We start from the raw sequence: 57,671 nt of genomic DNA, 5'->3' as shown, positions 1-57,671 counted from the left end.
AACCGCACGTGGGCCGTGGGATAGCGCTGCAGCACGTAGTTCTTGCTCTCGCCAAAGATGTCCTGGTCGCCGTAGGTAATGGTGACGTCAAACCCGGGCTGGGGCACATCGGGGAGCAGCGGGGCCGCCAGAATGGCTTTTACCGTCTGGTTGATGGGCGTGGCCTTGATGCAGTCTATCGCGAACGACTCGGGGTGCGCCTCCCTGAAGCCCCGGCTAAAGTTATCCAGCACCTGCCGGAAGAAGTTCCGGTACCCGGCATCGCGGCCCAGCAACCCCAGCGCGGCGTTCAGGTTCATGGAGATCCACTCAAAGTTGCTGCACTTGGCTTTGTTGTAGCGGCTTATCTCCAGCATGGTGTCTTTCCACTGCCGCCCGGTACCAGAGGCGGGGCTGCAGAGAAAGAGGCTCAGCAGCCGGTTGGGGAAGTGCTGGGCGTACAGCTGCGCGTACAGGCCGCCCCAGGAGTGCCCGAACAGGTGAAACTTCTCCACCTTAAAGTACGCCGCAATGCGGTTGATGTCTGACAAGTAGCTCTCCAGGGAGTACTCCTGCGCGGCGTTAGGCGATTTAAGGGTGCCCCGCTGGTGAAAGGTGATCACCTGGTACTTGCGGGAAAGAAAATCGGTGAGAAACGTCAGCCCGTCGGGCACGCCCGGTCCGCCGTGCAGCAGAATCACGGTTTCTTTGCCGGTGTTGGGCCGGGCAATGGTGAACAGTTTGGTATCCTGGTTTTCAATGAGCACCTTCATCTGTCTGGTGTAGGGTTAGGGGACTCCTGACAACGGCGTCGGGGTACCTGTTACATACGCATCTGCCCGTACAGGTTGGGCGCTCCCGCGCAGATATTGCCGCAAAATCTTGCCTGCTCCCGCTCCTCCCGGCAAAGAGAGCCCGCCCCGTGCATAACCAATGGTCTTTTTGCCGTATGCATCATTTTGTCACAAGCAAAAGTCCAGGCAGCATGGCTCTTAGAAGAAGCATCTACAGCACGGGGCGCCTGACCGTAGGCCACAGCACGCCCGCCACCCACCAGGAAGCACCAACCGGCCTGCAGCCGCTGGGCCTTGACCCGCACAAAGACGGGCTGCTGTACGTTCCCAAGGGCTACTCGCCGGCTACCCCGGCGGCGCTGGCCGTGATGCTGCACGGCTCGGGCGGCGACCCAGCCCAGGGCATGAGCCTCCTGCAGCGCTACGCCGACCACCACAACCTGGTGCTCCTGGCCCCTGCCTCGCGCAAATACAGCTGGGATATTATTGCCAGCAACCAGTTCGGCCCCGATGTGATTTACCTGGACCAGGCCCTTGCCCAGGTATTTGAGCGGTACAGGGTAAACCCGGAGCGCCTGGCCATTGGCGGGTTCTCAGACGGGGCCTCCTACGCCCTGTGCCTGGGCCTCACCAACGGCGACCTGTTCACGCACGTGATCGCGTTCTCGCCCGGCTTTGCCTACGCCATGGAAACCCACGGCACCCCCAAGGTCTTTCTCTCGCACGGCACCCAGGACCGGGTGCTGCCCATTGACTCCTGCAGCCGCCGAATCATGCGGGACTTCCAGGACAAGGGCCGGGAAGCCACCTACCTGGAGTTTGAGGGCGAGCACGAGATCCCCGCCACCGTCTCGCAACAGGCCATTGCCTGGTTCCTGAAATAAAATTATTCCATTTTAAGGCAGGTCTCCCTAACGGGCCAGCAAGGAAATAACCCGGCCGGCTTGTTCCGTAAAAGCCTTGTACTTACCTTTATCAACTTCAGGGGTACGTTCGCCAACTGGGCTGTTTCTGCCATGATCTTCACTTTTTAATCCAAAAACATTTTACAGTTTAAGAGGTTTAACCAATTTAATGAACAATTGGTAGAAGCTTATGGGCTGTAAAAGGGTCAGGGCATGGACATGATGGACAAAATAGTACACGAGGTGTACAGCCTGGTGAAATGCAAGGAGATGCCAGAGGATTTTCCGGTAGAATCTTCCAGGGTAAGCAAGCGGCTCGACCTGGGGCAGGAGGCCATGCTGCCGCATTATTTCCGCCTCTCGGAGGAAGGCCTCCTGAAAATCAGCACCCTGCACCAGCCTCCGCTGCTGTACCTGACCAGAGCCGGTCTGGCCCGGGCCAAGCGGTTGGCCAGCACCCACCGCTAAGGCGCGCCCCCTTCTTCCTGAGCCACCCCTCCATCGCCGTGCCCAGGAGGCGCCCCACCCATTTGCCCTGGTTTTATCGGTAACGGCATGGCACGCCGCGCCCGAAACTGAACCACCCTGGCCCAGAGTAAACCGGAACCAGGTACTCCCGTTAAAAAGAGCAGACTGATTGTTCACCTAAACGGAAGTACCATGGAAAGACATGACCAGGATCGCTACGGCAACGGCGATTACCGCAACCCAAACCCCTATGGGCACCACCAACACCAGTACCACCCCCACCAGCAGGACTGGCCCGGCCGTGAGATGAGCCGCGATTACCAGCACCTGCACCAGTACCACCCCCATGCGCCCGGCCAGCACCACCAATCCCAGAACCACGGCTACCACCAGCCGCACGATGCTGACCGTCCCTACCGCCGGGACCAGGAGGGCCGGCACCCGTACCAGCACCACCACAGCCGCAACCAGGACCAGTTTGGGGATACCTACCAGGATAATTTCCGGCGGGACCCTACCCTGCCCCGGGGCAACGAAGACGAGGACCTGATGGGGAACATCCGGCAGGGCTACGGCATCTCCAGTTATGACGGCACCTCAGACCGGTTCAACACCCTCAACAGCGAACACCGCTACGGCGCCCACCAGGACGAACAAGCGTATTACAGCGGCGACCGCGACGGCTACCAGAGTACGCAGTTTGGCAGCGGCTTAGGCGATTCTGGCTTGCACTCAGACCGGGGCATTCCCAACTACGGCATCCGGTCTTACCCAGACCGCTACGGCTCGGGGCTGGGCAGTTCTTACGGCGGCACCAACTACGGCGCGGGCCGGGGCTACGTGGGCGGGCACCAGGGCGGCACCTGGGGCGACAACTCCTACGGCTCCACCTCGGGCAACCTGGGCGGCTACGGCCCCATGGGAGGCAGCAGTTACGGCGGCGGCCGGGGCAGCTACGGCGACACCTCTTCTTCACAGAACTCCAGCCGCGGCGATTCTGAACTGGGCGGCTTTACCCGCTAGGCGCTTGTTGCCTGGCCTCCCGCGTTAGTTTTGCCAACAGGGTTTTCTCCTGCACCGCGCAGCCCTGCCTACGCACCAGGCGGGGCTGCGCTGTTTTTAGTCTTTTTAAAGCTGTTTCAAAGTTCAATACCGCTGCCGCGAGTGACCGCTGGTACCAACGTTTTAAGGCTACTTTTACCAAAACAGGCTAAAAACCCGCGAAAGGCTCTTTCTGCAAGCAGGCACCCAGCCGCCGCATACGCCAGTGGGGTGCCTGTTTTCCTTTTAGGGCTGCGGCCCAGAGCTTCTGAGGAAAAGCTCTGGGCCGCATCTCCTGTTTTAAGGATGTTTCCAGGGAAAGAGGGATAAAACAGGTAGTAAAACGCTAGCAGCGGAAAAGCCGGAACCTGTCACCCTACGGAGTACTTCACCCCGACCAAGCAAGCAGGCGATGGTACTTCTGGAAGAAACCAGCGTGCACTTCTGGGTTGGGCCTCCAGAAACACCCGGAAGAAACCCAGCCGCCGGGGAAATTGCCATGAAGCCCCCTGCGGAAAATACGGTAAATACACAGGCATGTACTGAATTTAGGCCCCTCTCGGCCCCCAGACCCGCTGCAAGCATAACTTTTCCCCACCCCTTTTGCGTAGTTGCACTTCAGGAAGCTCCCGATCACCAGGATCCAGCTCTCCGGCGTACAGATTTCGCCTGCCGCTCTTTGCTTTATTTCTTGGGTAAAACGCAGAAAATACCCCAAAAACAAAGAAGCCGCGGAGTAGGACATCCGTAGAAAACCGGAGCAACCCCTTGAGTATCAAGGATCAACTATTTGCATTTTAAGAAGTACACCGCTTCAACAACAGTAGATACCATATAGCAATGAACCTATGAATATGACCATGCGCCAGGGGATGTCTAGTGGTGTGTTTGGTAATTATCAGACCCCTCCGCAGTTTCTGGATGAAGTGTTCGGCCAAGCCGGCACCGTGAATCCACAGTATCAATCAATATTCAACCAATTCTCAAAGTTCTCCAAGGAAGACTTCCGGAAGCTCAACGAGCACGCCAAGGCCTCGTTCTTCAACCAGGGCATCACGTTCTCGGTGTACACCGACAAGGCCAAGGGCGTGGAGCGCATTTTCCCGTTTGACCTGTTCCCGCGCATCATCCAGGCCGCCGAGTGGGCCCAGCTGGAGAAGGGCATTGTGCAGCGCTGCGTGGCGCTCAACCTGTTCATCCAGGACATTTACACCAACAAGCACATCTTGCGCGACAAGGTGGTGCCCGCCGACCTGATCTTCTCCTCCAAAAACTACGTCAAAGCCATGCTGGACATTAAACCGGCGGGCGGCATCTACAACCACATCTCGGGCACCGACCTGATCAAGCACAGCGACGGCAAGTACTACGTGCTGGAAGACAACATCCGGTGCCCCTCGGGCATCAGCTACGTACTCACCAACCGCGTGGCCATGAAGCGCGCCCTGCTGGAGACGTTCCGCAAGTTCAAGGTAAGCACGGTGCAGGAGTATCCGCAGGAACTGCTGGCCACCATGCAGTCGGTGGCGCCGGCCGGCGTAGACGCGCCCACCTGCGTGGTGCTCACCCCGGGCGTGTACAACTCGGCTTACTTTGAGCACGCCTACCTGTCGCTCACCATGGGCGTTCCGCTGGTAGAGGGCCGCGACCTGTACGTGGAGAAGAACTTCGTGTACATGAAGACCATTAACGGGCCCAAACGGGTAGACGTGGTGTACCGCCGCGTAGACGATGCCTTTATTGACCCGCTGGCGTTCAACCCAGACTCGGTGCTGGGCGTGCCCGGCCTCATGGCCGCCTACCGTGAGGGCAACGTGACCCTGGTGAACGCGCCGGGGACCGGCTTCGCCGATGACAAGGCCGTGTACACCTACGTGCCCGACATTATCAAATACTACCTGGGCGAAGAGCCCATCCTCCACAACGTGCTCACCTACCGCTGCGAGAAGGACGATGACTTCCAGTACGTGCTGGAGCATATGGACCAACTGGTGGTGAAACCCGTGGATGAGAGCGGCGGGTACGGCATTCTCATTGGCAACAAAGCCACCAAAGAGCAGATCAGTGAGTTTAAGCAGCTCATTACCCAGAACCGCCGCAAGTACATTGCCCAGCCTATCATGGACCTGTCTATGCACGCCACGTTCATTGAGGGCGAAGACCGCTTTGAGCCGCGCCACGTAGACCTGCGCACTTTTGCCTTGCTGGGCAAAGACCGGCAGTTTGTGCTGCGCGGGGGCTTGTCCAGGGTGGCGCTCAAGAAGGGCAGCCTCATTGTGAACTCCTCGCAGGGCGGCGGGTCTAAAGACACCTGGGTCATGCGCGACGACCAGCCCAGCGACACCATGGCGCAGGACCAGAGCGCCGGCACCCAGACCCTGCAGCTGAACGGCCAGACCCTGCACATGGGCCCCACCGGTATGACCATGGGCAAGATGGAATAGCCGGGGCGCGGTTTTGTGGATGGCCACCCCGGCGGCCAGGCGGCCGCGGGGTGGTTTTCACCCGTTTGGGGAGGCATCCACTTAAATCCCGCTGACCTGATCCCTTGGAAGGGAACCCTTCCGGTAATTTCAAGTAAGTAACAGACGTAAACCTTTATACCCGCTGCCTGGTGCTGGCGCTCAGGACGTAGAACGCCAGCCCCGGGCCAAGAAATCTATGCTATCAAGAATAGGAAACAGCTTGTTTTGGATGGGCCGCTACCTGGAAAGGGCCGAGCACATTGCCCGCTACACCCGGGTGCAGTACGTGGCCTCGGTCGACTCTCCGCTGGTGCAGCGCAATGACCTGGTGCTGGCGTCTATCCTGCAGATGTCGGGCAACACGCAGGGCTTTCTGGGCACCCAGCAGCCCCTGGAAGAAAATGAGGTCATCCGGTACACCACCATCTCAGAAGACAACCCCGCCTCCATCCTGGGCTATATTGACAAAGTGCGCGAGAACGCGCGGGGCGTGCGCGACAGCATCTCCATTGAGCTGTGGGAGGCCATCAACTCTTTTTACCACAAGATAAACGCGTACGCCGCGGCCGGTTTCCAGGCCGAGGAGATTGAGTACTTTGCCCGCCGCATTGAGGAAAACAGCTACATCATAAAAGGGTACGTAGAGAACACGCTGCTGCGCAACGAGGTGTGGCTGCTGCTCTCGCTGGGCATGCACCTGGAGCGGGCCGTGCAGATCATCAACATCTTGCTGGCCAAACTCCACGACAAGCAGAAGCTGCAGGCCACCCAGCAGGGCAATGCCTTTGAGAACTATCTCTGGACCTCTACCCTGCTCAGCGCCGAGTCGTTTGACATGTACATGCGGTGCCAGCGCACCGCGCCCAACAAGCACCACGTGCTCAACTTCCTGCTCTTTGACCCGTCGTTCCCCAAGTCGGTGGCGTTTAGTCTGGGGTCTGCGCGGCAGTGCATTGAGGGCATTTTCCTGCAGGAAGAGAACAAGAAAGGCTCCATTCACTTCAAGGCCAGCAGGCTGGCCTGCCACATTCAGTACACCACCGTGGAAGAGATAGAAGACGCCCCCGAGGAGTTCCTGCACAAGACCCTGGGCGAGATCTACGAGCTGGCCAACGTACTCAACACCAAGTATCTCAGTTACAATTAGGGGCGGGAGTTTTCAGGCATGACCACAGAATACGAAATCAACTACTTCACCCACAACACCTATGACGAGCCCGTGCACGAAGCTTTTTTCTCGTTCCTGATTTCGCCTTGCCAGGACGAGACACAGCGGGTGAAGCAGGTCACGTTCCGGCACTCGCTCAATACTGAGGAGTTCTGGCACAAGAACCCGTTCGGGTTTGAGGTTACCAGCCTGTACTCGGCCCAACCCTTCACCGAGTTCAGCTTTGAGATGACGGCCCGGGTGGAGAAAAGCCAGCCTTTTGTGCCGTTCCGGCCGCCCCTTTCGGTGGAGGAAGAGCAGGCGCAGCTGGCTGCCTATGACTTCTTCATTGACCACCACCTGTACCTGGGCACCGGGCATTACACCCTCATTGAAGACCAGTTTAAAGACCGCCTGCTGTTCAGGAAAGAAGACCAGAAGGTGTACGACTACCTCACCCAGCTCAACGGCTTTATTCACCAGATGCTGGAGTTTGACCCTGAGCCCACGCACGTGCACACCACCGTGAGCGAGGTGATCCAGTTGGGCCGGGGCGTTTGCCAGGACTACACCCACTTGTTCATCGGCATTGCCCGGCTCAACAAGATTCCCTGCCGCTACGTGTCGGGGTACCTGAACCAAGGCCACAACCTGACCGGCACGGCCGTGATGCACGCCTGGGCCGAGGCCTACGTGCCCGGCATGGGCTGGCAAGGCTTTGACCCCACCAACAACCTGCTGGCCAACCTTCACCACGTGAAGGCCGCCCACGGCGCCGACTACAGCGACTGCAGTCCGCTCAAGGGCGTCCTGAAAACCACCGGCGGGCACAAAACGGCGTATGGCGTAAAGATACAACCCGCCGACCTGGCCCAATCGGCGCAGCAATGACAGGTTTAGAACTGTTTCAGACTATACCCGCTGCCTGCCCGGCGCCTTGCGCCCGAGGTACAACTACTCTTAGCTTACCCTTACCAACATGAAAACCTACCACTGCGCCTGCGGCAATAAACTATTCTTTGAGAACTCCCAGTGCCTTTCGTGCCAGCGGGAGGTGGGCTGGTGCCCGGTCTGCAAGGGCATCCACGCCATGGAGCCAGACGGGCAGGGCGGTTACCGCTGCCTGAACTCCAGTTGTCAGGCTCACGTGGTGAAGTGCTACAACTACGCCACGCACCACGTCTGCAACCGCATGGTAGAATCCTCGGGACAGGCGCGGTCAGGTCAAACTCTGTGCGACTACTGTCAACTCACCGAGACCATCCCGGACTTGTCGGTGGAGGGCAATCCGGCCAAGTGGTACAAACTGGAGGTGGCCAAACGGCGCCTGCTCTACCTGCTGGATGAAATAGGCCTTCCCTACGGTTCCCGGCAGGAGCAGTTTGAGCTGCCGCTGTCGTTTGACTTCAAGGAAGACGTGCCGCCCACCACCCTGGGCTGGCTGCAGATTGGCCCGGGCGAGAAAGTGTACACCGGCCACGCCGATGGCAAGATCACCATCAACGTGCAGGAGGCCGACTCTGTGGAGCGCGAGAAGCTGCGCGTGCAGATGAACGAGGCCCACCGCACGCTCATCGGGCATTTCCGGCATGAGATTGGGCACTACTACTGGCAGTTGCTGGTGCAGGGCAAAGACGAGGCCGCCTACAAGGCCCTCTTCGGCGACCATGAAAACCCCACCTACAGCGCTGCCATGCAGCAGTACTACGCCAACGGGCCCAAGGCCAACTGGCGGGCCAGCTACATCAGCGCGTACGCCACCATGCACCCCTGGGAAGACTTTGCCGAAACCTGGGGCACCTACCTGGACATGGTCTCGGTGCTGGACACCGCCGACAACGCCGAGCTGCTGGAACTCCCCGAAGACGATCTGGTAGACAACCAGTTTGACACCATGCTGCTCCGCTACGCCGACCTGAGCCTGAAAGTTAACGAAGTAAACCGCTCCCTGGGCCTGCCTGACCTGCTCCCCGAAACCTTCTCGCCCCCCGTGGTGGAGAAGCTCAGGTACATCCATAATCTGGTCGCCCGCAACCGGAAACGGGGCTAACCCCAGTACTGCCCCAAAAACCAACACCCCAAAAGAAGGCTGCCCCGCGCCGCCTTTTTTGGGGTGTTTTCTGTAAAACAGGGCCAAAACCTTTCTAGCCCAAAGCCTCCGTTCACCAGTTTGGTCAATGCCCGGGCTCTGCCCCTGTACGCGCGCTATTTCCTGCCAGTAGAAAAAGGTGAGCCTGGCGCAGGTCCTGTCGGGTACTCCTGTTTTGGAACCAGTTTTCAGAAAACAGCCCCTAAACAGAAGTTCGCAGTGCTAAAACGCACCCGCGCACGCTTGCGCCCGGGGCTCACACCTGAACAACTGCCCTGTACCTCGTTTCGGGTATGTTCTATCAAAAACAGCCTCTAAACGCTTACGCTCAGCTTTGTTCGGGCGGGTACGGGATGGTGCCTCGCAAGCTCTGGATGCGTTCGGGGCTGAATCTGGGGAGGGGCAGGTCATCGGCCGCGCGCCACTTTTTCACCTGCTCCTCGGCCGTCTGGGTTCTTTCCTCAGATCTTCCCTGGTCGCGGCCCAGAAACAGGGTTTGCGACGGATAGGCGAAGCCCGTGCCGCTGGCCTCTATCACGTCCATCATGCGCAGCAGCAGGTCTTCCTGAATCTCCAGGAACTCGTTAAAATCTGAGGTCATCACGTAGGAGAACACCTCCAGGTTTAGGGATGAAGTGCCTATGCCCACAAAGCGCACCCTGGCCGACTCGGGGTCAATCTTGGGGTGGGCGTACAGGATAGACCGGAGCTCCACCAGCAGGTAGCGGATCTGGTCGGGGCTGGTGTCATAGCGCACCCCAAACGTGGGGTGAAACCAGATGCGGTCGCGGTGGGCGAAGTTCTCAATGCGCTGCGAGGAGAAGTCGCCGTTGGGGATGGTGACCACGGTGCGGTCGTTGGTTCTAATGCGGGTGGAGCGCATGCCAATGGCTTCCACGGTGCCCGAGGTATCGCCCACTTTGCAGTAGTCGCCCACCCTGATGGGCTGGTCGGCAATGAGGGTCACGCTGCCCACAAAGTTCTCCACGGTTTTCTGCGCGCCCAAGGCCAGCGCGATACCGCCTATACCCAGCGCGGCCAAGCCGGTGGTAATGTCAAAGCCCAGCGCCCCCAGAAACCCGATCACCCCGAAGGCAATCACCGCAATCTTGGCGCCGCGCCGCAGGAACAAGACCGCCGAGAGTCCCGCCATGTTGCCCCGGCGCGTGAGGCGCCGCTCAATGAAATGGGTCATCACGTCAATGAGGCGCCACAGGAGCAGCAAGGCCGCCACCATGCCCACAATGACGGTGAGCTGGCTGAAGCGCTGCCGCACAATAATGGAAATGCCCGCCCACTGGTTGGAGACCACAAAGATCCAGACGGCCAGGTACAGCTGAATGGGCAGCGTAAAGGCCCTGATGAGGTTGGCCGTGTGCTCTTCCCGGGCCCGGGGCCAGGTGGTGCGCAGCAGGAACACCACCAGCCTGATCAGGCACCAGGCCAGCGCATAGGCAAACACGGCAATCAGGAGCACCGCCAGCCAGTGGCCAATGGGCACGCCCTCCCACTTTTTCTCCACCACAATATCGGGCATCACGCGGTCGGCGATGGGTTTGGAGGCCTGCTCAATCACGGGCGGAATGCGCTGCACCGTCTGCGAGGAAAACAGCCAGATGGGGCCGCCCTCGGGGCTTTCGGTTTTCTCCAGGATCAGGTCAATGGATTCGCCGTTGATGGTGGCCGTGCCCACCCGCTCCAGGTTGGGGCCCAGGTTATCGTCTTCCTGCCCCCCGTAGGTGTCGCTGAGCAAGGCATAGGGGAAGATCTCGCCACCCTGGTCCAGCAGGCGCTGCAGGGCGTGGGCCAGCGTGGCTCCCTGCTGGTCCTGCTGCAGGGTAGAGTCCAGGTTGAGGTACAGGGCGGCTTTGTCATAATTCTCCTCCGAGATGGCCCTGATGAACCCCTGCACCGTGCCACGGGGCGAACGTCGGCCCAGCGAATCCTCGGGCCAGTCGGGGGCCACCTCCACGGCGGCGGCAGAGTCTGGGGCGGTTTCCTGCGCCCGGGCGGAGGTGGCACCAAGCCCGGTAAGCAGCAGCCAGAGCAAGAGCAGCCCGCCCAACGCTCCAGGTTTCGTTTTGAAGTGGTATATGGAAAAAGGCAATAGAAACAGCATGGGTGGCAGATAGGATAAAATAAGAACCGAAGGGCTTCTCCCCGTGCGCGGAGCCAGCCTGCTCTGAAAACGCAGGCCTCTGTCCCGGGGATCAGCGCCTCTCTCAAAATTAAAGGTAAACGAACCCTGCCCCGCCGGGTTTCAATCCTTTGCTGCTACAGTGAAAACCTACCCCTGCCTTTTCGGCCGCAGGAGGAAAGGACTGGTGCCCAAACCTGCAGCTTCAGCCCTGGCTGTTTTTGCCGGAATCCAGTGAACAGGGGCCTAACAGTAGCCTTCGTTTCCGGCCCCGGGTTCCCTTCCGGGCGTTTATCTGGTGCGGCGGCATTGGAACTCTTGCCCCACGGATTATGCCTGCTGACGTTGCCGGGAGGAAGCAAAAAAAAGAGAGGTCCGCCTGCCCCAGGTGCTGGAGCAGGCGGACCTCTAGAAAAGTCTGATTTGGAGCTATTTTCCGGAAAACAGCCCTAAAACCGGTGGACGTGGGCGCGGCTTTCGGCCCTTACTCGCACACGTAGTCAAAGGTGGTGACGGTGCCATCGGCGCCCGTTCTCCTGGTGGGCCGGTTTTGGGCTGAGTAGGTGTGCGTGAAGGAACGGGAGTAGTTGTGGATGCTCATGTCGGCGGTTCCGGGACCTTTCACAGTACCCTCCAGCGAGGTAGCCGACACGACCGTCACCGAGTTGTTCTTAGACAAGGTGCTGGCCAGGGAATTGGGGTTGGTGTAGAGCAGGTAAGGAATTTCGTGCAGCGGATTGATCTTGTCGTCATGCGTGTACTGCAGGTTGATCACCACATCGGCGAGGATCTCCGCCCCCCTGAACGACAGCACCCGGTACTCCCGGCTCCTGACCATGTTTCCCCGGGCATCATACGTGTAAGAAACATCATTGGTGAGCAGGGGCGCCTGCCCCAACAAGAAGTAGTTCTTGGCGGTGATGAGCTGCTTCTGGGCATTGTAGCCCAACTCTCTTGAGGAGTTTAGCCTGAGCGTACCGGTTCGTTGGGGATCTGAAAACAAATTAATCTTCCGCAGGAGGTTCTGGGCATCGTACTCAAAGGTATAGTACTGCACCTGCTGGCCCTGCTCCAGGAAAACGGTACGGGCAACCCTGCCGCTGCCATCGTACTCCGCCACAATGTTCAGGGTTTTGGGGGCGGGCAGGTTCACCGTCTCGTTGATGGTGGTAAGCTGGTCATTGGCGTAGACAAACTCGCGGGTTTGGGTAAAGCCCAGGTTGGGGTTGGTAAACACTTCCCGGGTGAGGTAGCAGGCCCCCACCTCCTCCACCACAGGCTCTGGCTCTTTTTCTTTGTCCTCGCTGCAGTTGACCGTCAGCACGGCAAGGGCCAGCAGGAGGCTACAGGTACGTAGAGATTTTAGCATAGAAAGGCTTTTTAAGGGAGACAGGAATCTGGTCTGTGGGGGGAGCCTAATTTACCAAAATATGGCGGCAAGTAGCATGCCGGGGCCTGAAAAATTTAGGGTCCTGCCACCCCACCGTTGGCGGGTGTTGGTGGTATTCTCACCCTCTGCGTCTGGCGTTTGTGTTGGACGGGAGCTTGCTGGTTGGGCCTCCTTCTGCGCTTTGGAAGTAATGTTCCTGGGTTGCAAGTAGTGCCCCACTACGTAAGGGTGGCCCTTTCCGCACCTTGGAAGGATTGTTCCGTTTCCTGACGAGGTTCGGAAATGCGTGCGGACACGAGCCGGAGGCTCGCGCCAGCGAGAAAATGTTGTAGACAGGTGGGGAACGCGTGCCCGTGGAACTGGCTTGTGCTGCGCGCGCCGCGCCCCTGCTACTCTAACCACATCCCTTTTTCCCCCGAACCCCGCCCCCGCAAGGCGGGTGCAGGGTACAATTTATATATTTAAAATATTCTATACTCGTAGCAGTTCTATCCGTATAAACCACAAAACAAACGAAAACTGCTATGACAACGAACCACACACTGGCGAAGGTGGGCCTTGGGTTTGCCTTCCTGTTCTTGTTTGCCTCCTGCACGCAGCAAGCCCAGAACGAGACCAACGCCGAAGCGACCGAAGTAGAAACCGAAACCCGGGCGGCCGGTGCCGAAGCCTCCAGCGAGCTAGACGAAGCCGGTACTGAAGCCGACCGGGACCTGAATGATTTCTCCACCTGGGTACAGGACAGAACCGCCCGGGCCAAAACCGCCACCAAAGAAGAATGGCAGGAACTCAAAACCGAGTACAAAACCCGCGAAGCCCAGCTAGAAGCCAAAAGCAGCACCTGGGATGAAAAAACCAAACAGAAGTGGCAGCAGACCAAAGACTCCTGGAACAAGTTTGAAGACTCCACCCAGGCCCGACTGGGCATTCCGGAAGACAACGACTAGGCTGTGTCTGAAAAATGCTCCCGGAGCTTTTCCATCCGGTTTCCCTCGGCTGATCTCTGCCGCCATTGCCTATAGTAGGCCGGCGTTTTGGGGCTACTTTCCCTAAAGCAGCCCCAAAACGGTACTGCCCCGCCATTTTTCAGACACAGCCTAGGCTTTCTTACAGTAAAGAATATGACCCAGGAGAGATGGCGGGCAGCCCCCACCGTCTCTCCTTTTTTGTGGTGTTTATCCAGAAACAGCCTTAAAACTTTGTATGCCGCACGTTTGAGCGGAGCGGTACCTTGTGGCTGACTATGATGCCAGTTTGTAAGTGGCTTGATACCTAATCAGGTAATTGGTTTCACCCGTTGCCAACTGGTGGTCATGGCCGTTTTTGGCCTCATTTTCAGAAAAGAGGCCAAAAAGTTTCGCCCGTTACTAACTGGCGGTCATGGTTCCTCCAAGTTACCACTCCGCTTAAACTTGAAGGATAATCGTACAAGTGCTTTATGCGCCGGCACTACAGAATTATTGATCAGTATCTCGCTGGCGCGAGCTTGCAGCTCGTGTCCACACGCATTCCTGAACCTCTTTCCACAACCGCAGTCCCGCTCCCCTTTCACAACTGCACCTTGCCTGCAGCCCCAACTTCAATCCAGGTCAATCTCAATAAGCCCTTTTCCACCGCTATAATCAAGGGCGCTGCTATACTTCCAGTGGTGTGGTTCAGAGACAAAACCCGCCTCTACCGGATTTAGATGGATGTACTGTAACTTCTGCTCAATCACCGCAGGACTCCACAGTTCAACGGGTTGGTTATGCTGCTGCCAGAACTGCCGCTTCTGCACATTGCTGTTTTTCAAACCGGCTCTTTCCATCAACCACAGCATCCACTCTTTCCGGCTTTCCTGCATGTTTTCAGCAATGGCTTTCTGCAACTGCTTTGAGGTATGCGTCTTGAAATCCTTTAGCAGCGCACTTGGGTTGTTTTCCTTCGCCCGGAAAAGCAAATGCACATGACTGGGCATCACGCACCAGGCATAAATTTCCATTCCTTTGTGCTTCCGACAATAAGCAAGACTATCTGTGACAAGCTGGAAATATTCCTCCCGCGTAAACACATCTATCCAGTAGACCACCGCAAAGCTCACAAAGTACAGACCTTCCTGATTGTAGAACTTATACTTTCGGCTCATGGAATTCCTTTTAGCGGTTGAATGGACTGAAATTTATTGGCTGAGATTCAAAGAAGAAAACCGGTTTATCTCTGCTACACACCCTAGGTTGCTGAATTACCCCGCTGGCGCGAGCTTGCAGCTCGTGTCCGCACGCATTGCTGGATTACTATAGATTGGTGTAGAAGAGACATTGGTTCTTCCCAATACCTATTATGATTAGACCAGAAGTTTAGCATTGCAAACACAAGAGGATTAAGCAATGCGTGCGGACACAAGCTGCAAGCTCGCGCCAGCGAAAATAGCTCAATTTAGTACAGGCAATGTGTGTGGACACGAGCTACAAGCTCGCGCCAGCGGAAGCCAGCGAAAAAAGCTCAATCCAGTATAGGCAATGCGTGCGGACACGAGCTGCAAGCCCGCGGCAGCGGATCTGCATTCCCAAGCCTACTACTGCGTTTCTGGGCCGCTTTCCAAAAACGAATGCCAGACCAAGCCCTTTTCTTTTTTTGAATTCCTAATTCTTGTCTCAACAATATTGTCTCTACGTTTCTGCCAAAAGCGGAGCCGTTTTGCCCTCGCTGGCGCGAGCTTGCAGCTCGTGTCCGCACGCATACCTGAATCTGCTTTGCTGATTAACTTATCTCTGCTACTACTTGGCTAGCTTTGGCAAAGCAGTATTATGTGGCAGTCCATAGTAAATCAGCAATGCGTGCGGACACGAGCTGCAAGCTCGCGCCAGCGGATCTGCACTAGTGGGTCTAGTTATACGTTTTTGAGCGGCTTTTCAAAAAAAGGCCAAAACCTACCCCAATTCTTGATTCCCATCATCCTCTCAACGCTTCTGCTAGAAACGGAGCGGTCTTGCTGCCTGAGGCGGAAGCTACTTCCTCCGGCGTACCGGCCGCTACAATCTTTCCGCCCTCTTCCCCTGCTCCCGGTCCTATATCAATGACCCAATCACTAGCGGCGGCGACGCGCATGGTGTGTTCTACTACCAGCACGGTGTTGCCGGCGTCTACCAGTTTTTCCAGTTGGGCCATGAGTTTGTCTACGTCTGCCGGGTGCAGGCCGGTGGTGGGTTCGTCTAGCACATACAAGGTGTTGCCGCGGCTGAGGCGTTGGAGTTCGGTGGCGAGTTTGATGCGCTGGGCTTCGCCGCCGGAGAGCTCGGTGGCGGGCTGGCCGAGGCGCAGGTAACCCAGGCCTACTTCGCGCAGCACGGTGAGGATGCGGTGGAGGGTGGGTTCCTCGTCAAAAAACGCATGGGCGGCGTCTACGGTGAGGTTCAGGACCTGGGCGATGTTAAGGTCGCGGTAGGTGACTTCCAGGGTTTGGGCGTTGTAGCGGGCGCCGTGGCAGACGGGACAGGGGGCGTACACGCTGGGCAGGAAGAGCAGTTCCACCATCACGAAGCCTTCGCCCTGGCAGTTTTCGCAACGGCCTTTGGCTACGTTGAACGAGAAGCGGCCGGCGTCATAGCGGCGTTTTTTGGCCAGTGGGGTATCAGCGAAGAGTTTGCGCACGTGGTCGAAGAGGCCGGTGTAGGTGGCCATGTTGGAGCGGGGTGTGCGGCCGATGGCTTTCTGGTCTACCCGCACCAGCCGCTTGATGTGCTCCATGCCGCTCACGATTCTGCCGCCCAGGGTCTGCGGGGCAGGGCTTTCCAACCGGTCGGCTTCCTCCTCCTCGGGTTGGAGATCCTGGCCCAACCATTCGGCTACCAGTTCTACCAGTACCTGGCTCACCAGGCTGCTCTTGCCGGAGCCCGACACGCCCGTGACGGTGGTGAACACGCCCAGGGGAAAGGCAGCACTCAGGTTGTGCAGGTTGTTGCGGGTGACGCCGCTGAGTTGGAGCCAGCCGGTGGGCGTGCGGCGCGGGCGCGTTTGCACAGGGGCCGTGCCGAACAGGTAGGCGGCGGTTTGGGAGTTGGTGATCTGTTGCAGGCCTTCGGGCGGACCGCTGTAGAGGATTTCGCCGCCTTTCTCGCCGGCGGCGGGGCCTACGTCCACGAGCCAATCGGCTTGCCGAATCACGTCCAGGTTATGCTCTACCACAAACAGCGAGTTGCCCGCTTTCTTCAGGTTGGCCAGGGCGGTGAGCAGGGCCACGGTATCACTGGGGTGCAGGCCCGCCGAGGGCTCGTCCAGCACGTACACCACGCCAAACAAATGCGAGTACAGTTGCGTGGCCAGCCGCAGGCGCTGCAACTCGCCGGGCGACAAGGTAGGCGTGCTTCGTTCCAAAGACAGGTACCCGAGGCCCAGGTCCAGCAGCACCTGGATGCGGGCTACCAGGTCCTGCACAATGCGTTGCTTGGCGATCTGTTGCTCGGGGTGAGCCTCGTCTTGGGTGGCGGGGCTGGTGGCCGGGGCGTTCACGTACGGTTGCAGGGTCTGGGTCACGCGTTGCAGGGGCAGGCGCGACAACTCGGTGATGTCATAGCCCGCGAAGGTGACGGAGAGCGAGGCGGGGTTCAGGCGTTTGCCGTGGCAGGTGGGGCAGTCTGTGTGGAGCATGTACTGTAGCACCCGCTTTTTCATCTGGGGGCTGTTGGTGTGGGCGAAGGTATGGAACACGTGCCGCCGGGCGCTGGTGAAGGTACCCATGTAGTTGGGTTCTTCTTTGCGCTGCAGGGCACGGCGGGTTTGCTCTGGGGTATAACCGGGATACACGGGCACCACAGGTTGCTCCTCGGTAAACAAGATCCAGTCGCGGTCTTTCTGGGGCAGCTCGCGCCAGGGCGTGTCTACGTCAAAGCCCAGCGTCACCAGGATGTCGCGTTGGTTCTGGCCGCCCCAGGCGGTGGGCCAGGCGGCAATGGCCCGCTCCCGGATGGTGAGCGAAGGGTCTGGCACCATGCTTTCCTCGGTGACCTCGTAGATGCGGCCCAGGCCGTGGCAGGTGGGGCACGCGCCCTCGGGGGTGTTGGGCGAGAACGCCTCGGCGTAGATGATACCTTGGCCCGGCGGGTAGTAGTCTCCGGCCCGGCTGTACAGCATGCGCACCAGGTTAGAGAGGGTGGTCACGCTGCCCACGCTGGAGCGGGTGGTGGGCGTGCCGCGTTGCTGCTGCAGGGCCACGGCCGGGGGCAGGCCCTCAATGGCGTCTACCTCGGGCACAGCCATCTGGTGGAACAGTCGCCGCGCGTAGGGGCTCACACTCTCCAGGTAGCGGCGTTGGGCTTCGGCGTACAGCGTCCCGAACGCCAGCGACGACTTCCCCGACCCCGACACGCCCGTAAACACCACCAGTGCGTCTCGGGGAATGGTGAGGTCTACGTTCTTCAGGTTATGCTCGCGTGCCCCACGAACGGTGACGAAGCCGGTGAAGGATGAGTCAGGGAGAGAAGTAGAATCTTGTGCCATGCCGTAAAATTAGGAGAGTTAGGTCAACCCCGCTAACGAAAGGCCAAAGCAGCAGTTTTACTTTCCTGTTCAAACCGCATAGAAGACAAATCTTGTTTTTAGGCTGTTTTAGTGAAATCTGCCTCTAAACAGGATTGCACGCTTCCTTTGATCGAAGAAAATAAGAGGAATCTCTTTCTAATTCAAGTAGTAGCTGATTTTCTCAATCATCTCGGGTAAGCAGTCTTCTATTTCCCCTTTATAAGGATTGTCACTGCTGAAGAGCATACAGGCGTACACCGATGGGGTGTTGGCGATAGGGACTTTGATGATTTTCTTAACTCTGTATTGATGGAACCAGATATCAAAGAGCTTGGCTCTCACATGTTGCCTGCCGTCGGTCTGATCACAAACATACAGTAGCACCGTTCTCTTGTCTTTGAATAACTCCTGAATGAATGACACAATGGTATCTGAAACTCTGGGGTCAAACTCCATAGCACGAGCCGTTGGAGAAGTTTGAGAGGGAGATACCATCTCTTCTAGAGAACGCTGGCTGTCGCGCAGTGGCCTAAACCCAAACATAAAGGTATGGGCAGCAAAAAGGGTACCTTCTGGAAAGTACCCTTCTGCCTCGGTGGTATATACCAGGTAAGCCTTACCCTGATCCGTTAGAAACTGAAATCCACTACTTACTTCCAGTAGTTCGTAAGGATTCAGGTTTGACGAACTTGATGCCATTGCTTTGATTCTCTGCAGGGTTTTCCAGGTAAGCATCAATCCGCTTTTTGTCAGCGGCCATTTGCTTGACAACAGTATCCCAGTCTACCTTCCGTTTTGTTTCGGTTGCCATAAGGCCCTCCTTTCTTGTTTACGTGCTTTGGGCAGTACCCTTCGCTACTACTTCTAACACCACTATGTACAAAGTTATGATAATCTATACAAACTTGCCCTACAAAAGGTTTGGTGTTGCCTGAGCATACAGCTGGCAAGCTTGCCGCTACTTGCAAACGTTCTGTTTACCTCCTATTTTCAGGAAAGTAGACCTGAAACAGACCCTTCGCAACTTAGCAGCGGCGCTGGGTCTCGGCGTACAGCGTCCCGAACGCCAGCGACGACTTCCCCGACCCCGACACGCCCGTGAACACCACTAGCGCATCTCGGGGAATGGTGAGGTCTACGTTCTTCAGGTTATGCTCGCGTGCCCCGCGGACGGTGACGAAGCCGGTGAAATTTTCTGGAGTGCTCTGGAGAGGGAGTTTTGCCATGCGGTGAAATTAATAAAACTATATTTCACCAAAAGCTTTACAGTTAGAGCAATTTTTACTTAATTAAAATTTTTAAATATTAAACAACAAAAGCTTCTCCTCAAAATACAAGAACACCTTTAAATGAGTAAGATTAATTCAATTCAAAATAATCTTATTACCTAAAATTACAGAATCATTCCCAACTAACCTCAGCAAATTTAAATGATTCCATAACGGTCCAGAAAGATTTGACATATCATCATATTCTGGTTCTTGCATATATAAGTGAATTGCTCTATGAAGATTATTCAAACTTATTTCATCTAGAATTGTAAGTAATTCCGGATTAAGGTAAGGCATATGTTTGTGTAAAACTTCTATATTAAGCTTTTCGCTATTAAAGTAAAATCCAAAAAAATCAAACCAATTTTCAGGATTATATGGCGGATTATTAAATATCATTGGACACCTACCCCTTAAAGAGATTCCTTCGCACAAATTTCTCAATTCACTTTGAGAAGGCATTTCTGCAAATAATGGAAGGCCTTTAAAATCACATATCCCTTTTAAAATAAAAAAGCAACCCAAATTTAAACTCTTTGTTTTAGATTCAATTATTGGCTTTACAATTCTAATTTGTCTTCTCTTCTCTAAATACACGACTACAATATAAAAAATCACAGAAGCAATTACTGACAAAACAATATTATACAATATTTCGCCAATCTGAAAAGCACCTAAAAACAATTCATTTATATCAACTAAAACAAACTTATAAAGGAAAACAAACACCAATGAGACCAAACCTGTTATAAAAACATAACGATCTGTTTTATCCATCTATCTTATAAATTATCGCAAAACAAAAAATAAATAAATAAATAAATAAATAAAATTTAGCTTACTTTTTTAAATTTAAAAAATAAGCAAATGTATTTTCGTACTTTTTATGTTTTTTATCTTTTACTTTATCTGCTAACTGCAGGGCGGCTTCAGAAAGCAATGGGCTAACACCACCTAGCAATGTTATCAGAGTAGGAGATAATCCTTGAATCAAACCAAAAGAAGATGTTAATGCTCCAACTGAAAAGTTCATTGCCCCCTTTATAAATTTATCTTTAAATATATTATTTTTAGCTTCTTGATATTTCATTAATTCAGGAATTAGTTTTCTGTATAAGAAATCATCAGCATCTACAGTAAACCTTAAATCGAATTCGCTTGTTATAACTTCATTTAAGTTTAAGATCAACTCCTTTCTCAATTTATATAGCTCGTTTAAGCATTTTTCTTTGTAAGAGATAATTTCTGGTATAGTTATACTTTTCAACAACTCATCTGAAATATGAACTTCAGATGATTTTACTAATAAGTGACTTAACTTAAATAAAGGAATATTATAATTATTTAACCACTCTTTATTGACACCCTCTTCACTATTACGAGTTGATTTTACAGCCTTGTGCATAAAGAAATTAAATACATGTTGATCTATAAAAATTGGTATCAAATTAAATTCCCCACAAAGCGCTAGCTTTTTATTCACCTTGGCTACTATAGAGAAAAATTGGTGATCGTAATTGTAAAGCTTATTATTTTTAGCATCAAAAGAACTTTCATATTTTACTTGGGGAAACAATTTTATCCCATGTAATTCAGGAAAAGGAGGACTAGGAACAAACATTACACCTGGATTACTTGTTCTTTTAACAAGCAATGGATATAAAGCTTTCGCAACTCGTCTATCAATTGCATCATAATCATAAGCAATTTTCAATCCAATCCCGTTCTTAGTAAAGAAATCGGATTCTTGATAATTTATGACTTTTAAATATTGACGTTCTTGAGCATATTCAAACCTATCCAACAATGATGTTTCAAGACTTTTATTAAGTTCTTTTTCAAACAAAGGCAATATATTAGACATAACAACTGCCTCAAACGCACCAATTCGGTCTTCTCCTTCTCCACCGTAATTCAAGATATTAGCAATAGGTAAGGTGTCTTTGGGAACATTTGGCTCAGGAACAAATTTATTATCTTCTCTCAATTTAAAACCATCCACACTAAAGACTCCAATACCATCCTTATAATGTTTGTAAGAATAACATACAGCACCCTTTTCTAAAAAATAATCATTATCACTTGGTGGTGTAATGTATATTTCATCAAATATCAGCAACAATCTTTTAAGTTGTAACTCAGTTAAGGGCTTATGGTGAACAACCAACCCCTTTATTCCTCTATCCAGATCTATTATCATTAAACCCAATTTTAATAAAAATTAAATATTATAATTAAAAACTCAATTAATGCTATTCAAATTTACAAAATTCCCACTAATTAGTAATTCAATCTGGTAATTACTACTTCACCATGTAAATTTAAAACATTGAAAATTAGATCATTACTATAAAATTCTACTCCGCTGGCGCAAGCCCGCCAAACCCGGGTATCCTCCATTGATGTGGTGCGGGGCTTGGCCATTGTGCTCATGGCGCTGGACCACGTGCGCGATGGGTGGCACACCAAGGCGCTGGTGCAGGTCCCGCTGTCGTTTGACACCAAACCCCGGCCCTGTTCCTGACGCGCTGGGTCACGCATTTCTGCGCCCCCACCTTTGTGCCACCTCGGCGTACCTCTCCCTGATGCGGGACGGAGACCACGGGCGCGCCCAACGGTTCCTGCTGTCGCGGGGGGCTGGGGCATGGTGCTGGAGGCAACGGTGGCGAGCTTCGGCATCTGGTTTGCCCTCTTCCCTTTAAGAAAGAAAGAACCCCGGTTTAGCGCCTGTTTTTCAGAAACAGGCGCTAAACCGGGGTTCTTCCGCAAAAGACCACTCAGGAAATCTCTTCAATAGCGGCAAGTACGTTTGCCAATGCTTCTTCCAGGCTTTTATCATGGCCATTGGCCTCCAGGACTTTCTTCAAGGCAAAGAGTGCTTCCCGCTCCAGCGAAAGAAACATCTTTGCATCTGTTTCCGGATCTCCTGTAAAGCAGTTAGAGTAGCCCGGCAGTGGTTCATCTGGAATGGAAGAAGCCAGCAAGGCCCCTGAAAACTCCCGAAGACATTCTACATACCGGTCTACCAGATTAGTGAACATGATGCGGTAAGGCTCTTTATAGGGTTCCTCCCAGTTGGCCATCTCCGTTCTAAGCGAGTAGCAGAACTGCATCACTTGCCTGCTCAACCCAATGCCGCTCCAGAGGGCGGTCCATAGATGGTTTGTAGCCGACCCCTGTTTAAAATATTCCCGTGAGCCCTGAAAATACTTCAGCCTTGTGAGTACACAGGAATGGAGATAGCTAAGGTAATTCAGGACTTCAATGTTCTGGAAAGAGGTTGCGTCAAGGTTGTCCCAGGAGTAGCGCACCAGTTCATGGCGGGCCAACCGGGCCTCGGCTCCTTCCTGTTCGTAGGAAAGGGATTGTAAAACAGATTCCACCTTGATGGCCCATAACAAGGAAGCAGCTGTTTTTCCCTGTTCGTCGGCTAACTGCGCCAGGCACGCTAGCCCATCCAATACCGCTTCCAGGTACTCCCACCAGATCTTCGGTTCATACCTGGACAGCTCATTCAGGTAGGTGTACATGACCGCGCATAGCGCTTGCCATTCGGTTTCTTTATCAGCAATCGGGTCCATGCCGTAGTACCCTTGCATCACTTGTAAGCGGTATTGCTCCGGGTAGGGTTGCGCCTGCAATTTCTTTTCTAACTGCTTTCTGCCTTTATCTAAGTTGAACAAGGAAGCTAAAGGACCATCCCAGGAACTGAACTGCTCTTTCCGGCTGAAGGCCCCTAAGATCTGAGCGGCTGCATTGTCTGGTTGCATCGTTTCCAGCTGCTCTATCCAGTAGGTGACATCCATTTGAGCCAACGCCAGCACAATGGTGGTGATAATCAGGTCCTGGTTGCGCAGAAGTGGGGTTTCTACAGGGGATACTTCCGTGAAAGTTGGGGTGCCCTCGTTCGTTAACTGCACGGCAAGCTTAAAATGTGCCAGGACTTTCTCCAGATCAAGACGCTGGTCACGGGGTTTGGTAAGGGAGAGAACAGGACCACGAACAAGGTGTTTCAGAAAAGCATCGGTAAACCCAGGATACACCGGATCTAACAATTGATAAGAACTCCGGACATACCCGCTTAACAATCCCCTGAGAATCTCCTGGTTCATCTCAGATGCCTTGCCCCTGAACTGCCAGCTGGCTACTTCCGGGTCCAGTTCCGCCTTATGCAGATTACCTGCCTTGTAAATCTTCCACCTTCCTCGTTTGCTATCGAAAAGGAGGCAACCTAGAAAGTCAGGGTAAAAGTAAGATCCTCCCCAGTTAAAACGCGCCAGCACCTCCCCGGTTACATACAGCGCATCAGCCCCTCTGTTGATTTGCAACTCGCTTAGGTGAACCGGACCATCAAGTATGGGCTGAGACATGGCAGTTTTGGTTTACAAATAAAGAAAGAGGCTAATTAAAACTCATCGGCCAAGGTTTTAAGTACCTGGCGCTCATGTAAGTTACACAGAAAGCCGCCCAAAGCAAAAGGCGTTTATGGCTTGTTTTTCATGAAACAGACTGTAAACGCCTTTTGCGCCCGCTGGTGCCAGCCTCCGGCTCGTGTCCGCACGCATATTGAAGTTAGTTTTGATGAATTGCAGAAGAGGATCAGGTACGTGTGCGGACACGAGCTGCAAGCTCGCGCCAGCGGATGCAGTACTTTGAGTAATCCTCAAATATAAAGCCCTTGCGCTCCCCCACCCCATCCTTCCAGTTTGAGCGCAGCGGTAACGTGGAGGAGGAATGATGGCCAGTTTGCAACTGGCTTTTTACTCTTTATCTGATCATAGTTCACGCCTTTACAAACTGGCCTCATGGTAAGCCCCAAGTTCCCGCTTCGCTCAACCTTGCGGCATGAAAAGGGGCATGATGAAGGGGCTAAAACTTTTGGCATGAAGAGCCACGAATGGGAGGGGAACGGGCTGTCTGGGAATCTTGCACGGCAACCCATTTCAGCGCTGATTTTCAGGAAGCTGCTCCAAAACGGGGAAGCTACTCCATACAAAAAAAGAACCGAAACCGCTCAACGGTCGCCCAGAAAACGGCGCTGTTTTGTACCTTCGTCCCTCCTACCCGGCTCCTATGCAAGACACTCCTTATACCGCCATGAAACCTCTGTTCTGGCTGGGCACCCTGTTTATTCTGGGGTGCGGACTGTACATGCTGTTCTGGAGCAGAAAGGACCTGCAGGAGTTTCAGCGGGTGACCGGCCCCATTACCCGCATCGCTCCCCAGCACCCCGATTTCCCGCACCGGGCCGGGCCCAAAGACCGGTACCTTTACGTGGCGGGTTTCCCGAAAGCCTTTGAGGTGTACCTGGGCGGCGATACTGGCGACTTCTTGCCAGATTTCCAGTCCATTGCCCACCTTCGCCCCGGCGACACCGTGACCGTGTATTATGAGGAGGCTCCCTCCTTTGTAAAATCAGGCGGGGAGGAGGAGAAAATCATCTTTTTCACGCAACAGATTGAGCGGCAAGGCCAACCTCATTACATCAGGGGAAATTTTAATGTTTATTTCGCTAACTTCATGATCATCACCGGTGCCCTGCTGGGGTGCTTCCTTTTCTTTTACCAAGGCAAATGAACCAGTTAACGCAACGCACGCTCTTCAGCAAAAAAGAATTCACCCTGGGCTCTACCGGGGTACACGTGGTTTCCCATTCTTTGCGGGAAAACCTGGAATACACCGTTCGGTACGAAGACCTGGGCTTTGACCTAGTGAAGCGGCGCGAGAAAACCGCCCTGGTGCCGGCCATTCTCCTGAGTCTGTTTTTCTTCCTGGAAGCCTACCTGCTGGTAGATTCTATTTACCACCAGCAGCGTCCCGCAGAGATCATCATGTGGGCCCTGAGCGCCGCTTTCTTCGGCGTGGTGGCCGGCATGGCGTTTTTCCAGAACAACAAAGACACCGTGTACCTCACCGGAGGCGCCAAAGTGCTGGAATTCTCCCGCCACAAACCCTCCACCGAAGCCGTGGAGACGTTTATCTACCACGTGCACGCCCAGATCAGGGCCTTCTACAAACGCAAGTACGGGGTCATTGACCCTAACCTGCCGCAGGACGTCCTGTGGGAGCGCTTCAAGTGGCTGCAGGAAATAGGCGTGATTACGCAGGAAGAACTGGAAGACCTCTACATGCAACTCCAGATCAACGACCTGCTTTCATAAGTCTACAAAGCGCTCAATAGACGAAGCCCGGTTTTAAGCTTGTTCGTTAAGAACAGGCTTAAAACCGGGCTTCGTTTTTTGGAATCAGGTTATTCTTGGAAGGTCTGTAGCCCAACTATGGCGCAGATTTACTTCCGTGCCTTTGATTTGAAGTATTACAAATGAACTACGATTGATCAGCGGATGTAAACACCCAACTATGGCGCGGATTTACTTCCGTGCCTTTTAAAATATTGCAAATCAAGTGCAATTGATCAGCGGATGTAAACACTTCTCTAGGCTCCCCTCAAGGGAGAATCAATACGTACTAAAGGCAGGAAGTTGACGGTACTACATGATTACGTTACTACATGATTATTCTGAGCTTATAACTAAGATAAATGCTGTAAACCTCTGGGAAATCATAATAGGCCAGATTCTCCCCTTGAGGGGAGCGCAGAGGGGTGTTTACATTGGAGAGCATTTGCAATACTTCAATAAAAGGCACGGAAGTAAATCCGCGCCATAGTTGGGACATGATTGAGTAGTATCACCAACTGCCAGCCTTCAGTAGGCATTGATTCAACCCTTGAGGAGAGCGCAGAGGGGTGTTTACACAGGAGAGCCAAAGCACGCCCTCTCCAGAATGAAAAGAGCCCGGTTTCGGGTCTGTTTTCCTAGAAACAGACCCGAAACCGGGCTCTTTATTGCTCCTTTACCTTCCCTACTGCAGGGTATAGTTCAACGATACGCCGTAGGTAATCGGGTTGCCCAACCGCGACGCCCCGAAATCATACACGTACGCCAGGTACTTCTGATCGGTGAGGTTGCGGCCCCACAGGTACACGCCCACGTGTTTGTAAGACACGCCGGCCCGGGCATGGAAGAGGCTGTATCCCTCTTGCCTGAACTGGTTGGCCAGATCAAAGTACCGGTTGCCCAGGTAATGCCACTCGCCCCGGGCGGTAAACCGTACCGGGTGGGCCCCTTCCCCCTCATGGCTGTACTGCAGGGCCAGCATAGAGGTAACATCTGGGGTGTAGACCTGCCGGTTCCCGTCCAGGTTTACTTCCTCGCCGTCAGAAGCGGTTCTAAGCGAGGAATACCGCGCCCGCGTGTAGCCGGCGTTGTACACCAATTCCAGTCCTTTGGCCAGCGTAGAGGCAACTTCCAGTTCCACGCCTTTGCTGGTGAGGCGGCCGGCGTTGCGGGTAATGACCAGGGCATCGGGCAGCACCAGGGTAGGTACCTGCGCATCGGTCACGCGGGTATAGAACAGGGCCAGGTTCAGGCGCAGGCGGTGCTGCCAGAACGTGTTTTTAAGCCCCACCTCAACGTTGTTGCTGTACTCGGGTTGGTAGGCGTACAGCGGCGGCTCAGAAGGATCTGACCCCAGCTGCGTGATGCCGCCCGCCCTGAAGCCCCGGCTGTAGGTTCCGTAAGCGTGGCTGTTGGGTCCCACCTGGTAGTTTAGGCTTACTTTGGGCGAAAAGGCCTTGAAACGGGCATCGGCCAAGGTGTCGCTGCGGGTCACCATGGGTAGTTCCCCGTCCATCATCAGCTCGCCCCGTACGGTCTGCTCTTTCCATTCATAGTCGTACCGGAGGCCGGCGGTGAGTTCCAGTTTAGGACTCAGGCGGTACGTGCCCTGCCCGAAGAACGCCACCCCGAAGCTCTCGCCCCGGTTAGTGGTGATGTTGGAGAAGTTAGGGAACGGAGCGCCCATCATCTCGGCGTCCTTCCCGAAGTGGATGGCCTGCTTCACCGGATTCTCATTCAAGAATCCGTAGGCCCCGGCAATCCACCGGAAGTCAGAGGCCGAAGCCGTGGGCGACGTGAACCGGAACTCCTGGGTCAGCACCTGCACGTGGTTCCAGTCGCGCCCGAAGTTGTTGATCACCGTAGCGGCATCCAGGGGCGAGAAATCGGCGTCTACGGGTTGCTTGTAGAACCGATAGTTGGACTGGTACGCCGTCTGGGACGTGAACTGAAAGGCAGGGGCCGCATAAGAGGCGGAAAGCGAAGCATTGAGGGTGTTGTCGCGCATTTCGCCTAGGGCGTTCTGGTTCACTTTAAACGGGTTGACCAGGGCTTCCTCGGGGCTGAACACCAGCGGGAACGCTCCTTTGTTGCGGTTGGCGCTGTGCTTGACATTAAGCGTGAACGCCAGCCGGGAAGTAGCCAGGAACCGGAGGGAATGGTTGCCCATGTACACCCGCTGCCGGTCATAGTCGGCCCCGTTAAACTGGTTGGTGTAGAATCCGTCCTGCTGGCGCAGCATCCCGGCCACGCCCAGGAAAAGGCGGTCTTTCACCAGCGGGGCCCGCAAAGAGGCGCTGTACCGCTGCTGCCCCCAATTGCCCACGCTCACTTCCGCCGTGGCAGACACGCTATTGGTGGGTTGCCGCGTAATGATGTGGATGACCCCACCCATGGCGTTGCGGCCGTACAGCGTGCCCTGCGGCCCCCGCAGCACCTCAATGCGTTCAATGTCCAGCAACTCGGGCAGGTAGGTATCTAAACTGAACTGGTTTACCCCATCAATGTACGTGGCCACCGCCGGATCATACGAGGTAGTGGTGATGCCCCGGATGGAGGTGACGTTGCGGTTGTCGCCGGGGTCTGATGCGTACAGATTGGGAATAATGCCGCTCACTTCCTGGATGTTCCACAGCCTGGATTCCTGCACGTTTCGGGCAGTCAAGGTAGAAACGCTGAACGGCACCCGCTGCGGATCTTCCTCGCGCTTCTGCGCCGTTACGGTCACCTCGTCCAGTTGCCGGCTGGCTTCCGAAAGCTGGATGGTGACGTGAGGGGTTGCGGCGGTGATCTGTACCTCCCGGGTGACGGTGGCGTACCCCAGCGCACTCACCTGCACCGTATACTGCCCCGTGGGGAGGTTGGAAAAGGTAAACCGTCCCTGCTGATTGGTGGCGGTACCCAGTTGGGTGTTGAGCAGATACACCGTGGCACGGTGCAGGCCCGCCGCATTCCGGCCCTGCACCGTGCCCGAAAGCCCGCCCACCCCCTGGCCGCTGGCCGATAGAATGCCCAGGGTGAACAACACCCAGAAAGCCCGTAGTTTTTTCCTCATAAATGAAAGGCTGCGTACTGGTAGAAGCGAAAAGCGGTACTATAGGTGCCCCCCTGCCGGTACAGGTGCAAAAGCTCCACGAAGCGGTACATTACTCCCGAAGGTTCTGTTTCAAAGCCATTTTCCCGGAAACAGCCCCAAAACAGCAACCCGCCCCCTACCTACTGATTCCTGCCCCGCGCTGCCCTGCTGCGCATTCTCCCGCTTCTGCCTCCAGCCGGCGGTGCTAGCTTTTAAGCAGCCGTAAACCGCCTCAGGAAGAAAAGCCTAAGCAGGAATCTGTCTTTATGATGCCACAACCAACCTTAACAAAGTACCTCCAGGTAGTTGGTGCATCTACGCCCTACAGGCAAGATGGTTGTTTGCAGTCCGGGGCCGAAGCCTCCTTGGCGCTATGGGCAGCCCTTCCCCGTTCCTTACTGGCGGATTCCGTGAGTGGATTCACCAGTGGTAAAAACCATCAGCCTTCCGGCTTCGGCCCCACGGAGTTGCCCAGCCGCAACAAGAATCTTGGAACCTCATGCAAACAGAAGGGCTTTCCGCGTACCCTACATTCACGCTCCAGGCCCACCGTCTGGGTTTCTGACGCGGATAATCAATGGCTGAGTCGCTTGCGTGTATCACAAATCTGCACCTGCGCCCATGAGCGGTCATCACCACAACGAGCAGCGGTATGCACCCCTACAGTGCCAAAACCTGATCACCGGCAAGGTCCTCCAAACAAAAGAAGCCCTGATTCCGGGCTGTTTTGGTGAAAACAGCCCGGAATCAGGGCTTTGGGTTAGCGGACCGGTGCTGCAGAAAGGGGAAGCAGGTTACAGCAGGCTTTTGAAGAAGGGCTCCAACTCGGCGGCCATTACTCCGTGCTCGGCTACGCTGGGGTGGCCGGTACAGCCGCTGGCCTGCATGGGTGTAAAGAAGTGCAGGGCCACGGGTTTGTGGGTGGGGTACGCGACGTCTATCTGCTGCTTCACCGCCGTGAGGCAGTTTTCCAGGGTTTGCTTTTTGGGGCCGTTCAGCATGGGGCTGCTCAGCAGGGCCAGGCGGGCCTGCGGGTACCTGGCTTTCACCTGCTGCACAAACCCCACATAGGCATGCACAAACCGGGCGCTGTCAAACGGCAACCGTTCCGTTTTGCCGTCACCGTCGCTGAAATCGTTGGTGCCCAGCGCAATGCTCACCACCTTGGGAGTAAACCGGCTGAAGTCCCAGGTTTGGGCGCTTTGGGCCTGGAAGTTGAGCTTCTCATACACCTGGGGCAAGGTGGGGCCGTTGCTGTTCCAGTTGCGGTACGCGCCGTAACCGCTCACGCTGCTGAGCACGAAATCGGCGTTCAGGGCGCGGGCTACGCGGGGGCCGTACGCCTGGTAGGCGTTGTGCTGGTCGTGGTACTGGCCGGTGCCGCAGGGCACCTCCGAGGGGTCGGCGGCGGCCCCGCAGGTAATGCTGTTCCCGATAAACTCAATCAGGGGACCTCCGGCGGGAGGCAGCGCCTTTACCTTCGGGCCAATAATCTTCTGGATCACCAGGGGCCCCGAGTGGGCTTCGGTGGTTTTGTACAGCCTTACGGTATGCCTTCCCGCCGTGGGTGCCTGGATCACAATGGTGTCCTGCCCGCCCGCTACCCGCACACGCCGTTGGTACTGGCCGTCCAGCTCGTACTGCAGGTAGCTGTGCCCGCCGGCCCACGGTCCGGAGGCCACCACCCGGGCCTGGGTCCCCTCAAACTGGAAGCCCAGGTGGGCGGCCGAGGTGATCAGTTCCAGGTGCCGGGCTTGGTTCCACTGGTACCGGCCCACGGGCTGCAGGGCAGTGGCGGGCAGTTCCCCGGCTGGGGTTTTCAGGGCAGAACAGCCCATCTGCAGGGCACAAAAGGCGGCGACCGACATAAGGCGTAGTAAATTCATAGAGGTCAGAGAGGTTGCAGGCTACAAGAATAAAAAGAATCTGTTGCCGGCCCAAGCGGCCGCGCGCTATTCTGTGCGTTGCAGGCGGACGGGCGGCGCCGGTTTCCGGCCCCTTTTCTGCAGAACTGCCCAAAAACAGCAACGCTGCTGCAAGGGGCACTTGCAGCAGCGTTGCATGGAAATTGTATGTGGAGGCCAACTTCCCTTAATCATCGCAGTGGCCCGGCCCGATGAGGCCTTCGTTGTACCGGGCCAGGATGCCCGCCCATTGCGTCAGCTGTGATTTGCTGGCGGTGGTGTAGGGCGAAAGCAGCGTGTTGCGGTATCTGCTACCCGACTTCGCCTCAAAGTAGGCCGTGGCCTGGGCATATGCGGCATCCACTTCAGGAGTAGAAGAGGCTCTCATCATGTTCAGTTTGGCGGCAATGTACTGGTGCGCCAGAATGATGTAGCCGTTGCCTCCTTTAGGCGGTGTGTTCAGCAGTTGCAGGTAGGTCAGGCCGCTGCCGTAGAAAATGGTGTTGTTCAGGTTACCCCAGGTGTTATCGCGTTTTCTGCCCACGGCGTGGTTTTTCCAGTAGCCTTGGGTGTAGGTGCAACCGTACACTTTGGGCGGACAGTTAAACACAATGTTGTCTACGGCACCAGAACCAGTGAGGGAGGTGCCGGCCCCCAGGTACACTTCCATTCTGCGTACGCCGCTGGTACCGCCCAGGTCTACAACCTGCTTGCCGTTGTCACCGCTCACCAGGAACGGCACAGTTTTAAGCACTTGGTTAGAGGTGCCGTACAGCACTACTTTACCGCCGGCTTCATAGTCATCCACGTCCATGACGGTGATGGAAGTCAGCGACACAGTACCGAAGGCTGAGAAGTCAAACACCATTTTACCGCCGGTGTTGGAGTCATAGGCTTCGGCCGGGTTGTCGGTGCGGTTGATGATCATCATCTCGCCCAGGGCGGTGTTGTTCACAAATGGCCCGCTGGCACCCCCTTCGCCAACGCCACCACCCCCGAAGTTCTGGTGCGGGGTCAGGATGTCGTCAATCTGGTTATCATCCGGCACTGGCGTGGGTTGTCCAGAGTTGAAGATATTGGGCACATCAGAAGTACTGTAGGTGTTTCTGCCGGTTCTTCTGTAGGCGCTCACGTAGATTGGGGTATTGGACTGGTTGCTGGTGACAGATGCCAGGAATCCGTCTGCGCCTCTGGTGTAGCGGTTGAAGGTCACAATTTCGCACTCAGAAGGAGGCAGGCAGTTGAACACAATGTTGTCAATGGCCCCAGATCCTCTTTTGGTGCTGCCTGGGCCCAGGTACACTTCCATGCGCACCACGCCGGCGGTACCGCCCAGGTCCACAATCTGCTTGCCGTTGTCACCGCTCACCTGTAATGGCACGGTTTTCAGCACGGTATTGCCCAAACCGTACAACACTACTTTACCGCCCTTTTCATAGGAGTCTACGTCCATGACGGTAATGGAGCTCATGGTCACGGTGCCGTAGCCTGAGAAGTCAAACACCATTTTACCGCCGTCATTGGAGTCATAGGCTTCGGCCGGGTTGTCGGTGCGGTTGATGATCATCAGGTTGCCCAGGGCGGTGTTGTTGGCATAGGTGCCACCAGCGCCGCCATCACCCATTCCGCCGCCGCCGTAGTTCTTGTGCGGGGTGAGGATGTCATCAATCTCATGGGTGTCTGGTATTGGGGTAGGTTGCGCAGAGTTAAAGATGTTGGGCACGTCACTGGAACTGTAGGTATTGTTACCCGTTCTCCGGTAGGCGCTTACCAAAATAGGAGTTGATCCTTTATCACTCATTACCGCACTCACAAAGCCGTCTGTTCCTCTGGTGTACTTGTCAAAGGTAACCGTTTCGCAGCCTGTACTCACAGATGTGTTCTTAGTGGCGGCACCCGTCACTTCCAGTTGGTCCAGTTCTTCTTCCTCTGGGTTACACCCAAATAACACAGCAGCCGCAGCAAATAATATGCTGGTTCTCAGTAATGTTGTTCTCATAATAGCTTACTGTTTAGGGTTAATAATGAGTTATAAAATCATAGAGGTAAGGTAACAGATTCCTTGATCATCTATAAATATTTTAACATAAAATATAAAAGAATACTCATTTTTTGGTAATGGAGGAACTTATCTGTTGCTACATTGGAGCGGGAATAGTAAGAATATTATGAAAGTCTCCCCTGAGGATTACAAATTGTACTTTATGTGTGCGTTTTGGTCCTGTTTTGCTTAAAAAGCCTTAAAAACAGAAGGCAGGACCTTGGTGGTAGAGGACTTATGAAACTTGTCTTCTCCGGCTTACGCGCAAGGGGGCTGTGAACCATACCACCCACCAGGCCACACCGCTATCGGTATAACTGCGGCCTTCTTCGTTGAACAGAAAAACGCCGTTGCTAGTACTACTAACAACGGCGTTTGGGTAAGTGCTTGAAAAATGATTAGGAGGTATCCCAGCCAGAACCTTCCAGCTCCTGCTCAGATCCTGGTAAAGATATGCCGGCACCTCCCTTTTCATCCCGACCTCCGCCTCACAGCAGCACGGGATTTGGTTAACTATAGCCTGGGTGGACAGTTGAAGAGAATGTTGTCTATGGCCCCTGAGCCGGTTAAGGTGGCCGTTGGCCCTACGTAAATCTCCATCTTGGTAACCCCCGGGGTGCCGCCCAGGTCCACCGTCTGCTTGCCGTTGTTGCCGCTCACGGCCATGGGAACGGTCTTGAGCACCACGTTGCCCGGACCATAGAGCATGATCTTGGCGCCGGCCTCATAGTCGTCCACGTCCATCACGGTAACCGAGCTCAGGCTCACGCTCCCGAACCGCGAGAAGTCAAACACCATCTTACCTCCCCCGTTGTAGTCATAAGCTTGCATAGGGTTGGTAGTACGGTTGATGATGAGCAGGTTGCCCAGCGGTGTGTTGTTGGCAAAGGCCCCACCGGCGCCGCCATCGCCAACACCGCCTCCCCCAAAGTTCATGTGCGGGGTAAGGATGTCGGTTACCTGGTTGCCAATGGAAGTTGGCTGGCTGGAGTTGAAGATGTTGGCCGCATTCACCGCGCTGTACGTATTGGCCGCGGTTTTTCTGAAGGCGCTCACCAGGATTGGCGTCGCCGACTCATTGCTGGTCACCTCGCTCACAAATCCATCAGAACCTCTTCTGAATCTGGTGAACGTTACCGTTTCGCAGACGGGGGCACTGGCACAGTTGAAGACAATGTCATCAATGGCTCCTGAGCCTGAGGTAGAGTTGGTGGGACCCAGGTACACTTCCATGCGCACTACGCCGGCGGTACCGCCCAGGTCAAGCACCTGCTTGCCGTTGTTGCCGCTCACGGCCATGTTCACGGTTTTGAGCACCTTTGAGTTTAGCCCGTACAGCACCACCTTGGATCCTTTTTCATAGGAGTCCACGTCCATCACGGTGATGGAGTTCATGGTTACCGCGCCGTAGCCAGAAAAGTCAAACTCCAGTTTACCGCCGCCGTTGTTGTCATACGCCTGAGAAGAGTTGTCGGTGCGGTTTACAATCATGAGGCTGCCCAGGGCTTTGTCGTTCTGGTAGGCCTTGCCTTTTTTGCCGCCATCGCCTACGCCCCAGCCGCCAAAGTCTTTGTGCGGGGTAAGAATATCGTCCACGTCATTGCCCAGCGGCCCTGTCTGGCCGGAGTCAAAGATATTGGCCACGTTCGTAGGACCGTAGGTGTTGGGGGCGGTTTTCCTGAACGCCCTCACCAGAATGGGAGTACTGGCCTGGTCGCTCATGACGGCATGCACAAAGCCGTCTGCCCCACGGGTCACCTTGTCAAATGTAATGGTTTCACAGGAGCCCATGGCTGGGGTTTCGCCTCCCCCTCCCGGCACTTCTGTAGGAAGCAGCTCGTCCTCCTCGGGGCTACAGCCAAATGCAAGTGCAGTTGCTGCCACCAACATACTGGTTCTTAATAATTTTGCTTTCATGATAGATAAATGGTTAAGATAAAATATAGGAAATGATATTACTTACATTATATTTTTAATGAGATCAATGCTATTTACGACTTAATTTTAATATTAGCCATATTCCTTATGACTTTTTTAACAACAAAGAACCACTTCTTAAAACACGCTTTAAATACCGTTTACCAACAATTTGATGCTCAACAAGATATACTTACCCTAAACTTTAGTTCCCCATAGGAGGCGGCAACCAGAAAACGGGGCGAAGATTGCAAATTGCTTTTAACTAAGGTGGGCAGCAGGAAATAGTAGTAGGCATACCTACTTCTTTGGCACCATACAGGCCGGCCACCAAACCAGGGACTGGCGCGCACAGGCCGGTTTTGACAGGGCACAAACCGCGGGTAACCGGCGGGGCCAGCGACTCCACAAGGCCAACTTCTGGCTGCGTCTTCTCCACTACCCGCTTCGGGAGAATACTACTTTGGGCAAACTGCCTAAAGGTAAACCAGTTTGTTTCCTCCCTGCCCAAATTGCCGTACCTTTGAAAATGGCTCCAACCCTGGAACCTGTTGTGCAACCCAAACCACTTTCTCTTGCCTTTCAACCCATTTACCATAGACCTTCCCGTTAGGGAAATCATCCCCGCCGTGAGAGAGCATCTTGCGGCGCAGAATACGCTTATTGTGAACGCGCCTCCGGGGGCGGGAAAGAGTACCTTGCTGCCGCTGGCCTTGCTGGACCAGGAGTGGCTGGCAGGGCAGAAGATCATTATGCTGGAGCCTCGCAGGCTGGCGGCCCGCACCATTGCCGAGCGGCTGTCGGAGTTGCTGGGCGAAACCGTAGGCCAGACCGTGGGTTACCGCATCCGGTTTGAGAACCGCATTTCAGAGCAGACCCGCCTGGAGGTAGTCACCGAAGGGATTCTGACCCGCATGCTGCACTCAGACAATGCTTTGAAAGGCGTGGGGCTGGTTATTTTTGATGAGTTCCATGAGCGCAGCATCCACGCCGATGTGGCTATGGCGCTCAGCCGCGAGGCTCAGGCTACCATGCGCCCCGATCTGCGCATCCTGGTCATGAGTGCCACGCTCAACATGCCGCAGCTCACCCGCCTGCTCAACGCTCCGGCGGTCACCAGCCAGGGCCGTCAGTACCCCATTGATGTGCAGTACGCGTCCGGCGAAGCCGATCCGCACCTGCTGCCCGAAATGACGACTCGCACCGTAAAGCAGGCGCTTAAAGAGAAGAAAGGCGACGTGCTGGTGTTCCTACCCGGCGAGAACGACATTAGAAAGGTGGAGTCTATGCTGCGCCGCGATCTGCGCGACATAGCCATTCACCCGTTGTACGGTATGTTGCCCCCTGGCAAGCAATACGCCGCCATTATGCCAGACCGAAACGGCAAGCGCAAAGTGGTGCTGGCTACCTCCATTGCCGAGACCAGCTTAACCATTGAAGGCGTGAGCGTGGTGGTAGATACCGGCTTCGGGAAGACCTCGCGCTTTGACCCGGCCACCGGCCTGAGCCGACTGGAGACGGTGCGCATCTCCAAAGACGCCGCCGACCAGCGCGCCGGACGGGCCGGTCGTTTGGGTCCGGGTACCTGTTACCGCCTCTGGACCGAGAACCTGCAGGCCCGCCTGGCCCCGCACCGCACCCCTGAGATTCAGGAAGCCGACCTGGCGCCGCTGGTGCTGGACATGGCTGCCTGGGGCATTATTGACATCCGGCAGCTTACCTGGCTCACGCCTCCGCCCAAAGCCGCTTTGCTACAGGCCCAGGAAACCCTGCACCAGCTCAATGCCCTGGAAGATGGCCGCATCACAGAGCACGGCCGCAAAATGCACGCTCTGCCCACGCACCCGCGTATAGCGCACATGCTGCTGGCCGCCCAGGAAACAAACCAACTGGCGCTAGCCACCGATATTGCCGCCATCCTGGAAGAGCGCGACCCGCTGCCCCGCGAGGCGGGTATTGACATTAACCTGCGCATAGAGGCGCTGCGGCGGTTCCGGAAGGAGCAGATGCACAACAAGCGCTTCTTGAAGATTGACAAGATTGCCGCCCAGTACCGCCGCATGTTTGAGATCGCCCCGGAGAACACCGTGGTAGACCCGTACGAGACCGGCTTGCTGCTGGCCAACTGCTACCCCGAGCGGATTGCGTACGCGCGCCCCGGTAACAATGCCCAGTTTCAGCTGGCCAACGGCAAATACGCGAGCGCCGGCCACCGCGATGGCCTGGCGCATGACCCATGGTTGGCCATAGCCCACCTGCACGCCGGCGGCGATGGTCCGGGTCGAATTTTCCTGGCCTCACCGCTGAACCCCAAAGACCTGGCGCCCTTAGTTAAGCAGAAAGACGTAGTTTCCTGGGACCCCGAAGAAGGCGAACTCACCGCCTCCCGCGACATGCGCATCGGGAACATTGTGCTGCAATCCAAGCCGCTGCCCGCCCCAGACGACCGCTTCCTGATCCAGGCCATCTGCGAGACCATCAAACGCGAAGGCGAGCAACTGCTCAATTTCTCTGAAGAAGTGGTTCAGTTCCAGAACCGCGTGCTGTGTCTCCGTAAATGGCATCCCACTGAAGGCTTCCCCGACATCAGTACGCCCACCCTGCTCATGACCTGTAACGAGTGGCTGGCTTATCACCTGGAAGACGTGGAAATTGGCGAGAACTTGTTCGAAATTGACTTGCTGCCCCTGCTGCAAGGCATGCTGAACGCCGAGCAAAAGCAGCGGCTGGAAGAACTAGCTCCCGCTACGTTAATCCTGCCAGACGGCCACGAAATGGAACTGGCGTACCGCACCAACGGCCAACCGCCCCTGCTGGAAATCCGGCTGCAAGATGTGCTGGACTGGGAAGCAAACCCCACCGTAGACAACGGTGATGTAAACGTGGTGCTGCACCTGCTGTCTCCAAGTCTGAAATCCCTGGCCACCGTGTACGACCTGCACACCTTCTGGCAGGAAGAATACCCACGCCTAAAGCCGATGCTGGAGAACCGTTTTGCCAATGTGAAGTGGCGCTAATTGGTGCTGTATCGTCCCATATTTCAATTTTGATCGCAGCGGGAACCTGGAGCTTGCCTTGCTGCCCATTTTTAACTGGCTATGCTGTGCTGCCAAACACGATATTAGCCAGTTACAATCTGGCTCTAAAACGTACCCAAAGTTGCCGCTACGCTCAAACTTGCGGTATAGCAGGAGAGGTAGGATAAACATGAGCATGAGGCTTGTACTGAGGAGATCAGTCCCTGAAACAAGGCCACAACCGCTCTATTACTCTTGAAATCCGCTGACGCGAGTTATAAGCTTGCGTCAGCGGATTTTTAATTTTTGGGTTATTGCACTCTATTAGATGTTATCTGCAAAAGAAGGCACGAGCGAGACGCTCGCGCCAGCGACAGGAGTGTTGGGAGTCAGACAGAATTCGTGTGGTGAAGCAGCGCCCCATATTACCCAAAGGTACCCACATGCCTGTAGTTTTTTGGTCCGCTGGCGCGAGCGTCCCGCTCGTGTCCGCACGCATTCCATGTCCAACTTTTGCCCAGCTCATTGCTTAGCAATACTTCGCAAAAGAAAGCCCTGGCTACAAGCACGCACCAGCGCTAGTCACTACCGGTAAGCCAAAGGAGTTAGCGGCAGGGCCGCCCCTACTTTACCAAGGCGCAGGAACAGGCATTACAAGGGGAACCTGGGTCAGGTATTTTTGGCCTCTTTTCAGAAATTCAGCCCCAAAACGCCTTGGTCTAGACCTGCTTTCCCCGGCAGGCCGTTGGGCACAACCGCTGGGCATAGGGCTTTTCTGGGATTCCCTCTTATCTTTACACCTGCAACTAAAAACAGAAAGAATGTATACAGGACTTCAACACGCGCACTCTGCCCTGGCGTACCTGGTGTTGGCAGGAGTAGGCATCTCACTCCTCAGCGCTTTGGCCGGACTCTTCGGTGGAAAAACGTTTACGGACAAGAACAGAAAATTAGGGTTACTGGGGCTTATTCCTACCCACCTGCAGTGGGTGATTGGCCTGATTCTTTACTTTGTGTCACCGCTGGGCATTAATAACGCCTCAGGTGCCGCCATGAAAGACGCCACTTCCCGTCTGTATTTCCTGGAGCACCCGCTCATGATGGTACTTGCCGTTGTCCTGATCACCATTGGTTACTCTAAAGCCAAACGCCAGGTAGGCACTACCCGCGGTTTCAGAACCATGACTATCTTCTACGCCTTAGGCCTGGTCCTTATCCTTAGCCGTATTCCATGGAATGCCTGGCCAGGGAACTAACCCATCCCATTCCTACATAGACAAAAGCCGCTTTAACCAAGGTAAGAGCGGCTTTTCTGTTTTAACGAATAGCCTAAGGTTCTCATAACTGCAGGACTTTATGGTCATGAGGGCTCTTAGAAACAGCTTATAGCTCTAGTAACAGCTGACATTTATTCTGGTCATGAAGGCACGAGCGGAACGCTCGCGCCAGCAAATCAGCATGCTGATTATACACTAGCCAGCCATGAACCCACGGCAGTTACAAACGGCCCTCATGGTAGGTCCACCTCACAGACTTGAACCATGCAGAATGTGAACCCACCCCTGCCCCTCCCAGGAGGGGAGTACGCCTTGCTGACAAGCATTGCAATTCCCCCAGCACCGTCACTGCTTCTGGCTCTTTCCCCTATTCCAGTCTTTCGGCTGAGCGCCTAGCGCTCGACCCGGTGCCGCGCATGCGGCAGGCCTGAGGGCCAGGCGAGAGAGCACAGCGCGAGGGCGGAAGACGGGGCCCCGCGGCCGTGAGCGCACGGAGGCTAACTATGCAACAACCCAGCTCATAAATCCATAGACAAGCGGAAGCTACGCCAGCAATAACCCATAATGAGATAAAAGCCCAAACTGGACTTAGACAAGTGGAAGCTACGCCAGCAAAAGTTAAACACCTACCAACTGTACCTCACAAACAAACAACTCAACTCCAGCAACAGCATCAACCCAAACTACCTCTTATTTCTGAACCGAAGCCAACACCTGCGGCGCCCCCTCTACTTTCCGCAGCACCCACTCTCCTACCTGTAATCCCTGCAAACGGCCGTTGTCAACGGCATCCACGAAGTGGATTCCACCATACAACCGGGACAGGCCCGCTTCAATGGCCGCTTCCTGGAAAGAATTGAACGTTCTGGCCGGTAAGCCGAACCGCTCTTCCACGGTGTCGGTGTAGCGGAAGCTTTCCCCAAAAAAATGCGTTAGGATCACTGCCGATGCGGCCGAAATGGTTGAGTGCCCGCTCAGGTACTCTGGAAAGGGCGGCGTCTGCAGCAGGGGCTTGTACGAGGGGTCAATGTACTTGCGGATGGCCGTTTCCGGACGGATGCGGTTGCTGCGGAACTTCTCGTCCCAGCAGGCGATGAACCCATCCATGAGGGCAAGGGACACCAGCGTGTGCACCTTCATGGCTTTGCTGAAATCGGCTTTGGTTTGCTGGCAGGCAATGCCCGTGATGCCCAGCCAGTGCGCGCCCGGCGAGATCTTTTTCAGCCCGGCCTGTAAGTGCCCGTTGTCCTGCAGGGCAAAGGGGTTGCAGTCCCAGAAGGCGGCAATGGCTTGCTGCTCTGGGGTCAGGTGAGTGCTTACCCGGTAGTTCTGCTGCAGCATCTTGAAAAACGCCGACTTCTTATTGGTGGAGAACGCCACTGGCGGCGCGGGCTTGAACTGCGTGCAGGTATCCAGGGTGAAGGAACGGACCGTGTTAAAGTAGGGCTCTACCGGGGCAAAGTACGCAGGGGGCGTGGGGTACCAGTTCCCTTCGCCTTCTTTGGGCGTATAGCGCGGGTAGTTGCTGATGCGGTTGTATTTATCGGCCTTGGCATAGGCCAGGATCTCCTTGCTCACCCTTTGGGCGTATTTCAAGGAGGCCGTGATCACCTCTTCGGCCAACCCTTCGCGGCGGCAGGAATCCAGGAAACGGGCTTCCAGGCTATCCAGCATACTACCCGAGGGCTGCATTTTCCTGGCGGTCTCCATCATGGCCAATACCGCGCTCAGCTCCGGAGAGTGGCCGGTGAGGTCTTTGGGTTTGGCAATCTGGGGATACTGTTTCAGGATGCCGTGCATGCTTTGGTAGCTGCTGTCGTGGTGGGCAACCACCTCGTAGCCCGCCAGGGTGGCATAGGAGAAAAAGCGCGCCGCCAGGGGCGGATTGGTGACGTCATGTACCATGATGTCGGTCATCTGGTTGATCACCTGGCTGATCTGTCCTGAGCCGAACGCCAGGTTCTGTTTTTTCTGGGGCCCGGGGGCAGTACAGCTCCCAATCAACCACCAGAGGAGCAGTACCGGAACTACCTTTTTCATTACTGTAGGCTATAGGCTTTAAGGGGCATCTGATTTACCCCGAACAATACCGTGTTTTTGAGAGGCATGATGCTGCGGACATCACCGGTGAGCTTGAAGCCCGACTGGTGCTGCGGCACAGCCCGGAAGTTCCCTTTGCCGTCATTCTGCAGCAACAGCCCGTAGTTGGCATCGGCCTTGCCGAACCGCAGGCGGGCTTTGTTCACGTTCCCGCCCATCAGCAGGTCTGGGGCACCGTCCTGGTTGTAATCCAGGGTGGCCATGGCCAGCACCGGGGCAAACTGAACCTCCAGCGGCAGCTTCAGCTCCTTGAACTTCCCACCGGTACCTCCCTGAAAATATGCCGTTTGCAGGTAATTGCAGGACAAGCGGCCGGCTCCGGCAAGTTCCTCCGGCGAGAAAATATTCTGCAGGGTGGCATTGGCGTAGCTGCTGTAGTCCTTGAACCGGGTGCGCATCATGCTCACCTGGTCCAGCAGTTCATCGCGGGTCACGTAGGGGTAGCTTTGGCCCTGCAGGTAGAAGCACAGAATGGGGTCCACCGCGCCGTTGTCGTCAAAGTCTTTGAAAACCAGCTGGGCGGGTTCTTTGTCTGAGGCCTTGCACTGGGTATTCAGGCCCTGGTTGCCCACAATCAGGTCGGGGTGGTTGTCCCCGTTGAAGTCCCCGAGGAGCAGTTTGTTCCACCAGCCGCTGTACGTGCGCGCGAAGAAAGCCCGGGTATTTTCAAGGAGTTTTCCGGAAGAAAGGCTGAAAACGGAAAGGGGCATCCACTCGCCTACCACTACCAACTCGGCTTTTTTATCGCCGTTCAGGTCATGCCAGGCTGCATCGGTCACCATGCCGATGCGCTGTAGTTTTGGGGCTATTTCGGCGGTTTTATCCAAAAACTGGCCTTTGCCGTTGTTGAGGAGCACGTAGCTTCTGGGCGCCTCGGGGTACCGACCCGGAATCACGCGGCCGCCTACAAACAAATCCTGAAAACCATCGGCGTTGATATCCTGGGCCCGCACGCAGCTTTTGCTGGTGAGCATGGCCGGCAGCGCCTGCGCGCTCTTGGTGAAGTTGCCTTTGCCATCATTCAAATACAGGCGGTCCTGCAGGGCGGCATCCTCGGGCAGAAAATGGTGGTAGCCGCCGCTCACCACGTACAAGTCCAGGGTCTGGTCATTGTTGGCGTCAAAGAACAGGGCATCGGCGTCTTCGCTGGCTTTGTCCTGGGCAAAGGCCGGAGTGGGTTTCAGGGCGAATTTTCCGTTTTTAGCCTGTAAATAGAGCGCCCCGGCCTGACCAGCCGCGCCACCCACAAACAAGTCCTCCAGGCCATCGGCGTTCACATCGCCCTTCACCAGGCACGGGCCAGAGAATGACAGCGGGTTGATCATGAGCGGCTGGCGCTTGAAGTCATTGGTGTTGCTTTTCTGGTGCGCAAACTGCAGCGGCGAGGCAGTCTCCTTAAAATAAGGTTTGCCCGGTTGGGGGGCCACGTAAGCGCCAGTGGCGTTCTTTTCCTCTAAGGTGAGCACCTGGTTTGGTTTTACCTGACGTACCACCTGCTGCTTGCCGCCCAGCCACACCACCCGCACCGAGTCAATGGTCGCATTCTCCCCCACCCCGAAATGCAGGATGGGCGACACGCTGGACTGGTACCCGCGCGAGGGCATCTGCTCCTGCAACTGCTGCTGGCCCCGGTGGAAGAGGGTTACCTTGGCGCCCAGGCCATGGGTATTCTGGCCGGTACCCACCAGTTTCACCTGCAGGTAGTGGCGCTTTAGTTGTTGCCGGGCCTGGTTCTGGTACACAAAGGCGGGCTGGTTCACGTTGTTGGTGACCAGGTCCAGGTCGCCGTCGTTGTCCAGGTCGGCGTAGGCGGCGCCGTTGCTGTTAGAGGGTTGGTCAAAGCCCCAGTTCTTGTCCATGTTGCTGAACTGCAGGTTGCCGTTGTTCCTGAACATGTAGTTGTTCACGTTAGAGGCCGGCATTTTGGAGAGCAGGTTCATCACGCTCTCCGGCGTGACCTTGCCGCGCAGGTACTGGAAGTAGGCGCTCCGGAATTTGATAAAGTCCATGTTGGTGAAATCGCGCAGGAAGCCGTTGCTCACGAACAGGTCTTTCAGGCCATCGTTGTCATAGTCGGCGGAAAGCGGGGCCCAGCTCCAGTCGGTATTGGAGACGCCGCTCAGCTGGCCCACCTCGCTGAAGGTGCCGTTGCCGTTGTTCACCTGCAGCATGTTGCGCATGTACTGGTGGTTGAACCCGGCCCGCACCAGCATCTCAAAGTACTCGTAGTTGTCGGGACCAAAGAGCAGCTTCTGGCGCTTATTGTCCTCGGGCAGCATGTCCAGCGTGATGATGTCAGGCAGGCCATCGTTGTTGATGTCGGCGATGTCGTTGCCCATGGAGTAGATGGACGTGTGCTGGATAGCGGCCCTGGACTGGTCGGTGAAAGTACCGTTCCGGTTGTTGATCAGCAGGAAATCGGGCGCGGAATAGTCGTTGGAAACGTAGATGTCGGGCCAGCCGTCCTGGTTGATATCAGCAATTCCTGCCCCCAAGCCGTACGAGAACGCCGAGGCGTGCAACCCCGCCTGGTCTGACACATCTTTGAACCGACCCTTCTGGTTCTGGAACAGCTTGGACTGCATGCTGCGGGACGGTTTCTTCTTGATCTCCCGGATGGTGACGTCGTCCAGGTTGTTGAACTGCACGGGGTTGTGGTTGAGCAGGAACAGGTCCAGGTCATGGTCCCGGTCATAGTCAAAGAAGGCGGCGTGGGTGCTGTACGAGGAATCGGCGAGGCCCATTTCCCGGGCCTGGTCTTTGAACGTGGGCACCCCGTCCTGGCCGAAGCCCTGGTTGATGAACAGCTGGTTCACGCGCGCGCTCCCCGGCACGGGACCCGAGTAGCATTGGTAGATATCGGGCAGGCCGTCGCCGTTCACGTCGGCAATGGTGGTGCCGGTTTTCCAGGAGTTGGGCGTGCCCGCTACCCCGGCGGCAGAGGTTACCTCCTCAAACCGCATCTGGCCTTTGTTCAGGTACAGTTTGTTGGGCACCATGTTCCCCGAGAAGTAGAGATCCTGCAGGCCGTCCTGGTTTACATCGCCAATGGCCACCCCACCCCCGTTGTAGAAGTATTGGTAGGCGATGATGTTGGCGAAAGGCGTTTCAGTTAAGGTGTTGTTGAAACTGATGGCGGTCTTTTCAGGGGCCAGCAGGGTGAACAGGGTGGGCTCAGTGGTGGCGGGTTCCTGGGCCGCTTCCCCTTCCGGGGTTTTCTGCTGGCAGCCTACCACCGCCAGCGCGACCAGGGCTATCCCCAACAGGGACGTACGTTTAAACAAGTGCATGGGTGAGACAAATAAAGCCTCTAAAAATGCCGATTCCCTCGCATTTCTCCAAGCCCTGTTTATGACTTAAATTATCATTTTTGCAAACAAACCAGCACAACCTGACCGGCTGCACTTCCCCCTGCCAGAAATCCGGAGGCAATCTTTGGGATACCTTCAACCACACGCGTTTTATGTAAAGCTGCTCTAGAATGAGTGGATGCAGTTGCGGGGGCCTCGCGCGCGCTACCTGCTTGATATTTTAGGGACAGATCATTCTCACTTGGCTTGGGTGGACGGCAGGCTTGTTTATAGAAAGGCGTAGGTTGGATTGTTGGTGAAAACACCAACAACGGCATGGAGGGCACGGCGTCTAGTTGGTGAGATGGCGGCACGAACTGTACCGGGGTAAATGCAGCTGTTGTAACTGCCTTGGAAACGACAATCCGCTAGATTTGGTAACGGTAGATTGGGGAGTTGCGCAAAAAGCAACTCAACCTTTAACTATTGATAAACAAAACACCAAAGCACACTAATCCCTCGCTTGCCTCTGGCGAGTGTGAGCTATGGGGCGGCGTCTCGCCGCTTTGAAGACCCTTACCAGGATTTTGTAAGGCACGGAAGTAACTTCCGCGCCATTGTACTGTCTTTTTTTGCAAGGTTGCAACGCGGCCAGAGGCCGCAATATTTCTCACACTCGCCAGAGGCGAGCGAGGGAATGTATCATGACTACCCTTTAGTGGACGAGATGAGCACACTAGAAGGTGACTGGTTTAATGCCTAACTTCGAAAGGAAGACCAACCAGCATCTGAGGCAGCACACCATAGCCATTCCCCTCCCCTTTAAAACGGAACTTCACGGTTAGGACGTTCTTTTCAGGAAATGGCCTGAAAACACCAAGACACCTCGCTTTGCAAGAGCTGGAGCAGATTGTACTGAGCTTGGACTACTGTACTTCCTCGGGCTGCAGCAGGAAGCCGTCTTTCATGGTCAGTTTGCGGTCGGCCATGTCGGCGAGGGCGGGGTTGTGGGTCACCAGCACGAAGGTCTGGCCCAGGTCCTGGCGCAGTTTGAAGAAGATTTGGTGCAGTTCCTCGGCGTTCTTGGAGTCCAGGTTGCCGCTGGGCTCATCGGCGAAAATCAGTTTGGGCGAGTTGATGAGGGCGCGGGCCACGGCGGTGCGTTGCTGCTCGCCCCCGCTCATCTCAGAGGGCTTATGGTCTAACCGATCGCCCAGGCCCAGCATCTCCAGGAGCTCCTTGGCGCGGGCCTGTACCTCCTTCTCGGGCCGGTTGGCCAGGAAACCGGGCAGCGACACGTTCTCCAGGGCAGAGAACTCGGGCAGCAGGTTGTGGAACTGAAAAATGAAACCAATGTTGCGGTTCCGGAAACGGGCCACCTCTTTGTTGCTCATGCCCGATATCTTCTGCCCGTGCAGGTACACCTCGCCGGCATCGGGCGTGTCCAGGGTGCCCAGCAGGTGCAGCAGCGTGCTTTTGCCGGCCCCCGAGGCGCCCACGATAGAGACTACCTCGGCTTCGCCGATGGTGAGGTCAATTCCTTTGAGTACGGGCAGTTTCCCATACGATTTAAACAGCCCACGGGCCTCTAGCAAAACTGGTTTCTCTATACTCATGCACTACAAAACAAAGGGGAAGGGGCGGTATTTGCAAACTATTGGTTTGTTTGCATAGAACGGAGCAATGAATTTAAAGTTAACCGTAGCGGCGTTACCGGGTAACGCCGTGGCAGAGGTTCCAATTACTTGTCATTAGCGAAAGGCGCTGTTGCAAATCCAGGAAGATGGGAAGGTGCACCTGTAAAGTTCCATAGCACCACGGCGTTACCCGGTAACGCCGCTACATTTGGCCAATTCTGTCAAAAACAGGTTATAAATGGAGAATTATCCTCCATATTTTTCACTCAAGACGTAGGACTCAGGACTCAGAACTAACCGCAAAGCGGCGGCTGCTTTGAAAAGTTAGCCGTATCTCTTACTTTCGTGCACCTAATAACATCAACCTAACCTCATGAATATACACGAGTACCAGGCGAAAGACATTCTGAAACGCTACGGCGTTCGCGTTCAGGAAGGCATCGTGGCAGAGACCCCCGAAGAGGCGGTAGCCGCTGCTAAGCGTTTAACCGAGGAAACCGGCACTGGCTGGCACGTAATCAAAGCCCAGATTCATGCGGGCGGTCGCGGTAAAGGCGGCGGGGTGAAATTGGCCAAAAACCTGGAGCAGGTGAAAGACATTGCAAGCCAGATCATTGGCATGCAGTTGGTAACGCACCAAACCGGACCAGAAGGCAAAAAAGTAAACAAAGTGCTGGTAGCGCAGGATGTATACTATCCTGGCGACTCTGAGCCTAAAGAATATTATGTTTCTATCTTATTAGATAGAGCCAAAGGCCAAAACGTGATCATGGCGTCTACGGAAGGCGGTATGGACATTGAAGAAGTGGCGGAGCATACGCCTGAGAAAATCTTCAAAGAGTGGATTGACCCAGCAGTTGGTCTTCGTCCGTTCCAGGCCAACAAGATTGCGTTTGCCTTCGGTTTGCAAGGCGAGGCGTTCAAAGAATTCACCAAGTTCCTGACCAGCCTGTACAACGCTTATCTGGACACAGACGCTTCAATGTTTGAGATCAACCCGGTGTTGAAGACTTCAGACAACAAGATCCTGGCCGTTGACGGTAAAGTAGACCTGGACGACAACGCCCTGTTCCGTCACAAGGACTTAGCTGACCTGCGCGACTTAGCCGAGGAAGATCCTTTGGAAGTTGAAGCGAGCAAGAGCAACCTGAACTATGTGAAGCTGGACGGAAACGTTGGCTGTATGGTAAACGGTGCTGGTCTGGCTATGGCGACGATGGACATCATCAAGCTTTCTGGCGGTGAGCCGGCTAACTTCTTGGACGTAGGAGGTGGAGCCAACGCGCAAACCGTAGAAGCCGGTTTCCGTTTGATTTTGCAAGATCCTAACGTAAAAGCTATTCTTATCAACATCTTCGGGGGTATCGTACGTTGCGACCGCGTTGCCAACGGAGTGGTAGAAGCCTACAAAAACATTGGTACTATCAACGTGCCTATCATTGTGCGTCTGCAGGGAACCAACGCTGAGGAAGGCGCCCGTATCATTGACGAGTCTGGCCTGAAAGTGTACTCTGCCGTAGCCTTGAAAGAAGCTGCTCAGAAAGTAAAAGACGTGTTGGCTGAACTAGCCTAAGCATCACCTACTTATAACATCAAAATGCCTTCCTGGTAACAGGAGGGCATTTTTTTTGCTGTCTGGTGCAACCTTTGCTCCCTTTTTAAACTCTTGCCTACACCATCCATTACTTAATCCTTTCTATGAAAAAACTGAGTACCCTCTCTCCGCTTATCTTTTCACTTCTGGTTTCCTTTGGTTCCGTGCCCGCGGCCTGGGCGCAGGAAAAGAAGAACGCCAGAGCGCTCGCGTTTACCACCGCCCCGCAGGTAAAACCAGACTACCTGCGCAGCACCACAAACAATGCCTACCTTACGCAACTGCGTACCACCTACGGCTTAGACCGCTTGGTTGCCGGCAAGAAAACCGATTTTGAACGGGTACAAGCCGTCTGCGCCTGGGCCCGCAAGCAGTGGGAACACAACGGCTCTAACACGCCGCTGAAAAGTGACCCTATCTCTATCCTGGAAGAGGCCGCCACGGGCAAGCAGTTCCGGTGCGTGGAGTATGGCGTGGTGGTGAGCGGTGCCCTGAACTCCCTGGGAATACCGGCCCGCACCCTGGCCCTTAAAATGGAACACGCCGACACCATTCAATACGGTGCCGGCCACGTGGTGGCAGAGGCCTACCTGCACGACCAGAAAAAATGGGTGCTGGTAGACGGGCAGTTTGACGTGATTCCCACCCTTAAAGGAAAACCGCTGAACGCCGTGGAGATGCAGCAGGCTCTTGCCGCAGGGGCGCCAGACCTGCAGGTGGTTTCTTTCTCGGGCACGCAGGCCAATGACTACTTCCAGTGGATTGCCCCTTATCTTTTTTACTTTGACACCCGCCTGGACAACCGCTACGGGGTAGAACAAAAGCCGGGCAGCATTATGCTGATGCCCCAGGGTGCCCAGAAGATCACCGTTTTCCAGCGCATCAGGCCCCTCACGGATTTTACCTACACCCACTCAGTGGCAGACTTCTACCCTACCCTGAAGAAAGCCAGATAAGTCCTGGGCCTGCCTGCCCAAAGCACCTGAAGGCAAAACGGGAGCCCTTTGCGGGGCTCCCGTTTTGCTTTATTCTGGGTAAAACAGGCCTAAAACGCCGTTAGTCCAGCACATTCAGTTTCACGTCAATATTTCCTTTGGTGCCCACTGAGTACGGACACACCTCATGCGCCTGGGCCACCAGTTCCTCGGCCTTGGCGCGGTCTACGCCGTTAATTTTCACGTCTAGCTGCACAGACAAGCCGTAGCGTCCGTCTTCAAACTGGTCCAGCCCCACGTTAGCGGTAACGGTAGACTTCTCATCCAGTTTGATCTGCTGCTTGCTGGCCACCAGCTGCAGCGCGCTCTGGAAACAGGCCGAGTAACCCGCCGCAAACAGCTGCTCGGGGTTGGTGGCCCCGCCCTTGCCGCCCAGTCCCTCGGGCACCCGTACCGGCATGTCAATGATTCCGTCTGACGATCTAACCTGACCATTGCGGCCTCCGGTGGCGGTTACTTCCGCCGTGTACACTCTTTTCATAGTTTCTCTCTTTGGTGATAAACTGAAATATTTCTTTAGCTAAACTGTTTCAGGCCGAAAATGTTAGCCTTGCTCTCTCCTTTCTTCCTGATTTCAAGCCCTTTTGCAGAAAGCGGGCAAAAAACGTGCAGAGGTACTTTCATTCTTTACGGGCATTTCCTACATTTGCCCACGCAAAAGCAGGCCACGTAGTACAACGGATAGTATTGGAGTTTCCGAAGCTCTCGATCCAGGTTCGATTCCTGGCGTGGCCACCAAAGCAAAAGCCCTCTCAGTGTAGCAGCTGTGAGGGCTTTTCTGTTGTGGCGCCCGGCATGGGCGATGGCAGGCAACCGCACCCCAAAAACGGCCCGACACATTCAGCCGGCCCCTCCTGAGGACCCACTTTATTAGGTGCGTCTTGCCCCGACTGACAGGCCAGAACCCCAGATTGAGGCTGGGCAGCGGTGGAGACTCGGTTGTATGCGGGGCCAAAGGCGGGCATGCGCGGGAAAGGCCAGGAGGAGTTGCCCCTTCTGGGCCGGGGGGAAGCACGCGTTTTAGGCTTATTTCTGTGAAACAACCCCTAAAACCTATGGCAAAACCTAATTCATAAAAAAGAGTTAACGAACCATCCTCATGGAGCCAATCACCCTCACCACCCAACTGAGCGAACAGGATTACATCAAAGTCAATTTCCATTTTGTGTTCCGCAAGTGGAAGGGCAAGTTCATGCTGGTGCTGGGGATCTTTTCGCTCATGAGCGTGCTGTTCCTTTACCTGACCGATGCGCTCACGGAGGTACCCTGGATTGGGTTGATCTTTGGGCTTTACCTCACGGTGGGGTTTCCGGTTCAGCTTTACTTTGCCGCTAAAAAGGCCTTTAAAACCCACCAACGGGTAAGCGAGACCATTGTCTACGCGTTTGAGCCGGACAGGATCAGGATTACGGGAGAGTCTTTCCAGTCAACCTTCACCTGGGATAAGGTCTACAGCCTCACCGAGACCAAAGACTGGGTGCTTATCTGGACCACTCCGCAAGTGGCCAACGTGGTTCCTAAAAGAGACTTCTCCCCTGCGCAACTGCGTGGGTTCAAACAGTTGGCCAAAGCCCAGCAGGGGCCCAAAAACAAACTGAACTACCGCAATACCGGCGCCGCAGCGTAAAGGCTGTTTTTCTGACGTTTCTTGTTGGTGCACCCGCCGGAGGAGGCAAACCCAACCTGTTCCGGTTTAACTCCTCCATAACAAGAGGCATAAGGTAACCTGTTCAGGTTGGCTTTACATACGCAGCTGCAAAGCCAAAGCAATGCCCGTACACCGGTCCGGTGTAACATCGCTACAGACCTATCGGCCTCCCAGAGCATCGTTACAGCGTACGGCGCTTTGCTTTAGCGTAGAACCGCTTGGTTTTAACCTGGCCACCATGGAATGAGCACTTGTTGGCTGGTTTGATGGTAAGCACGGCACTCCAACGGTCAGCGCCATGCTCCTGGTGCACCCGGCACCCCATCATACAAAGGGGTCTACAATCGCCTCTACCACCCACTACCTTCTGAACCAGCCCCCCGGCCTAGGGAACACCAGTGCCCGGACAAACGACAGAGATGGTAGCCGGGACTACCTTCCGCCACCAAGGTGTTTGCTTTTTCTGGCGTTTTGATTTAGGTTAGGCCCGGCATTGTATCAAACAAACCTTTGGGAAAGTCAAACAAAAGATCCCTGGCAAGTAAAACCTCTAATCCAGCCTTGTAGCCCATCTTCCACTTATTTCTATCCAAAAAAAGAATACATGAAGACCCACCTTTTGAGCGTAGCGGCTTTTGTAGCTTTGTCACTGGCAAGCTGTGGAGTAAAACAACAGGAAAAGGAAACAACCCAACCGGGCGCAGTAGCCCCGGCCAACCAATCCGTTGCTACGGCTGTTGCAGCCCCACCTGCTTCCGCATCCCCCAACATAGTGACAGACGGACCGAAGACTCCGTACGAACTGCTGCAGGGAAAATGGCAACATACCGTTGACTCCACCAACTTCCTGGTTTTTGAGAAGAACCACATGAAAGAAATCGCGGCCGGGCAAAAAACCTGGACCGATGAGGAATTTGTGCTCTCTGACCGGTGCCGCAACGCAGCAGACCAGGCGCGGAACGTAAGCCCAGACAAAGAAAAGTACATTAGCGTCACCGACAGTGATCTGTGCTGGTACATCGTGGCAGTGGATTCGGCCAGCCTGGAGCTTTCCTACGTGGGCCGGGGGAACACGCTTTCCTACAGAAAGGTAGGCTTGCCGTAGGTACCGCTGCCACCGACGCCACGTCAGTTTTACCCGGCAGGGAGCACAGAAATTTATCGGGTCACGGGAAAGGGAAACCTCCAAGGGAGTAGTTCTCCAGAGCCTTCTGCATGTACCAGAAGGCTCATTTTGTTTTAAAGGTCTATTGCAAAGGCTAAACTTTTCTATATATTGTTACAGCAAAGCAAAATGTATTTTACAACCTGAAGAAAATTGCATAATATAGGGCCGTCCCCCACTAAGTACAAGCCGGCTTTCCGAGGCAGTTTTCGCTTTGCACACTGTAGAATACCGCCTGAAGGTGAAGGTGTTACCCTATAACGCCAGCGCTGCCTGGCCCCTTTAAAAGAAAGACGCTTTTGCTTTAACTTGTAAAAAGTATCACAATAACTAACTAAAATGATTGAGCTTAGCCAAGAGTGCATCCAGACGCTTCAAGGAATATTAGAAGAATGGGAGGAGTGTACCGGTAATTCGCCAGAGGAAATTACGGCCAGCCTGGAATCTATCCAGAAGACCGGGCACATTCTGAACCAGCTGCAGACCCAGCCCGCAGAGGGGAGCCAGGCGGCCCAGCGCTTGTCCCTGCTTGCCAAAATGCTGGACCAGGCCAAGGAAGAAGTGGCAGGCGGCAACTTACAGGATGGTCTCTGGTACGGAAAATCGGTCATCAGTTTCCTGTTAAATGGGACCTCGGCTGGCACCGTGCCCCTGGCACCGGTAGAGTTTTCCTGACACCATCCTGGTCTCGGCCCTTCAGGCTCCTTTCCGTGCTGGTTCTAGTTGCGTGCGTTGGCGAAGCGCTGACTTGCCTGCCCCTGTGCCCAAAGCCGCCATTTGCCAGGCCAGCGATTCTTCTTCCGGAAGTTTTTGCCGCAGTTTCCTGGGGGATCTGAGCCGCCTGACAGGGCACGCTAGCGGTTCCATATTCATTTTTAGCCTAAAAACGGAGAAACGGGTGAAAAACACCTGCTTCTCCGTTTTTCTTCTTTCAGGAGAAGGCAGGCAGGGCCTAGGTTTATAGTCCTCATATCTAGTTGGTTGGGCGCAAATTCCAGCATAATAAGCTTTGCATTTTATTGATTTTTGTGTTACTTCACGAAGCAGTTGTACCAGATCTGCTTGGTGAGCAGGTCTCCTGTTTGTCTGGCCTCCCCTCCACTGACTCTTGTCTGCCGCGTACGAGCAATGCAACGTAAACAGTCTCCCCCTGTTTTTTATAACCCCATGACCACCCCAGGCTAAACAGCATAGCGCAGCCCTTGCGGCCTATTCTGGCTAGCGTCTCTGTCCATTTGCTGCATGTTTGTTCCCCACCTCATGTTTTTCAGATAGGAGGAAAACAGATGTTTCTGGTCATCAGCTATATTCTCACCAGCATGGGCCTTTTCTTATCGGGTTCCCTGGCCATCAAGGAACTGGCCATTGAAGCAAAGGAAAAGGCTACCCTTATTTTCCTGCTGTTTGTGCTCATCCTGCTGCTCAGCTACCCGCTGCTGGGTTTGCGGTAGTGCCTGGGCCAAGCCTGGACCTAGAACTGGCAAGAGTCCTATTTTGGGGGCGATATTCTCTTTTTTACCCCGGCAAACTGGGCCTGCTTTTGTCTCTATTTTGTCTTTTCAGAGCAAAAACGGCTTGACTCTGTCCGTATAAGTACTATCTTAGATAAGATAAGTTTAAAACTTCCTCTCTCAACTTACAGAAAGAACATGTTGTACATTGGATTTGCCGTTGTAAGCATAGGTTTGTTCATTACCGGCGCCCTCACCATTGAAAAGGTCAACGCAAAATCAAGCGAAAAGACCCTCCTGAGGCTGGCGCTGTTTGCTTTGATCCTTTTTCTGGCGCTCTCCATCTTCGGCAAGAGTGGCCCAGGGCTTTAGGGAAAAAGTCTCCCCCTCTCGTTGCCGGCATGCCGCCAAAGTGTTACAAAGCACCCGCCCAGTAATTTTTTTTCATGCCTTTTCCCCGGGCAGGCAGTGTAAGAAAAGGGCTCTTTGCCGCCGGAGCTTTCCGTTTTAGGATTATTGACAGCCGCTTTCTTTCTACTGAACCTGCTGGGTGAAAGAAACAGGTGGTTAGGGTTATTGTCATCTATGAGGCCAAACCTGAGGCTATACGCATACGCCGTAACAGGGTAACGACGTCATTCCTTAAGATGAACAGAAGAATTTAAACGGGCGGTAATGAGAGGCCCCTTGTTACCTGGTCTTACTGAACTGATTCCTCAGTAGAACTATTCTGATAATTTCCAGAGGAGCACCCGTCCAGTAACCCTTCGCTTAGTGCTAGGTTGTCCTCCACGGGGAGACAGCCAGCGTTATGGGTGCCAACCGCTCCATGGCGGGAGCAACTCTACCTTCTGCCCTCTCCCAGGTAGGAAGCCAATCCGTTAGGGGCTTCTACTTTTTTTGGGCACCCGGTAGCTCACAAAAACACCAATCCTCCGCCAGTTACCGGCTCTATTTTCGGCATCGCCAAACATCCGCTTATCTAAATATTACAATTAGTGTTTTTACTGAAAATTGGCCCATACACCATTTTTAATCGGCTTTTCACCCCCAAGCCCGTACACAGGTACATTGTAAAACACAATTGTAACACATTATGAAAAAAACTAACCGTTGGATGCCCTTGTGGGCGCTATTGCTGAGCAGTGCCTTTGTTGTGTCTTGTAGCGACGATGACGACGATGACGCCGCCATGATGGAGGACCGTACCCGGGTAGCCACCTTCCTGCAGAATGCGGCCGCCAGTGACTTATTTGAGATCACCACCGGCGAAATGGCGCAGGAACAGGGCATGACCAGCCAGGTGCAGGAGTTTGGGGAAATGCTGGTCACCGACCACTCGGCAACCGCCATGGACATCATGGAGATGGCAGACGAGAGAGACGTTACCCTGCCTACTACCCTGCCCGCCGCGAAAATGACCATTGTCACCCGGTTAGACGCTAAATCTGGGTTAGACTTTGACAAGGATTTTGCCACCGTACAGGTACAGGCGCACCAGGAAGCCGTTACGCTCTACGAGCAAGCCGACCGGGAAATCCGTGACACGGAGGTTCAGGCCTTTATTGACGCTACGTTGCCCGTCTTGCGCACGCACCTGCAGCACGCTCAGCAGCTGAAAACTGCTGTAGACGCCATGTAACCTAACTTGCCCCCATTGAACCCGAGGGCCATTTGCCCCAAAAGCAAATGGCCTTCTTTTTTTGTTGGGCTGCCCCTTTGGCACCCTTGCAAGCCACTACCCAGCCTATAGCAAGCAGCTCAACTTTCAAAAAAAACCTTACTCAACACCTGCCAGGCTACAACTCCAGAAACAATAAGCTTTGGCGCTAGCCAAACAGGCCGCCTTGCTCGGCTACGGGCTCCAGCAGGGCGGGGACGTCGTGCTTAGGTGAGTTCACCAGGGCCGAGACGGGGTACGCTTTCATCTCCTCGGCGGGGTAAGGCTTCAGGAGTTCCACCACCCGCTGCACGTCGTCGGTGCTGGAGAGCCAGATCTGCTCTTCCTCGGGGTGCAGGATGGCGGGCATGCGGTTATGGATGCCGGCCATGAGTTCATTGGGCTCCGTGGTGATGACGGTAAAGGTGCGCAGTACTTCCCCGGTGGCCGGGTCTACCCACTCGTCCCACAGGCCGGCAAAGGTGAACAGGGCCTCGTTCTTGAGTAAGATGCGGTAGGGTGCTTTGGCTTTGCCCACTTTCTTCCACTCGTAAAAACCGTCGGCGGGCACCAGGCACCGTTTGCTGCCTATGAGTCTTCTGAAGCCGGGTTTTTCCAGCAGGGTCTCGGTGCGGGCATTGATGGGCCTCAGGCCATGTTCCTTCTCCTTGGCCCAATGCGGCAGCAGGCCCCACGAAAAATGCTGCACGGTTTGGGGCTCCTGGCTGGTGATCACGGGCAACAGCTGCGAGGGGGCGGCGTTGTAGCGGGCCTGCTCCTGGTACTTGTGCAGCAGCTCGGCCACTGAGCTTCCGCCCCGCCGGGCAGCGGCTTTCTCTTTTTTGGGAATGACAGAATAACGTCCGCACATACGGGTAAGGGGAAGCGAGGGGTTGGTTTTTCCTCAGGCAGTACTACTTATACATACGGCAGAAAGGCCTGCGGCGGGTTGTTTTCTGCCCATTTTTCCAGAAACAGCTCTAAAACAGCAACCCCGCCGCCGGTTTACCTGTTATTTCTGCTATTACTTTCTTATCTTTCAGAAAAGAGTCTCACACGTTAACTTCTACAGCTATGGCCGGTAAAACCCCCACCAAAGAGAGTGCAAAAAAGGCTCCCGCGAAGACCCTAAAAGAGAAAAGGGCTGAGAAACAGCAAAAGAGAGACGCCAAGCGCGATTAAATCTGCGGAGTACCTGCGCAAAGCCTCTGGAACACTGCTCAAAGGGCATTCCCCTCTAAGGCAGGCTTTCCAGAGGCTTTGCCGTTTTCGGCGCTGCGGGGCCTGCGCTGTAAAGCCTACCTCCGGGGAGCTTGTTTAGGGGCTTTTTTCGCCAAAACACCGCTAAAACAACCCAGCCCCTTTTATTTGCCCAGCGCCGCGGTAAGGTTCTGCCGGTAGGCTTCGCTGAGCGGAATCTCCTTTTTCTGGAGGGTGACCTGGTGCCGCTCAATCTTATCAATCTTGCTCACCGCTACCACAAACGACCGGTGCACCCGCACAAACTTGTCTGAGGGCAGCAGCCCGATGGCCTCGTTGAAGGTACTCCTGGACAGCAGGTTCTTCTCCTTGAGCGCGAAGGTCACGTAGTTGCCGGTGGCCTCCAGGTAGAGAATGTCCTCAAACAGCACCTTCACCTGCTCATAGCCGGTCTTTACGTACAGGTGGTCGGTGGCCTCGGTGTGGTGGCGGAAGTTGAACAGCTCAAACGCCTTGTTGCAGCCCTTGATGAACCGCGCCAGCGAGAAAGGCTTGAGGAGGTAATCCACGGCATCCATCTCAAAGCTGGTGACGGCGTGCTCAGAGTACGCGGTGGTGAAGATGAGCAGCGGCTTTTTGCTCAGGCTGTTGAAGAAGTCAATGCCCGAGATGTCAGGCATCTTAATGTCCAGGAAGATAAGGTCTACCGGCTCTTTCTGCAGGTACTCCAGGGCTTTGAAGGCATCGGAGAAATCGGCTTTCAGGTCAAGGTAGGGCACCTTGGCCGCGTGCGACCGCACAATCTCCAGGGCAATGGGTTCATCATCAATGGCTATGGCTTTCATCACGGACATGGTACGGGCGGTTGTTTCGCCTAAGATAACTGAAGGGTGAGATGGATAAAAAATTCTTTGCCGGTTTCCCGGATGATCAGCTCGTGTTTGTGGGGGTACAGGAGCTGCAGGCGCTGCCGCACGTTGGCCAGGCCAATGCCGCTCTTGTCCCTCTCGGGGTCGGTGCCCTGCTTCAGGTGCTTGCTGTTGTGCACGTCAAAATAGAGCGTTTTCTCCTTCATTTCCAAGGTGATGTAGATGTGCGAAGGCTCGCGCAGGCTGATGCCGTGTTTAAAGGCGTTCTCCACAAACGGGATTAACAGCATGGGTGAGATCTGCACCATGCCCACGGGCTGCTCAATCTGCGCCTTGATCTCCACGTTGGGACTGGGGTCGGTGCGCAGCCGCTGGAAGCTGATGTAGTTCTGCAGGTACTCTATCTCGCGGGCCAGTGAGATGCGCTCCTGCATGTTTTCCTGCAGCATAAAGCGCATCATGTTGCCCAGCTTCTCAATGCCCTCGCTGGTGCGCTCAGCGTTCTCCTGAATGGCGGTGCCGTAAATGGTGTTGAGGGCGTTGAACAGAAAGTGCGGATTGATCTGGGAGCGCAGAAAATCAAAGCTGGCGGTAGACTGGCCCAGCTCCTTTTTAAGGGTAAACACTTCTGCCTGGCCCTGCATCTGGCGTTTGTACAGCACCCAGGCCAGGGGCGCGGTGATCAGAAACTGAAACGACGCGTTAAAGACCGCCAGCCCGAAGCCGTACTCCTCGTCATGCGAGATCAGCAACCCAATCACTCCCACCGGCAAGATGGAAACCACCAGCACCAGCGCCACCCGCCACAGGTACGCCTTGAGGGGCTTCCGCCGGGACATCGCAAGCGGAATAAGGTAATAAAAGGCAAAACAGTACAGCATAATGCCAAACGGGGCCAGCACTCCCCAGCCAATGAGCAACTCCCCATCGGCATCGGCAACCAGGAGCAGGAACATGCTCACCATCCACAGCACAAAGGCCGCCAGCGCGTCACGGGTAATGATGCGGTACCTTGACTCAATGGTCTCTGAGTTGGCCAGCAGGTACAGCGCGGTGTACTTGATGAAGGAATAAAAGCCCAGCAACAGCAAGAGCCGGAAGGCAAGGAAAGCGGTCTCCTGGAAGATATAGTCGTAGGTGTCGTCCTCGGTGGGGAAGCGGCTGAACAGGTAGTTCTTGGCGTAGGTGTCCAGCACGCCAAACACCAGCCAGATGACCAAAAACACGGCCACCACCGCCAGCACGCTCCTGAGTTTCTCTTCCTTCCGGATGAGGTGGGGCACCACTTTAAAATTGAGGAGCAAGAAGGCCAGGTACACCAGGGTGTACTTGATGAGCTGCGGGAAAAAATAGTCTGAGTAGTAGTAGAAGGGCGTGCGGGCCTCCTCAAAGAGCCGCTTGGTGGGCCCCGGCGCATCGGCACTCAGGAAGAACGCCGCAATCACAAAGATAGAGGTAGCCGTCCAGAA

The 57,671-nt window shown here is 54.9% G+C and carries 40 protein-coding genes, 1 tRNA gene and 1 pseudogene (2 of these 42 running past the window's edge); 21 read left to right on the top strand and 21 right to left on the bottom strand.

What is annotated here, in order from left to right; translation table 11 throughout:
- A protein-coding gene (locus tag JT718_RS10010) for an alpha/beta fold hydrolase (RefSeq protein WP_205502252.1) crosses the window boundary here: on the bottom strand, positions 1–752 show its 5' portion. 82 nt of this gene lie to the left of the window's left edge; the window shows 752 of its 834 coding nt (coding positions 1–752); its start codon is at positions 750–752; the stop codon falls past the left edge of the window.
- A gap of 212 nt (positions 753–964) precedes the next feature.
- Between JT718_RS10010 and JT718_RS10005 the strand changes: the two genes are divergently transcribed.
- The 7 genes from JT718_RS10005 to JT718_RS09975 all read left to right on the top strand — a co-directional run bounded on the left by JT718_RS10005 (position 965) and on the right by JT718_RS09975 (position 8,849).
- The gene (locus tag JT718_RS10005; RefSeq protein ID WP_205502251.1) at positions 965–1,657 is read left to right on the top strand and encodes an alpha/beta hydrolase; all 693 of its coding nucleotides are present in this window, start codon (positions 965–967) and stop codon (positions 1,655–1,657) included.
- Positions 1,658–1,891: 234 nt separating this feature from the next.
- On the top strand, positions 1,892–2,146 hold the full coding sequence (locus tag JT718_RS10000) for a hypothetical protein (protein ID WP_205502249.1): 255 nt from the start codon (positions 1,892–1,894) through the stop codon (positions 2,144–2,146).
- Between the two features lie 192 nt (positions 2,147–2,338).
- Positions 2,339–3,169 carry a hypothetical protein gene (locus tag JT718_RS20655; RefSeq protein ID WP_205502247.1) on the top strand — a complete coding sequence of 277 codons (831 nt, stop codon included), beginning with the start codon at positions 2,339–2,341 and terminating at the stop codon, positions 3,167–3,169.
- An 866-nt stretch (positions 3,170–4,035) separates the two neighbouring features.
- Positions 4,036–5,631 (top strand): circularly permuted type 2 ATP-grasp protein, encoded by a 1,596-nt coding sequence (locus JT718_RS09990; protein WP_240337020.1) that lies wholly within the window; start codon positions 4,036–4,038, stop codon positions 5,629–5,631.
- Between the two features lie 217 nt (positions 5,632–5,848).
- Entirely contained in the window at positions 5,849–6,799 is a 951-nt protein-coding gene (locus tag JT718_RS09985; protein ID WP_205502245.1) for an alpha-E domain-containing protein, read from the top strand.
- 18 nt (positions 6,800–6,817) lie between these two features.
- Positions 6,818–7,690: a transglutaminase domain-containing protein gene (locus JT718_RS09980; protein ID WP_205502243.1), complete on the top strand. Its 873-nt coding sequence runs from the start codon at positions 6,818–6,820 to the stop codon at positions 7,688–7,690.
- An 88-nt stretch (positions 7,691–7,778) separates the two neighbouring features.
- The gene (locus JT718_RS09975; RefSeq protein ID WP_205502241.1) at positions 7,779–8,849 is read left to right on the top strand and encodes a zinc-binding metallopeptidase family protein; all 1,071 of its coding nucleotides are present in this window, start codon (positions 7,779–7,781) and stop codon (positions 8,847–8,849) included.
- 367 nt (positions 8,850–9,216) lie between these two features.
- Here the strand turns inward: JT718_RS09975 and JT718_RS09970 are convergent, their stop codons facing one another.
- Positions 9,217–10,953 (bottom strand): mechanosensitive ion channel family protein, encoded by a 1,737-nt coding sequence (locus JT718_RS09970; RefSeq protein WP_240337019.1) that lies wholly within the window; start codon positions 10,951–10,953, stop codon positions 9,217–9,219.
- A 556-nt stretch (positions 10,954–11,509) separates the two neighbouring features.
- Positions 11,510–12,394 (bottom strand): hypothetical protein, encoded by an 885-nt coding sequence (locus tag JT718_RS09965; protein ID WP_205502237.1) that lies wholly within the window; start codon positions 12,392–12,394, stop codon positions 11,510–11,512.
- Positions 12,395–12,939: 545 nt separating this feature from the next.
- On the opposite strand from JT718_RS09965, the gene JT718_RS09960 reads away from it, so the two are divergent.
- Complete coding sequence (locus tag JT718_RS09960; protein ID WP_205502235.1) at positions 12,940–13,362, top strand: hypothetical protein; 423 nt, start codon at positions 12,940–12,942, stop codon at positions 13,360–13,362.
- A gap of 632 nt (positions 13,363–13,994) precedes the next feature.
- Here the strand turns inward: JT718_RS09960 and JT718_RS09955 are convergent.
- The 7 genes and pseudogenes from JT718_RS09955 to JT718_RS09925 all read right to left on the bottom strand — a co-directional run bounded on the left by JT718_RS09955 (position 13,995) and on the right by JT718_RS09925 (position 23,552).
- Positions 13,995–14,540: an REP-associated tyrosine transposase gene (locus tag JT718_RS09955; protein WP_205502233.1), complete on the bottom strand. Its 546-nt coding sequence runs from the start codon at positions 14,538–14,540 to the stop codon at positions 13,995–13,997.
- An 806-nt stretch (positions 14,541–15,346) separates the two neighbouring features.
- Positions 15,347–17,890 carry an excinuclease ABC subunit UvrA gene (uvrA, locus tag JT718_RS09950; protein WP_205502231.1) on the bottom strand — a complete coding sequence of 848 codons (2,544 nt, stop codon included), beginning with the start codon at positions 17,888–17,890 and terminating at the stop codon, positions 15,347–15,349.
- A gap of 177 nt (positions 17,891–18,067) precedes the next feature.
- Positions 18,068–18,646, bottom strand: coding sequence for a DUF6169 family protein (locus JT718_RS09945; protein WP_205502229.1), 579 nt, complete (start codon positions 18,644–18,646; stop codon positions 18,068–18,070).
- 296 nt (positions 18,647–18,942) lie between these two features.
- A pseudogene (locus JT718_RS09940) lies at positions 18,943–19,137 on the bottom strand (hypothetical protein); the annotation flags it as partial.
- A gap of 138 nt (positions 19,138–19,275) precedes the next feature.
- Positions 19,276–19,959 (bottom strand): hypothetical protein, encoded by a 684-nt coding sequence (locus JT718_RS09935; protein WP_205502225.1) that lies wholly within the window; start codon positions 19,957–19,959, stop codon positions 19,276–19,278.
- A gap of 61 nt (positions 19,960–20,020) precedes the next feature.
- Positions 20,021–21,382: a hypothetical protein gene (locus JT718_RS09930; protein ID WP_205502223.1), complete on the bottom strand. Its 1,362-nt coding sequence runs from the start codon at positions 21,380–21,382 to the stop codon at positions 20,021–20,023.
- A gap of 577 nt (positions 21,383–21,959) precedes the next feature.
- The gene (locus tag JT718_RS09925) at positions 21,960–23,552 is read right to left on the bottom strand and encodes a hypothetical protein (RefSeq protein WP_205502221.1); all 1,593 of its coding nucleotides are present in this window, start codon (positions 23,550–23,552) and stop codon (positions 21,960–21,962) included.
- A gap of 703 nt (positions 23,553–24,255) precedes the next feature.
- Between JT718_RS09925 and JT718_RS09920 the strand changes: the two genes are divergently transcribed.
- Both JT718_RS09920 and JT718_RS09915 read left to right on the top strand, forming a co-directional pair.
- Positions 24,256–24,759 (top strand): DUF3592 domain-containing protein, encoded by a 504-nt coding sequence (locus JT718_RS09920; RefSeq protein WP_205502219.1) that lies wholly within the window; start codon positions 24,256–24,258, stop codon positions 24,757–24,759.
- Positions 24,756–25,343 (top strand): hypothetical protein, encoded by a 588-nt coding sequence (locus tag JT718_RS09915; RefSeq protein ID WP_205502217.1) that lies wholly within the window; start codon positions 24,756–24,758, stop codon positions 25,341–25,343. The genes JT718_RS09920 and JT718_RS09915 overlap by 4 nt, the downstream gene beginning before the upstream one ends.
- Before the next feature lie 703 nt (positions 25,344–26,046).
- Here the strand turns inward: JT718_RS09915 and JT718_RS09910 are convergent.
- The 4 genes from JT718_RS09910 to JT718_RS09895 all read right to left on the bottom strand — a co-directional run bounded on the left by JT718_RS09910 (position 26,047) and on the right by JT718_RS09895 (position 34,299).
- The gene (locus JT718_RS09910; protein WP_205502215.1) at positions 26,047–28,416 is read right to left on the bottom strand and encodes a TonB-dependent receptor; all 2,370 of its coding nucleotides are present in this window, start codon (positions 28,414–28,416) and stop codon (positions 26,047–26,049) included.
- An 815-nt stretch (positions 28,417–29,231) separates the two neighbouring features.
- Positions 29,232–30,323, bottom strand: coding sequence for an SGNH/GDSL hydrolase family protein (locus tag JT718_RS09905; RefSeq protein ID WP_205502213.1), 1,092 nt, complete (start codon positions 30,321–30,323; stop codon positions 29,232–29,234).
- A 205-nt stretch (positions 30,324–30,528) separates the two neighbouring features.
- Entirely contained in the window at positions 30,529–32,340 is a 1,812-nt protein-coding gene (locus JT718_RS09900; protein WP_205502212.1) for a hypothetical protein, read from the bottom strand.
- Positions 32,341–32,895: 555 nt separating this feature from the next.
- Positions 32,896–34,299: a hypothetical protein gene (locus JT718_RS09895; RefSeq protein WP_205502210.1), complete on the bottom strand. Its 1,404-nt coding sequence runs from the start codon at positions 34,297–34,299 to the stop codon at positions 32,896–32,898.
- 575 nt (positions 34,300–34,874) lie between these two features.
- On the opposite strand from JT718_RS09895, the gene hrpB reads away from it, so the two are divergent.
- Both hrpB and JT718_RS09885 read left to right on the top strand, forming a co-directional pair.
- The gene (hrpB, locus tag JT718_RS09890) at positions 34,875–37,316 is read left to right on the top strand and encodes an ATP-dependent helicase HrpB (RefSeq protein ID WP_205502209.1); all 2,442 of its coding nucleotides are present in this window, start codon (positions 34,875–34,877) and stop codon (positions 37,314–37,316) included.
- An 821-nt stretch (positions 37,317–38,137) separates the two neighbouring features.
- The gene (locus JT718_RS09885) at positions 38,138–38,572 is read left to right on the top strand and encodes a hypothetical protein (protein WP_205502207.1); all 435 of its coding nucleotides are present in this window, start codon (positions 38,138–38,140) and stop codon (positions 38,570–38,572) included.
- A gap of 711 nt (positions 38,573–39,283) precedes the next feature.
- Here the strand turns inward: JT718_RS09885 and JT718_RS09880 are convergent.
- The 3 genes from JT718_RS09880 to JT718_RS09870 form a co-directional block, all read right to left on the bottom strand.
- Positions 39,284–40,633, bottom strand: a complete 1,350-nt coding sequence (locus JT718_RS09880; protein ID WP_205502205.1) for a vanadium-dependent haloperoxidase — start codon at positions 40,631–40,633, stop codon at positions 39,284–39,286.
- Complete coding sequence (locus JT718_RS09875; RefSeq protein ID WP_205502203.1) at positions 40,633–43,983, bottom strand: VCBS repeat-containing protein; 3,351 nt, start codon at positions 43,981–43,983, stop codon at positions 40,633–40,635. Before JT718_RS09875 ends, JT718_RS09880 begins: the two co-directional genes overlap by 1 nt.
- Positions 43,984–44,909: 926 nt before the next feature.
- Positions 44,910–45,599, bottom strand: a complete 690-nt coding sequence (locus JT718_RS09870; protein ID WP_205502202.1) for an ABC transporter ATP-binding protein — start codon at positions 45,597–45,599, stop codon at positions 44,910–44,912.
- 394 nt (positions 45,600–45,993) lie between these two features.
- Between JT718_RS09870 and sucC the strand changes: the two genes are divergently transcribed.
- Both sucC and JT718_RS09860 read left to right on the top strand, forming a co-directional pair.
- Complete coding sequence (gene sucC / locus JT718_RS09865; RefSeq protein ID WP_205502200.1) at positions 45,994–47,193, top strand: ADP-forming succinate--CoA ligase subunit beta; 1,200 nt, start codon at positions 45,994–45,996, stop codon at positions 47,191–47,193.
- A 125-nt stretch (positions 47,194–47,318) separates the two neighbouring features.
- Positions 47,319–48,170, top strand: coding sequence for a transglutaminase-like domain-containing protein (locus JT718_RS09860; RefSeq protein ID WP_205502198.1), 852 nt, complete (start codon positions 47,319–47,321; stop codon positions 48,168–48,170).
- Positions 48,171–48,270: 100 nt separating this feature from the next.
- Here JT718_RS09860 and JT718_RS09855 read toward each other — a convergent pair whose 3' ends face one another.
- A complete protein-coding gene (locus JT718_RS09855; RefSeq protein WP_205502196.1) occupies positions 48,271–48,690 on the bottom strand; it encodes an organic hydroperoxide resistance protein in 420 nt (139 codons plus the stop codon).
- 182 nt (positions 48,691–48,872) lie between these two features.
- Here JT718_RS09855 and JT718_RS09850 point away from each other — a divergent pair.
- The 7 genes from JT718_RS09850 to JT718_RS09820 all read left to right on the top strand — a co-directional run bounded on the left by JT718_RS09850 (position 48,873) and on the right by JT718_RS09820 (position 54,115).
- A tRNA-Arg gene (locus tag JT718_RS09850) sits at positions 48,873–48,947 on the top strand.
- 361 nt (positions 48,948–49,308) lie between these two features.
- Positions 49,309–49,836 carry a YcxB family protein gene (locus JT718_RS09845; RefSeq protein WP_205502195.1) on the top strand — a complete coding sequence of 176 codons (528 nt, stop codon included), beginning with the start codon at positions 49,309–49,311 and terminating at the stop codon, positions 49,834–49,836.
- A gap of 793 nt (positions 49,837–50,629) precedes the next feature.
- Positions 50,630–50,962, top strand: coding sequence for a hypothetical protein (locus JT718_RS09840; RefSeq protein ID WP_205502193.1), 333 nt, complete (start codon positions 50,630–50,632; stop codon positions 50,960–50,962).
- Between the two features lie 399 nt (positions 50,963–51,361).
- Complete coding sequence (locus tag JT718_RS09835; protein ID WP_205502191.1) at positions 51,362–51,697, top strand: hypothetical protein; 336 nt, start codon at positions 51,362–51,364, stop codon at positions 51,695–51,697.
- A gap of 611 nt (positions 51,698–52,308) precedes the next feature.
- Positions 52,309–52,473 (top strand): hypothetical protein, encoded by a 165-nt coding sequence (locus JT718_RS09830; protein ID WP_205502189.1) that lies wholly within the window; start codon positions 52,309–52,311, stop codon positions 52,471–52,473.
- 198 nt (positions 52,474–52,671) lie between these two features.
- Positions 52,672–52,845: a hypothetical protein gene (locus JT718_RS09825; protein ID WP_205502187.1), complete on the top strand. Its 174-nt coding sequence runs from the start codon at positions 52,672–52,674 to the stop codon at positions 52,843–52,845.
- A 724-nt stretch (positions 52,846–53,569) separates the two neighbouring features.
- Entirely contained in the window at positions 53,570–54,115 is a 546-nt protein-coding gene (locus JT718_RS09820) for a DUF4142 domain-containing protein (RefSeq protein ID WP_205502185.1), read from the top strand.
- 187 nt (positions 54,116–54,302) lie between these two features.
- On the opposite strand, the gene JT718_RS09815 is transcribed toward JT718_RS09820, so the two are convergent.
- From JT718_RS09815 to JT718_RS09805, 3 genes are all read right to left on the bottom strand, one after another.
- Positions 54,303–55,004, bottom strand: a complete 702-nt coding sequence (locus JT718_RS09815) for an SOS response-associated peptidase (protein WP_205502183.1) — start codon at positions 55,002–55,004, stop codon at positions 54,303–54,305.
- Between the two features lie 493 nt (positions 55,005–55,497).
- Positions 55,498–56,178, bottom strand: a complete 681-nt coding sequence (locus JT718_RS09810) for a LytR/AlgR family response regulator transcription factor (RefSeq protein WP_205502543.1) — start codon at positions 56,176–56,178, stop codon at positions 55,498–55,500.
- Positions 56,179–56,207: 29 nt separating this feature from the next.
- Positions 56,208–57,671, bottom strand: the 3' portion of a protein-coding gene (locus tag JT718_RS09805; RefSeq protein WP_205502181.1) for a sensor histidine kinase. 45 nt of this gene lie beyond the right edge of the window; the window shows 1,464 of its 1,509 coding nt (coding positions 46–1,509); the start codon falls outside the window, past its right edge; the stop codon is at positions 56,208–56,210.

Source organism: Rufibacter psychrotolerans, assembly GCF_016924645.1.
GTDB lineage: Bacteria > Bacteroidota > Bacteroidia > Cytophagales > Hymenobacteraceae > Nibribacter > Nibribacter psychrotolerans.
Note: the sequence above shows the minus strand (reverse complement) of the source record. Positions and strands in the feature narration are given on the sequence as shown.

Bases quoted from the DNA above. Each gene is read 5' to 3' on its own strand.
- JT718_RS10000 (WP_205502249.1), top strand. From the start codon at position 1,892: ATGGACATGATGGACAAAATAGTACACGAGGTGTACAGCCTGGTGAAA.
- JT718_RS09825 (WP_205502187.1), top strand. From the start codon at position 52,672: ATGTTGTACATTGGATTTGCCGTTGTAAGCATAGGTTTGTTCATTACC.
- JT718_RS09870 (WP_205502202.1), bottom strand. From the start codon at position 45,599: ATGAGTATAGAGAAACCAGTTTTGCTAGAGGCCCGTGGGCTGTTTAAA.
- JT718_RS10005 (WP_205502251.1), top strand. From the start codon at position 965: ATGGCTCTTAGAAGAAGCATCTACAGCACGGGGCGCCTGACCGTAGGC.
- sucC (WP_205502200.1), top strand. From the start codon at position 45,994: ATGAATATACACGAGTACCAGGCGAAAGACATTCTGAAACGCTACGGC.
- JT718_RS09925 (WP_205502221.1), bottom strand. From the start codon at position 23,552: ATGTCTCAGCCCATACTTGATGGTCCGGTTCACCTAAGCGAGTTGCAA.
- JT718_RS09990 (WP_240337020.1), top strand. From the start codon at position 4,036: ATGAATATGACCATGCGCCAGGGGATGTCTAGTGGTGTGTTTGGTAAT.
- JT718_RS09930 (WP_205502223.1), bottom strand. From the start codon at position 21,382: ATGATAATAGATCTGGATAGAGGAATAAAGGGGTTGGTTGTTCACCAT.
- JT718_RS09905 (WP_205502213.1), bottom strand. From the start codon at position 30,323: ATGAATTTACTACGCCTTATGTCGGTCGCCGCCTTTTGTGCCCTGCAG.
- JT718_RS09945 (WP_205502229.1), bottom strand. From the start codon at position 18,646: ATGCTTACCTGGAAAACCCTGCAGAGAATCAAAGCAATGGCATCAAGT.
- JT718_RS09960 (WP_205502235.1), top strand. From the start codon at position 12,940: ATGACAACGAACCACACACTGGCGAAGGTGGGCCTTGGGTTTGCCTTC.
- JT718_RS09845 (WP_205502195.1), top strand. From the start codon at position 49,309: ATGGAGCCAATCACCCTCACCACCCAACTGAGCGAACAGGATTACATC.
- JT718_RS09935 (WP_205502225.1), bottom strand. From the start codon at position 19,959: ATGGATAAAACAGATCGTTATGTTTTTATAACAGGTTTGGTCTCATTG.
- JT718_RS09910 (WP_205502215.1), bottom strand. From the start codon at position 28,416: ATGAGGAAAAAACTACGGGCTTTCTGGGTGTTGTTCACCCTGGGCATT.
- JT718_RS09830 (WP_205502189.1), top strand. From the start codon at position 52,309: ATGTTTCTGGTCATCAGCTATATTCTCACCAGCATGGGCCTTTTCTTA.
- JT718_RS09885 (WP_205502207.1), top strand. From the start codon at position 38,138: ATGTATACAGGACTTCAACACGCGCACTCTGCCCTGGCGTACCTGGTG.
- JT718_RS09880 (WP_205502205.1), bottom strand. From the start codon at position 40,633: ATGAAAAAGGTAGTTCCGGTACTGCTCCTCTGGTGGTTGATTGGGAGC.
- JT718_RS09965 (WP_205502237.1), bottom strand. From the start codon at position 12,394: ATGCTAAAATCTCTACGTACCTGTAGCCTCCTGCTGGCCCTTGCCGTG.
- JT718_RS20655 (WP_205502247.1), top strand. From the start codon at position 2,339: ATGGAAAGACATGACCAGGATCGCTACGGCAACGGCGATTACCGCAAC.
- JT718_RS09900 (WP_205502212.1), bottom strand. From the start codon at position 32,340: ATGAGAACAACATTACTGAGAACCAGCATATTATTTGCTGCGGCTGCT.
- JT718_RS09820 (WP_205502185.1), top strand. From the start codon at position 53,570: ATGAAAAAAACTAACCGTTGGATGCCCTTGTGGGCGCTATTGCTGAGC.
- JT718_RS09875 (WP_205502203.1), bottom strand. From the start codon at position 43,983: ATGCACTTGTTTAAACGTACGTCCCTGTTGGGGATAGCCCTGGTCGCG.
- JT718_RS09955 (WP_205502233.1), bottom strand. From the start codon at position 14,540: ATGAGCCGAAAGTATAAGTTCTACAATCAGGAAGGTCTGTACTTTGTG.
- JT718_RS09860 (WP_205502198.1), top strand. From the start codon at position 47,319: ATGAAAAAACTGAGTACCCTCTCTCCGCTTATCTTTTCACTTCTGGTT.
- JT718_RS09815 (WP_205502183.1), bottom strand. From the start codon at position 55,004: ATGTGCGGACGTTATTCTGTCATTCCCAAAAAAGAGAAAGCCGCTGCC.
- JT718_RS09920 (WP_205502219.1), top strand. From the start codon at position 24,256: ATGCAAGACACTCCTTATACCGCCATGAAACCTCTGTTCTGGCTGGGC.
- JT718_RS09915 (WP_205502217.1), top strand. From the start codon at position 24,756: ATGAACCAGTTAACGCAACGCACGCTCTTCAGCAAAAAAGAATTCACC.
- JT718_RS09835 (WP_205502191.1), top strand. From the start codon at position 51,362: ATGATTGAGCTTAGCCAAGAGTGCATCCAGACGCTTCAAGGAATATTA.
- JT718_RS09810 (WP_205502543.1), bottom strand. From the start codon at position 56,178: ATGAAAGCCATAGCCATTGATGATGAACCCATTGCCCTGGAGATTGTG.
- JT718_RS09985 (WP_205502245.1), top strand. From the start codon at position 5,849: ATGCTATCAAGAATAGGAAACAGCTTGTTTTGGATGGGCCGCTACCTG.
- JT718_RS09975 (WP_205502241.1), top strand. From the start codon at position 7,779: ATGAAAACCTACCACTGCGCCTGCGGCAATAAACTATTCTTTGAGAAC.
- JT718_RS09855 (WP_205502196.1), bottom strand. From the start codon at position 48,690: ATGAAAAGAGTGTACACGGCGGAAGTAACCGCCACCGGAGGCCGCAAT.
- uvrA (WP_205502231.1), bottom strand. From the start codon at position 17,890: ATGGCACAAGATTCTACTTCTCTCCCTGACTCATCCTTCACCGGCTTC.
- JT718_RS09895 (WP_205502210.1), bottom strand. From the start codon at position 34,299: ATGAAAGCAAAATTATTAAGAACCAGTATGTTGGTGGCAGCAACTGCA.
- JT718_RS09980 (WP_205502243.1), top strand. From the start codon at position 6,818: ATGACCACAGAATACGAAATCAACTACTTCACCCACAACACCTATGAC.